At 71.3% G+C, this 56,994-nt stretch carries 45 protein-coding genes, 1 tRNA gene and 2 pseudogenes (1 of these 48 only partly in view); 21 read left to right on the forward strand and 27 right to left on the reverse strand.

The features are described from left to right. Positions 1-142: pseudogene (locus tag KHC27_RS05355) on the reverse strand (NAD(P)(+) transhydrogenase (Re/Si-specific) subunit alpha); the annotation flags it as partial. Between the two features lie 451 nt (positions 143-593). Between KHC27_RS05355 and pyk the strand changes: the two are divergent. Beyond that, on the forward strand, positions 594-2,177 hold the full coding sequence (pyk, locus tag KHC27_RS05360; RefSeq protein WP_213335970.1) for a pyruvate kinase: 1,584 nt from the start codon (positions 594-596) through the stop codon (positions 2,175-2,177). Positions 2,178-2,437: 260 nt separating this feature from the next. Here pyk and KHC27_RS05365 read toward each other — a convergent pair whose 3' ends face one another. The 10 genes from KHC27_RS05365 to KHC27_RS05410 all read right to left on the reverse strand — a co-directional run bounded on the left by KHC27_RS05365 (position 2,438) and on the right by KHC27_RS05410 (position 13,252). Continuing rightward, entirely contained in the window at positions 2,438-3,199 is a 762-nt protein-coding gene (locus tag KHC27_RS05365; protein ID WP_213335973.1) for an SDR family NAD(P)-dependent oxidoreductase, read from the reverse strand. A gap of 10 nt (positions 3,200-3,209) precedes the next feature. Beyond that, positions 3,210-3,974, reverse strand: a complete 765-nt coding sequence (locus KHC27_RS05370; RefSeq protein ID WP_213335974.1) for an SDR family NAD(P)-dependent oxidoreductase — start codon at positions 3,972-3,974, stop codon at positions 3,210-3,212. Continuing rightward, entirely contained in the window at positions 3,971-5,515 is a 1,545-nt protein-coding gene (locus KHC27_RS05375; RefSeq protein WP_213335976.1) for an FGGY-family carbohydrate kinase, read from the reverse strand. The genes KHC27_RS05370 and KHC27_RS05375 overlap by 4 nt, the downstream gene beginning before the upstream one ends. 61 nt (positions 5,516-5,576) lie before the next feature. Continuing rightward, positions 5,577-5,900 (reverse strand): carboxymuconolactone decarboxylase family protein, encoded by a 324-nt coding sequence (locus KHC27_RS05380; protein WP_213335979.1) that lies wholly within the window; start codon positions 5,898-5,900, stop codon positions 5,577-5,579. Next, a complete protein-coding gene (locus KHC27_RS05385; protein WP_213335982.1) occupies positions 5,897-7,564 on the reverse strand; it encodes an alpha/beta fold hydrolase in 1,668 nt (555 codons plus the stop codon). The genes KHC27_RS05380 and KHC27_RS05385 overlap by 4 nt, the downstream gene beginning before the upstream one ends. Continuing rightward, entirely contained in the window at positions 7,561-8,535 is a 975-nt protein-coding gene (locus tag KHC27_RS05390) for an alpha-ketoacid dehydrogenase subunit beta (protein WP_213335985.1), read from the reverse strand. The genes KHC27_RS05385 and KHC27_RS05390 overlap by 4 nt, the downstream gene beginning before the upstream one ends. After that, entirely contained in the window at positions 8,535-9,605 is a 1,071-nt protein-coding gene (locus KHC27_RS05395) for a thiamine pyrophosphate-dependent dehydrogenase E1 component subunit alpha (RefSeq protein WP_246519673.1), read from the reverse strand. The genes KHC27_RS05390 and KHC27_RS05395 overlap by 1 nt, the downstream gene beginning before the upstream one ends. 32 nt (positions 9,606-9,637) lie before the next feature. Then, positions 9,638-10,645: an ABC transporter permease gene (locus tag KHC27_RS05400; RefSeq protein WP_213335987.1), complete on the reverse strand. Its 1,008-nt coding sequence runs from the start codon at positions 10,643-10,645 to the stop codon at positions 9,638-9,640. After that, the gene (locus KHC27_RS05405) at positions 10,642-12,153 is read right to left on the reverse strand and encodes a sugar ABC transporter ATP-binding protein (RefSeq protein WP_213335989.1); all 1,512 of its coding nucleotides are present in this window, start codon (positions 12,151-12,153) and stop codon (positions 10,642-10,644) included. The genes KHC27_RS05400 and KHC27_RS05405 overlap by 4 nt, the downstream gene beginning before the upstream one ends. A 157-nt stretch (positions 12,154-12,310) precedes the next feature. Further along, positions 12,311-13,252, reverse strand: coding sequence for a sugar ABC transporter substrate-binding protein (locus KHC27_RS05410; RefSeq protein ID WP_213335991.1), 942 nt, complete (start codon positions 13,250-13,252; stop codon positions 12,311-12,313). A 143-nt stretch (positions 13,253-13,395) separates the two neighbouring features. On the opposite strand from KHC27_RS05410, the gene KHC27_RS05415 reads away from it, so the two are divergent. Further along, the gene (locus tag KHC27_RS05415; protein WP_213335993.1) at positions 13,396-14,388 is read left to right on the forward strand and encodes a sugar-binding transcriptional regulator; all 993 of its coding nucleotides are present in this window, start codon (positions 13,396-13,398) and stop codon (positions 14,386-14,388) included. 53 nt (positions 14,389-14,441) lie between these two features. On the opposite strand, the gene KHC27_RS05420 is transcribed toward KHC27_RS05415, so the two are convergent. Next, positions 14,442-16,871, reverse strand: a complete 2,430-nt coding sequence (locus tag KHC27_RS05420; RefSeq protein WP_213335995.1) for a transketolase — start codon at positions 16,869-16,871, stop codon at positions 14,442-14,444. Positions 16,872-17,134: 263 nt separating this feature from the next. Between KHC27_RS05420 and KHC27_RS05425 the strand changes: the two genes are divergently transcribed. Together KHC27_RS05425 and KHC27_RS21570 are read left to right on the forward strand one after the other, a co-directional pair. Beyond that, a complete protein-coding gene (locus tag KHC27_RS05425; RefSeq protein WP_246519674.1) occupies positions 17,135-18,769 on the forward strand; it encodes a hypothetical protein in 1,635 nt (544 codons plus the stop codon). Continuing rightward, positions 18,763-19,851, forward strand: coding sequence for a hypothetical protein (locus KHC27_RS21570; protein WP_246519675.1), 1,089 nt, complete (start codon positions 18,763-18,765; stop codon positions 19,849-19,851). The genes KHC27_RS05425 and KHC27_RS21570 overlap by 7 nt, the downstream gene beginning before the upstream one ends. 36 nt (positions 19,852-19,887) lie before the next feature. Here the strand turns inward: KHC27_RS21570 and bcsN are convergent, their stop codons facing one another. Beyond that, on the reverse strand, positions 19,888-20,925 hold the full coding sequence (bcsN, locus tag KHC27_RS05435; RefSeq protein WP_213335997.1) for a cellulose biosynthesis protein BcsN: 1,038 nt from the start codon (positions 20,923-20,925) through the stop codon (positions 19,888-19,890). A 276-nt stretch (positions 20,926-21,201) separates the two neighbouring features. Between bcsN and bcsA the strand changes: the two genes are divergently transcribed. From bcsA to KHC27_RS05455, 4 genes are read left to right on the forward strand one after another with little or no spacing between them, the layout of a single operon-like run. Beyond that, positions 21,202-23,394: a UDP-forming cellulose synthase catalytic subunit gene (gene bcsA / locus KHC27_RS05440; RefSeq protein ID WP_213335999.1), complete on the forward strand. Its 2,193-nt coding sequence runs from the start codon at positions 21,202-21,204 to the stop codon at positions 23,392-23,394. Then, a complete protein-coding gene (locus KHC27_RS05445) occupies positions 23,391-26,072 on the forward strand; it encodes a cellulose biosynthesis cyclic di-GMP-binding regulatory protein BcsB (RefSeq protein ID WP_213336001.1) in 2,682 nt (893 codons plus the stop codon). Before bcsA ends, KHC27_RS05445 begins: the two co-directional genes overlap by 4 nt. Then, entirely contained in the window at positions 26,069-27,127 is a 1,059-nt protein-coding gene (locus tag KHC27_RS05450) for a glycosyl hydrolase family 8 (protein ID WP_213336004.1), read from the forward strand. The genes KHC27_RS05445 and KHC27_RS05450 overlap by 4 nt, the downstream gene beginning before the upstream one ends. Continuing rightward, positions 27,118-29,610 carry a hypothetical protein gene (locus KHC27_RS05455; RefSeq protein WP_213336006.1) on the forward strand — a complete coding sequence of 831 codons (2,493 nt, stop codon included), beginning with the start codon at positions 27,118-27,120 and terminating at the stop codon, positions 29,608-29,610. The genes KHC27_RS05450 and KHC27_RS05455 overlap by 10 nt, the downstream gene beginning before the upstream one ends. Positions 29,611-29,665: 55 nt before the next feature. Here the strand turns inward: KHC27_RS05455 and KHC27_RS05460 are convergent, their stop codons facing one another. From KHC27_RS05460 to fdnG, 8 genes and pseudogenes are all read right to left on the reverse strand, one after another. Next, complete coding sequence (locus KHC27_RS05460) at positions 29,666-30,145, reverse strand: hypothetical protein (RefSeq protein WP_213336009.1); 480 nt, start codon at positions 30,143-30,145, stop codon at positions 29,666-29,668. A 17-nt stretch (positions 30,146-30,162) separates the two neighbouring features. Continuing rightward, positions 30,163-30,258 (reverse strand) — tRNA-Sec (locus tag KHC27_RS05465). 117 nt (positions 30,259-30,375) lie between these two features. Then, a pseudogene (gene selB / locus KHC27_RS05470) lies at positions 30,376-32,232 on the reverse strand (selenocysteine-specific translation elongation factor); the annotation flags it as partial. After that, positions 32,229-33,656 (reverse strand): L-seryl-tRNA(Sec) selenium transferase, encoded by a 1,428-nt coding sequence (gene selA / locus KHC27_RS05475; protein WP_213336011.1) that lies wholly within the window; start codon positions 33,654-33,656, stop codon positions 32,229-32,231. The pseudogene selB and the gene selA, both read right to left, overlap by 4 nt. 7 nt (positions 33,657-33,663) lie before the next feature. Continuing rightward, positions 33,664-34,575, reverse strand: a complete 912-nt coding sequence (fdhE, locus tag KHC27_RS05480) for a formate dehydrogenase accessory protein FdhE (protein ID WP_213336013.1) — start codon at positions 34,573-34,575, stop codon at positions 33,664-33,666. 78 nt (positions 34,576-34,653) lie between these two features. After that, positions 34,654-35,361 carry a formate dehydrogenase subunit gamma gene (locus tag KHC27_RS05485; protein WP_213336078.1) on the reverse strand — a complete coding sequence of 236 codons (708 nt, stop codon included), beginning with the start codon at positions 35,359-35,361 and terminating at the stop codon, positions 34,654-34,656. 26 nt (positions 35,362-35,387) lie between these two features. Then, the gene (fdxH, locus tag KHC27_RS05490) at positions 35,388-36,329 is read right to left on the reverse strand and encodes a formate dehydrogenase subunit beta (protein WP_213336015.1); all 942 of its coding nucleotides are present in this window, start codon (positions 36,327-36,329) and stop codon (positions 35,388-35,390) included. 13 nt (positions 36,330-36,342) lie between these two features. Further along, complete coding sequence (gene fdnG, locus KHC27_RS05495) at positions 36,343-39,432, reverse strand: formate dehydrogenase-N subunit alpha (protein ID WP_213336017.1); 3,090 nt, start codon at positions 39,430-39,432, stop codon at positions 36,343-36,345. A gap of 416 nt (positions 39,433-39,848) precedes the next feature. Here fdnG and KHC27_RS05500 point away from each other — a divergent pair, with 416 nt between their 5' ends. From KHC27_RS05500 to KHC27_RS05515, 4 genes are all read left to right on the forward strand, one after another. Then, on the forward strand, positions 39,849-40,376 hold the full coding sequence (locus KHC27_RS05500) for a TlpA disulfide reductase family protein (protein ID WP_213336020.1): 528 nt from the start codon (positions 39,849-39,851) through the stop codon (positions 40,374-40,376). Further along, the gene (locus KHC27_RS05505) at positions 40,373-41,512 is read left to right on the forward strand and encodes a transglutaminase-like domain-containing protein (RefSeq protein WP_213336022.1); all 1,140 of its coding nucleotides are present in this window, start codon (positions 40,373-40,375) and stop codon (positions 41,510-41,512) included. The genes KHC27_RS05500 and KHC27_RS05505 overlap by 4 nt, the downstream gene beginning before the upstream one ends. A gap of 81 nt (positions 41,513-41,593) precedes the next feature. After that, the gene (gene selD / locus KHC27_RS05510; RefSeq protein WP_213336024.1) at positions 41,594-42,652 is read left to right on the forward strand and encodes a selenide, water dikinase SelD; all 1,059 of its coding nucleotides are present in this window, start codon (positions 41,594-41,596) and stop codon (positions 42,650-42,652) included. A 118-nt stretch (positions 42,653-42,770) separates the two neighbouring features. Beyond that, positions 42,771-45,131, forward strand: coding sequence for a Tex family protein (locus tag KHC27_RS05515; protein WP_213336026.1), 2,361 nt, complete (start codon positions 42,771-42,773; stop codon positions 45,129-45,131). Between the two features lie 87 nt (positions 45,132-45,218). Here KHC27_RS05515 and KHC27_RS05520 read toward each other — a convergent pair whose 3' ends face one another. After that, positions 45,219-45,530 (reverse strand): hypothetical protein, encoded by a 312-nt coding sequence (locus tag KHC27_RS05520; protein WP_213336028.1) that lies wholly within the window; start codon positions 45,528-45,530, stop codon positions 45,219-45,221. A 207-nt stretch (positions 45,531-45,737) separates the two neighbouring features. Between KHC27_RS05520 and KHC27_RS05525 the strand changes: the two genes are divergently transcribed. Then, positions 45,738-46,004, forward strand: coding sequence for a hypothetical protein (locus tag KHC27_RS05525; protein WP_213336030.1), 267 nt, complete (start codon positions 45,738-45,740; stop codon positions 46,002-46,004). 182 nt (positions 46,005-46,186) lie between these two features. Continuing rightward, positions 46,187-46,411 (forward strand): con-10 family general stress protein, encoded by a 225-nt coding sequence (locus KHC27_RS05530; protein ID WP_213336032.1) that lies wholly within the window; start codon positions 46,187-46,189, stop codon positions 46,409-46,411. A 248-nt stretch (positions 46,412-46,659) separates the two neighbouring features. Here the strand turns inward: KHC27_RS05530 and KHC27_RS05535 are convergent, their stop codons facing one another. The 3 genes from KHC27_RS05535 to KHC27_RS05545 form a co-directional block, all read right to left on the reverse strand. Further along, on the reverse strand, positions 46,660-46,854 hold the full coding sequence (locus tag KHC27_RS05535) for a 4-oxalocrotonate tautomerase (protein ID WP_213336034.1): 195 nt from the start codon (positions 46,852-46,854) through the stop codon (positions 46,660-46,662). A 154-nt stretch (positions 46,855-47,008) separates the two neighbouring features. Further along, a complete protein-coding gene (locus tag KHC27_RS05540; RefSeq protein WP_213336036.1) occupies positions 47,009-47,224 on the reverse strand; it encodes a hypothetical protein in 216 nt (71 codons plus the stop codon). A gap of 104 nt (positions 47,225-47,328) precedes the next feature. Next, the gene (locus KHC27_RS05545) at positions 47,329-48,597 is read right to left on the reverse strand and encodes a DUF763 domain-containing protein (protein WP_213336038.1); all 1,269 of its coding nucleotides are present in this window, start codon (positions 48,595-48,597) and stop codon (positions 47,329-47,331) included. Positions 48,598-48,764: 167 nt separating this feature from the next. Between KHC27_RS05545 and KHC27_RS05550 the strand changes: the two genes are divergently transcribed. After that, the gene (locus KHC27_RS05550; RefSeq protein WP_213336040.1) at positions 48,765-49,331 is read left to right on the forward strand and encodes a DUF1003 domain-containing protein; all 567 of its coding nucleotides are present in this window, start codon (positions 48,765-48,767) and stop codon (positions 49,329-49,331) included. A gap of 385 nt (positions 49,332-49,716) precedes the next feature. Further along, positions 49,717-50,409, forward strand: coding sequence for a GNAT family N-acetyltransferase (locus tag KHC27_RS05555; protein WP_213336042.1), 693 nt, complete (start codon positions 49,717-49,719; stop codon positions 50,407-50,409). A 158-nt stretch (positions 50,410-50,567) separates the two neighbouring features. Here the strand turns inward: KHC27_RS05555 and KHC27_RS05560 are convergent, their stop codons facing one another. Together KHC27_RS05560 and KHC27_RS05565 are read right to left on the reverse strand one after the other, a co-directional pair. Further along, entirely contained in the window at positions 50,568-51,620 is a 1,053-nt protein-coding gene (locus tag KHC27_RS05560; RefSeq protein WP_213336045.1) for a Gfo/Idh/MocA family protein, read from the reverse strand. Beyond that, positions 51,617-52,573: an MDR/zinc-dependent alcohol dehydrogenase-like family protein gene (locus tag KHC27_RS05565; RefSeq protein WP_213336080.1), complete on the reverse strand. Its 957-nt coding sequence runs from the start codon at positions 52,571-52,573 to the stop codon at positions 51,617-51,619. Before KHC27_RS05565 ends, KHC27_RS05560 begins: the two co-directional genes overlap by 4 nt. 383 nt (positions 52,574-52,956) lie before the next feature. Between KHC27_RS05565 and KHC27_RS05570 the strand changes: the two genes are divergently transcribed. The 5 genes in view from KHC27_RS05570 to KHC27_RS05590 are tightly spaced (at most 20 nt apart) and all read left to right on the forward strand, a layout consistent with a single transcriptional unit that may run on beyond the window. Then, positions 52,957-53,220 (forward strand): hypothetical protein, encoded by a 264-nt coding sequence (locus tag KHC27_RS05570; protein WP_213336048.1) that lies wholly within the window; start codon positions 52,957-52,959, stop codon positions 53,218-53,220. A gap of 20 nt (positions 53,221-53,240) precedes the next feature. Beyond that, complete coding sequence (locus KHC27_RS05575) at positions 53,241-54,341, forward strand: NAD-dependent epimerase/dehydratase family protein (RefSeq protein ID WP_213336050.1); 1,101 nt, start codon at positions 53,241-53,243, stop codon at positions 54,339-54,341. Next, positions 54,338-55,438, forward strand: a complete 1,101-nt coding sequence (locus tag KHC27_RS05580; protein WP_213336053.1) for an SDR family NAD(P)-dependent oxidoreductase — start codon at positions 54,338-54,340, stop codon at positions 55,436-55,438. The genes KHC27_RS05575 and KHC27_RS05580 overlap by 4 nt, the downstream gene beginning before the upstream one ends. Further along, a complete protein-coding gene (locus KHC27_RS05585) occupies positions 55,438-56,583 on the forward strand; it encodes a glycosyltransferase family 4 protein (RefSeq protein WP_213336055.1) in 1,146 nt (381 codons plus the stop codon). Before KHC27_RS05580 ends, KHC27_RS05585 begins: the two co-directional genes overlap by 1 nt. Beyond that, positions 56,580-56,994: the beginning of a CgeB family protein gene (locus KHC27_RS05590; RefSeq protein WP_213336057.1), read on the forward strand. It continues 707 nt past the right edge of the window; 415 of the gene's 1,122 nt are visible here — the first part of the coding sequence; the start codon lies at positions 56,580-56,582; its stop codon lies beyond the right edge, outside the window. Before KHC27_RS05585 ends, KHC27_RS05590 begins: the two co-directional genes overlap by 4 nt.

Genomic DNA, 56,994 nt, shown 5'->3' on the forward strand with positions numbered 1-56,994 from the left:
CGTCCGTGATCCCGGACCGAAGCCCCGCGCCCGACGCCACCGCGACCGAAGCCCCGAGCCCCAAAAGCCGCTTCACCGTATCCGGCGTCGCCCCTACACGAGGCTCAACACCCGATACCTCCCCAAACACACCAATCCGCATGACGTCCTCCCTGGTCGTTCTTTCCGGGCCTTCTGCGTGCCCGTCACCTTCGCCGCGCCGGGAGACAGCTCCGCGGCAGAGACGCTTTGTCGCGCCGGGTCGCCCGGCGCCGCGGCAGCCGGCGCCGCCCGCGCGACGGCCCGGCCACGACCGCGCCGGGGAAGCCCGCCGCCGTCGTTTCGCACCCTAATTGGTATACAGAATTCCGAATGCCAGCAAGAGGCTCGACGGCCTTCACGCACCGATCCGGACAGCTTCAGACGACCGGCGGGCTCCCCGCAACATCACGCTGCGTCAGGGAAAAATGGCGCGCTGCCACAACGCCGACACGCTGCAGTGCAAGATAACACATCGGAGACAGCCTGCGGTTTTTGGTTCATATCAGGCCCGAGCCGACAGGCAGACACAGAACGCGCAGGAGGCATCCGGCGCGGACACGACGGAGGAACCCATGCATAGCAGGCGGGAACGCGCGACCAAGATCGTGGCGACCCTCGGCCCCGCTTCCTCGAGCCCCGAGAAGATCAAGGCCCTTTACGGAGCGGGTGTCGACGTTTTCCGGCTGAATTTCAGCCATGGCACCCAGGCCGACCACGGCCGGGTCCTCGACACCGTCCGGGCCGTGGAGAAGGAAGCCGGCCGGCCGATCGGCGTGCTGGCCGACCTGCAGGGCCCGAAGCTGCGCGTCGGCCGCTTCGTCGAGAACGCGATCACCCTCACCCCGGGCACCAGCATCCGCTTCGACACCGACATGACGCCGGGCGACGAGAAGCGCGTGCCGATCAACCACCCCGAGATCATCGAGGCGCTGCGCGAAGGCTCCACCGTTCTGCTGGACGACGGCAAGGTGCGGGTGCGCGTGGTGAAGAAGGGCGCCGGCTATATCGAGGCCGAGGTCATCGCCGGCACCAAGCTGTCCAACAACAAGGGCTTCAACGTCCCCGACGTGCTGCTGCCGCTCTCGCCGCTGACCGCCAAGGACCGCTCGGACCTGGTCTACGCGCTCGACCTCGGCGTCGAATGGATCGCGCTCTCCTTCGTGCAGCGCCCCGCCGACATCCTCGAGGCGCGCGAGCTGATCCAGGACCGCGCCCAGATCAACCTGAAGCTGGAGAAGCCGGCCGCGGTCGAGCATCTCACCGAGATCATCGAGCTGTCCGACAGCATCATGGTGGCGCGCGGCGACCTCGGCGTCGAGCTGTCGCTGCCGGAGCTGCCGGCGCTGCAGAAGCGCGTGGTGCGCGAGTGCCGCCGGCTCGGCAAGCCGGTGATCATCGCCACCCAGATGCTCGAATCGATGATCAGCGCCCCGGTGCCGACCCGCGCCGAGGTCTCCGACGTCGCCAACGCCGTCTATGAGGGCGCGGACGCGGTGATGCTCTCCGCCGAGAGCGCCGCCGGCCAGTACCCGGTCGAGGCGGTGGCGATGATGGAGCAGATCATCAAGCAGGTGGAATGCGATCCGGCCTACCGCCAGATCATCGATTCCCAGCGCCCCGCCCCCGGCGGCACCGTGGCCGACGCCGTGACCGCCGCCGCCTACCAGGCCGCGCTCTCGGTGAACGCCAAGGCGCTCGTCACCTACACGCTGTCGGGCACCACCACGCTGCACGCCGCCCGCGAGCGGCCCCGCATGCCGATCCTCGGCATCGCCAGCCAGCTCGGCACCGCCCGCCGGCTGGTGATGTCCTACGGCGTCCACGCCGTGCACGCGCCGGAGGAGATCCACACCTTCGGCGAGATGGCGACCAAGGCGCAGCAGGTCGCGGTGGAGCACGGCTTCGCCGGCATCGGCGACCGCCTCGCCATCACCGCGGGCGTGCCCTTCGCCCAGCCCGGCACCACCAACGTGCTGCGCCTGGTGACCGTCGACAAGAAGGCGGAGAAGACGAAGCCGACCGACAACCTCGACGCCCCCAAGCCCCGCGCCGCCGCCAAGAAGGCGTCGGGCGACGCCCGCGCCACCCAGAGCCTCGAGGCCCCGGCGCGCAAGGCCGCCGCCAAGAGCCCTGCCCGGCGCACCGGCCGCCGCTGAGGCGGGCAGACGGCCCGGGCTCCGGTAGCGGGGCCCGGGTGACGGCGCCTTCGGCGCCCCCGCCCGGCGGGGCGGCGGAGGAACCGGGGGCCGTGAAGCCCCGCGCGACCACCGAGAACGCAAAAGGCCCGGCGCGCGCCGGGCCTTTTTCATGACATGGCGGCCTTCCGGCCCGCCACCCGCCCTGTCCATCCCGGCAGCCCGGGCTCGGCAGGAGCGGCGCCCCTGCGGCCCCGCCGCCACTCCACCGGTGTCCGGTCTCAGTCGAACACGATGCCGCCATCGACGTTCAGCGTCTGCCCGGTGACGAAGGCCGCGTCGTCGGAGGCGAAGAACGCCACCGGGCCGACCACGTCCTCCGGCGCGCCGATGCGCCGCATCGCGGTGTTGGCGGTCCAGCGCGCCTTGATCGCCGGGTCCTCCAGATTGGTCCGCCCCATGTCGGTGAGGATGATGCCGGGGCACACGCAGTTCGCGGTGATGCCCTCGGCGCCGACCTCCTGCGCCAGCACCCGGGTGAACCCCATCACCGCCGCCTTGGAGGCGGAGTAGTGTGCCTGTTCCGGCGCGCCCTGCTTGCCGCCGATCGAGGCGATGTTGACGATCCGGCCGTAGCGCCGCGCCCGCATGTGCGGCAGCAGCGCCTGGATGACGAGGAAGGTGCCCTTGGCGTTCACGTTCATCACCGCATCCCACACCCCGTCCTCCAGCGTTTCCACCGGGCTGGTGATGAGGATGCCGGCATTGTTCACCACGGCGTCGATGTGGCCGACCCCGGCGAGGGCCTCGGCTACCATCGCCGTCACCTCCGGCTTGGCGCTGACATCGGCGTGGAGCGGCAGGGCGCGCCGGCCAAGCGAGCCGATCTCCGCCGCCAGCGCCGCCAGCGCCTCGGCTTGCCGGGCGATGTCGTTGACGACGAGGTCGAAGCCGCGCGCGGCGAGGCCGAGCGCGATGGCCCGGCCGATGCCCCGGCTGGCGCCGGTGACGAGGGCGACGCGGGCGGTGTCGGAGGTGCTCATGGTGGTCTCCTCAAAGCGATGTGTAGCCGCCATCCACCGCGAGGATGGACCCGGTGATGAAGCTCGCGGCGTCGGACGCCAGGAACAGCACGGCGTCGGCGATCTCCTCCGGCTCGCCCAGCCGGCCCATCGGCGTGCGCTCCAGCCAGGTGGCGAACCAGTCGGGGTTGCTGCGGCCGGCGAGGGTCAGCTCGGTCGCGGTGTAGCCGGGAGCGACGGCATTGACCCGCACGCCGGCCCGCGCCCACTCCACCGCCAGCGACCGGGTGAGCATGTTCACCCCGGCCTTGGCCGCGTTGTAGGCGACCTGCGGCTGGGGGTGGACGACGATCTCCCCGCACATGGAGGAGACGTTGACGATGGCGCCGCGCCCCGCCGCCACCATCGCGCCGCCGATGAGCTGGGCGCAGTGGAACACCCCGTTGAGATCGACGTCGATCACCGCCGACCAGTCGGCGACGCTCATTTCGGCCGCGGGCGCGTTGCGCACGATGCCGGCATTGTTGACGAGGATGTGGGGCACGCCGTGGCGGGCCTTCGTGGCCGCCAGCGCGGCGGCGATGCCGGCGCGGTCGGTGACGTCGAGCCCGAGGGCCTCGGCCCGCGCGCCGGTCGCGCGCAGCCGGGAGGCGAGGGCCTGCGCGGCGGCCTCGTCGCGGTCGGCCACCAGCACATGGGCGCCGGCGGCGGCGAAGCGCCCGCAGATCGCGGCGCCGATGCCCCGGGCGCCGCCGGTGACGAGGGCGAGCCGCCCGGTGAGGTCCAGCCCGCTCATGGCGCACCCACCGGCGCACCCACCGGCGCACCCACCGGCGCCGCCGCCGCAGGCGCGGCGAGGTTCTTCAGCGCGGGGTAGAGCGCGCGGTAGCTGCGGTAGATCTCGTCGTAGCGGGCGGCCTCGCGCGGGCGCGGCTCGATGCGCCGGCCGGGCCGGACCATGGCGGCGATGCCCTCGTCGATCGTGCCGAAATGGCCGGCGCCGTGGGCGGCCAGCACCGCCGCCCCGACCGAGGGCGCCGCGCTGGAGGCGGGAACGCAGACCGGCAGGCCGGCGGTGTCGGCGTGGATCTGCAGCCACAGCTCGGAGGCGGTGGCGCCGCCGCCCACCGTCAGCTCGGTGGAGCGGAAGCCGGCTTCGGCCATCTGGTCGAGAATGGCGCGGGTGCCGAAGGAGATGCCCTCGATGATGGCGCGGAACAGGTGCTCCGGCCCGTGCGCCAGCGTCAGCCCGATGAGCGCCCCGCGCGAGAGCGGATCGACATAGGGCGTGCGGTTGCCCTGGAAATGGTCCTGCACCACCAGCCCGTCGCAGCCGGGCTCCAGCCGCGCCGCCGCGGTGTTGAGGGCGTCGAGATCGAGCGTGCCGCCCATCAGCCGCTTGAGCCATTGCAGGATCGAGCCGGTCGAGGTCTGTCCGCCCTCGATGATGTGGCGGCCGGGATAGACCGCGTCGGGGTAGGAGCCCCACAGGCCGGGGTGATGCACCTCGCGGTCCGAGACGCCGAACTGCAGGTGCGAGGAGCCGGTGATGAGGGCGAGCTGGCCCGGCCGGGCGACGCCGAGGCCGATCATGCCGATCAGCGCGTCCGCCCCGCCCTGCACCAGCTTCACGCCGGTGTGCAGGCCGACATGCTCGGCCGCCCGGGCGGTGAGCGTGCCGACCACCGCGCCGGGGGCGGCGATCTCCGGCGGCCATTTGTCCAGCAGCGCCTCCAGCCCCAGCGCCCGCACCAGCGAGGCGGGAACCCCGCCGCGCGTGGTGGCATAGTGCCAGCGGATCGAGGCGTTGTTCAGCGAGGCCACCCGCCGCCCGGTGAGGCGGATGGTCATGAAGTCCTGATATTCGCCGATGGTGGCGGCGCGCTCGAAGATGTGCGGCTCGTGGCGCTTCAGCCAGAGCGCCTTGGGGATCATCCATTCCGCCGAGACCGGGCCGCGCCCGGCGCCGTTGGCGGCGAGCGCGGCGTCGCCGGTGGCGAGCACCGCCCCCGCCTCCTCGGCGGCCCGCACATCCATCCACAGCAGCGCCGGCCGCAGGGCGTTGCCCTCGGCGTCGAGCGCGACCACGGTGCAGGAGGTGGTGGTCAGGCAGATCGCCTCCACCGCGCGGGGATCGACGCCGGCCCTGGCGAGCGCCGCCCGGGTGGCGACGCCGAGGGCGTTCCACCAGTCCTCCGGGTTCTGCTCGGCCCGGGCGCCGGGCGCGAACTCGGTGCCATAGGGATGGCTCGCCTGCCCGAGACAGGCGCCCGAGGGATCGTAGACGCCCGCGCGCAGGCTCTCGGTTCCGCCATCGACGGCGACGACATAGGCCATGTCCGTTTCCTCCCAAACCGTCGCGGGAGTTGACCTCCCGTCGACGCCGATCCGCGCGCCGTCAGCCGGCGGCGTCGAACGCCTGCAGCGCCTTGGCGCCGTAGACCATTGCCGGGCCGCCGCCCATCTCCACCGCGACGGCGAGCAGTTCCAGCAGTTCCTCGCGCTCGGCGCCGAGGCGCCGGGCGGCATCGACATGGTAGAGCACGCAGTCCTCGCAGCCGCGCACCACGCCGAAGGCGGCGGCGAACAGCTCCTTCTGCGCCGGGCTGAAGCGGCCCGCCGCGCCGGCCGCCTTGGCGAGCTGGCGGAAGCCGGCGGCGGTCTCCGGCACCGCCCGGGCGAAGTGGCCGAGCCGGGCCTGCACCTCCTTCAATTCGCTCATGCCCCCGCCCCCTCGAACAGGGCGAGCACCTCGCCCGGCTGGTCCCAGTGCGGCATGTGGCCGGCCCCGGCGACGAGATGGACGGCGGCGCGCGCGGGCGCGGCGGTGACCTGGGTCCAGGGGATGATGCGGTCCTCCAGCCCCACCACGATCCGAACGCCGAGGCGGCGGACGAGGCGGGCCAGCGGCTCGACGATGTCGACCTTCTGGCCGTTGGGGCCGAAGGCGTCCGCCGCCAGCCCGGCCAGCCGGCCGCGCCCGAGCGCGGCGGCGAGCCCGGCCACCGCGGCGTCGGACAGGCCGGCGGGACGCGCCGTCAGCCGCCGCAGCAGGTGGCGCAGCGCGCCCGGCGAGGGGGCGCCGCTCATGCCGGCGATGAAGTCGCGGTCGATCTCCAGCCCGAGGCCGGCGGGGCACAGCAGGGTCAGCCGCTCCACCCCCGGCAGCGTCTCCGCCAGCGCGACCGCGGGCAGCGCGCCGAGCGAATGCGCCACGATCTCGGTCGGCCGGAAATTCTGCCCGGCGAGGAAGCCCGCCAGCGGCGCGGCGAGATCGGCGACGCCGGCCGCCTCGGCCAAGGTGGCGCCGTGGCCCGGCAGGTCCGGCACCAGCACCTCGTAGCCGGCGCGGGCGAGCTGCGCGCCGAACGCCGCGAAGGTGGTGCGATCGCCGGAAAAGCCGTGCAGCAGCAGGGCCCGGCGCGGCGCGCCCGGCGTGCCGTAGCGGTCGAAGGCGATGGCGCCGGCGGTGGGCCCGGCCGGCCCGGCCGGCGCCGCCTCGACATCGCGCGCCTCAATGCGCCCGCGCCGGCCGGTGCCGCCGATCGCGGCGAGGTCGAGCCCCGCCCGCGCCGCCAGCCGGCGGGCGACCGGGGTTGCCCGCACCGGACCGGACCGCGCGCCGCCCGACGCGGCGGCGGATGTGTCGGCCGTCACCAGCCGGGGAGCCGCCGTCGGCGCCGGCGCCCCGGAAACAGCCGGCGCGACAGGCACAACGGACGAAGGCGAGGCGGCTGGAGGCGTAGCGGCTGGAGGCGTAGCGGCTGGAGGCGTAGCGGCTGGAGGCGTAGCGGCTTCCTCCGGCACGAAGCCCTGCAGGCCGGCATCCTCGCGCGCGATCTCCACCCGCGCCAGCGGCGCGCCGACCGGCAGCATGGAGCCCAGCTCGGCCAGCGTCTCGACGAGCACGCCGTCCATCAGCGCCGGGAATTCCGCCACCGTCTTGTCGGTCTCGATCTCGAACAGCGCGTCGCCGCGCCGGAACGCCGCCCCCGGCTTGACCAGCCAGCCGACGATGCGGCCCTCGTCCATGGTCTCGCCGAGGCGGGGCATGGCGAGGGTCCTCGTCACCCGCGCGGCTTCGGCGGGGGCGTTCGCCGGGATCTGCGCCGGGATCTGCGCGGGGGCCTTGGCCGCCGCGCCGCCCTCGCCCTTCAGCCGGGCGATGGGGGCGCCGACCACGATGACGTCGCCGGGCTGCACCAGCTTCTCCGCCAGCACGCCGTCGGTCAGCGCGGGCAGCTCGGCCACAGTCTTGTCGGTCTCGATCTCGAGGATGGAATCGCCGCGCCGGAAGGCGTCGCCCTCGGCGATGAGCCAGCCGACGATGCGCCCCTCCTCCATCGTCTCGCCGAGCCGGGGCATGGTGAGGATGTCGCCGCTCATGACAGCAGCCGCCGCACGGTGTCGCCGATCAGCGCCGGGGACGGCACCGAGCCGGCCTCCAGCTCCTGCGAGACGGAGATGGGGATATCCTCGCCGGCGATGCGGATGACCGGGTCGTGCAGGAAGTCGAAGCACTCCTCGGTGATGCGGGCGGAGAGCTCGGCGGCGACGCCGGCGGTCATCGGCCCCTCGGAAACCACGGCGACGCGGCCGATCTTCTCGACATGTTCGGCCACCGTGTCCATGTCGAGCGGGTTCAGGGTGCGCAGGTCGATGACGGTGGCCTCGATGCCGTCCTTCGCCAGCGACTCGGCGGCCTCCAGCGCGTAGTGAACCTGGCGCGAATAGGTGACGATGACGACGTCCTTGCCGCTGCGGCGGACCGCCGCCTTGCCCCAGGGCAGCGCCGGGGCGGCGAGATCGGCCTCTTCCTTGCGGGTATAGAGCGCCTTGTGCTCGATGAAGACCACCGGGTCCGGCATGGTAAGGGCGTGGCGCAGCAGGTGATAGGCGTCCTCGGCGGTGGCCGGCATGACGAGGCGCAGCCCCGGCATGTGCATGATCCAGCCTTCGAGGCTCTGCGAGTGCTGGGCGCCGGCGGAGCGGCCGGTGCCACCCTGGGTGCGCAGCACCATCGGCACGCCGATCTGCCCGCCGAACATGTAGCGGATCTTGGCGGCCTGGTTGGTGAGCTGGTCCATCGTCATGCCGAGGAAGTCGACATACATCAGCTCGGCCACCGGCCTCAGGCCGCTCATGGCGGCGCCGACGGCGGCACCGATGATCGCCGGCTCGGAGATGGGGGTGTCGATCAGCCGGTCGGGGCCGAAATCGTCGATCAGGCCCTTGGTGACGCCATAGGCCCCGCCATAGCGGCCGACCTCCTCGCCGATGACGACGACGCGGTGGTCCGCTTCCATGGCATCGATGAGCGCCTGGCGCAGCGCGTCGCGGTAGGTGATCTGGACCATCAGCGGATTTCCTTGGACAGGACGCGGTCGAGCCGGGTGCGGACCGGCTCGGGTTCGGGCTCGCCGACGGCGAAGACGTCGCGGAACATGGAGGCGAGCGGGGGGGCCGGCGAGGCGGCGGCGAAGTCGATGGTCGCGTCCATCTCGGTGGCGATCTCGGCATCCATCGCCTCGAGCGCGGAAACCCCGGCGATGCCGCGCTCCAGCAGGGCGGCGCGGGCGATCTTCACCGGGTCGCGCTGGCGGCCGGCGAGCTCCTCCTCCTCCGCGCGGTAGGGGCTCTTGTCCATGCGGGCATGGCCGAAGAAGCGGTAGCACGAGATGGCGAGGAAGGCCGGCCGGCCGGCACGGGCGCCGTCGACCAGATCCTTGGCGACCGCCGCGACCGCCTCGACATCCTCGCCGTCGACCATGCCGGCGGCGAGGCCGAAGGCCCGGGCGCGCTCGTCGAACGCCTCGTTGCGGGTGGCCTGGTCGACCCGGGTGCCCATGCCGTACTGGTTGTTGATGCACACGAACATCACCGGCAGGTCCCACAGCGCGGCCATGTTCATGCTCTCGTAGAGAATGCCCTGGCCCATCGCGCCGTCGCCGAAGAAGGCGACCGAGACGCTGCCCGTCCCGAGCCGCTTGGCGGCGAGGCCGGCGCCCACCACGGCGGGAATGCCGCCGCCGACGATGGCATTGGCGCCGAGATGGCCCAGCGCCATGTCGGCGATGTGCATCGAGCCGCCCTTGCCGGCGCAGTAGCCGGTCTCCTTGCCGGCGATCTCCGCCATCATCCGGGCGGGATCGGCGCCGCGGGCGAGAAAGATGCCGTGGCCGCGGTGGTGGGTGGTGAAGGTGTCCTGCGGCCGCATGGCGCTGGCGACGCCCGCCGCCGCCGACTCCTCGCCGATCGACAGATGCAGCATCGAGCCGGCCGAAAGGCCGCGCACGAACAGCTCGCCCACCCGCTCCTCGAAGGAGCGGATGCGCCGCATGGTGCGATAGAGGCCGAGCAGATCGGTGTTGCCGCCGGCCGCAGGGGCGGGCGCGGAGGCCGTGACGGGGGAAGGTGTGTCGGTCATGACAGGGCAGGTCCTTGATGACGCGCGCTCGCTCAGAGGAGCTTCAGCTTGGTGGTGCGGGAGACGATCGCGACGGCGACGATGATGATGACACCCTTCACGATGCTCTGGATGTAGGTGTCAAGGCCGAGCAGATTCAGCCCGTTATTGATGACGCCGATGAACAGCGCGCCGAAGAACGTGCCGGCGATGGTCGCCGTGCCGGGCCGGAACATGGTCATGCCGATGAACACGGTGGCGAGGCCGTCCAGCAGGTAGTCCTGCCCGGCATTGGGCTGGCCGGAGCCGAGCCGGGCCGAGAGCAGCAGCCCCGCCAGCGCGGCGAACAGGCTGGAGATGACCAGCGCCATCTGGCGGTAGCGCCGGCCGCGAATGCCCGACAGCTCCGCCGCCTTCAGATTGCCGCCAACGGCATAGACGTAGCGCCCGAAGATGGTGCGCTCCATCACGAACCACGCCACCAGCACGGCCGCGAGCATGAGGAAGGCCAGCACCGGAATGCCGAACAGCCGGCCCTGGCCGAGCACGAGGTAGCTCTCGGGCAGCCCGCCATAGATCGCCCGGCCGCCGGAGATCAGGAAGTTCACCCCGAACAGGATCGAGCCCATCGCCAGCGTGGCGATCAGCGAGGGCACCCCGACGAGGGTGACGAGCACGGCGTTGACCGTGCCGACCGCCAGCCCGGCCCCGAGCCCGGCGGCGAGCGCCACCGGCAGCGGCCAGCCCGCCACCAGCAGGGTCGGCCCGATGAGCCCGGCGAGCCCGGCCATGAAGCCGACGGACAGGTCCATCTCCCGCGCCGCGAATCCGAAGGTGAGGCCGATGGCGACGATGGTGAGCATCGAGATCTGCTGCAGGATGTTCAGCAGGTTCGAGGTGGTGAGGAAGCGGTCCACCCCCAGCGAGAAGCCGGCGAACAACAGCACCAGCACGACAAGCGTGGAATAGCGCAGGAAGAGCTGCTTGCGGCGGCGGCCGGCCTCCCCGGCGCGGGGAGCGGCGGCGGGGGCGGCACCTCGGGCGGCGGGCGGCGCGCTCATGCCGTGGCTCCCGACATCGCGGCGATGAAGCTCTGTTCCGAGAAGTTGGGCCATTCGAGGTCTCCGAGGGCCTGCCCATTGACGAAGGAAACGACGCGGGTCGCGAGATCGGCGATCTCGATGAGGTCGGAGGAGGCGACGAGGATCGCCGCGCCGTCATCGGCGAGGCGGCGCAGCAGGTCGTGGATTTCGCGCTTGGCGCCGATGTCGACGCCCTCGGTGGGCTCCACGAAGATCATCAGCCGGTAGCGGCCGCCGGCGCCGTAGAGCCATTTGCCGATGGAAATCTTCTGCTTGTTGCCGCCGGAGAGCTCGCCGACCGCCTGCTCGGGCGAGGAGGCCTTCACCGACAGCCGCTGCATCACCGCCCGCGCCTCCGCGGTTTCGCGGCGCGGGCTGAGGATGCCGGGCGCCACGGCGCCCGCCTCGGGATGGACCATGGCGAGGTTCTCCCGCGCGCTCCAGTCGCCGATCAGCGAATGGATCATGCGGTGATCGGGGATGAAGGCGACGCCACGGCGGCGCATCTCGTGGGCGGCGACGCGCGGCACCGCCTCTCCGCCGAGCCGCAGCGTGCCGGCCTCGAGGTCCGGCGCGTCATAGAGCGAGCGGGCGAAGGCGAAGTGGCCGGAGCCGGTGAGCCCGATCAGCCCGACGATCTCGCCGGCGCCGATGTGGAAGGCGCCGACCTGCGCCTCCGGGATGCGCCAGCCGGACACCTCCACTACCCGGTCGCCGGCCCGGCGGTGCCGCCGCCGGTCGACGCCCGATTCGGTCGGGCCGTGGCCGCGCTGGAGCATCAGCGCGGTGAGCTCGCCCTCGGTGGCGCCCGCCGCCGCGAAGGTGCGCACCAGCCGGCCGTCGCGCAGCACGGTGATGCGGTCGCTCAGCGCCAGGATTTCCGACAGGAAGTGGCTGATGAGGACGACGCCGACGCCCTGCGCCGGCAGCCGCCGGATGATCGCCCACAGCCGCTCCTTCTCGCGGGCGGGCAGCGTGGCGGTGGGCTCGTCGAGGATGAGGATGCGGATGTCGCCGCGCAGCGCGCGGACGATCTCGATGATCTTCTGGTCGGCATAGGGCAGGGTCTCGACCGGGCGGTCGAGGTCGATGGTGAGGTCGGGAAACCAGCGCGCCAGCATGGCCTGCGCCTGCGCCCGCAGCGCCGCGCGCCGCACCACCACGCCGAGCCGGCGCGGCTCGGCGCCGAGCAGGATGTTCTGCGCCCCGGTGAGGCCGGGCACCAGGCTGCCTTCCTGCGAGACATGGGCGATGCCGCGCGCCAGCGCCTCGCCGGGCGAGGCCAGCCGGACCTCGGCGCCGTCCAGCCTCATGCGCCCTTCGGTCGGCAGGCGGCCGCCGCCGAGGATGGAGACCAGCGTCGTCTTGCCCGCGCCGTTCTCGCCGATGAGCCCGTGCACCTCGTCGGTGCGGAAGGCGACGCTGACCCGGTCGAGCGCCCGGGTGCCGGGGTAGTCCACGATGATGTCGTCGAGTTCGATGGCCATGGCCGCTCCCGCCGGGCACCGCTCCCGCCTCGCCGCGGCGAGGATCGGAGGGTGGCTTCAGGCTGTGGGGCGAGGCCGTCGCGGGCGGGCGCGGGGCGCGGGCCTGCGGCGGCCTCGAAGAAAGACGGCCGGCGTGCGACGCCGGCCGCGAGGCACCCTACTTCGGGAGGAAGTCCTTGCAGTTGGCCTTGGTGACGAGCGGGGCGTCGAGATAGACCACCTTGGAGGGAATGACGCTGGCGGCGGCCTTCTTCTCCACCACGATCTCCTCGATCCACTCGCCGGTCTGCGCGCCCATCTTCTCGAAGGGCTGGCTGATGGTGGCGATCATCTGGCTGTCGGGCTTGCACACCTCGGCGATGGCCTGGGGGTGGCCGTCAATGCCGATGACCTTGGCGTGGGTGTTGCCGCCGGCCTTGAGGGCGTTGAGCGCGGCCTGCGCCGGCTCGTCCCACGGCGCCCACACCCCGTCGATCTGGTCGCCGAACCGGGTCACGTAGTCCTGCATGGTGCGGGTCGTGTCCTCGAAGAACGCGGTGTAATCGATGTTGTGCTCGGCGAGCACCTTCACGTCCGGGTATTCCTTCAGCACCGCGGCCATGATCTCGCCGCGCTTGCGGGTGCCGTGGTGCTCGGCCATGCGCAGGAAGATGATGCGGGGGTTCTTGCCCAGCGCGTTCAGGAAATAGGGCGAGACGGTCGCGCTCATCGCCCAGTTGTTGGTGGTGACGTCGACCAGCGTGCCGTCCACCGCGCCGCTGTCGACGGTGAAGATCGGGATCTTCTGGTCCACCGCTTCCTTGATGGCGGCGGAGGAGGCGCGCAGGTCGGCCATCGACACGATGATGGCGGCGACGCCGCGGGAGGCCGCGTCCTGGATGTTGGCGGCGGTCTTCTCGCCGGAGCCGCCGCTGTCGAGGTAGCTGACCTTCCAGTCCGACTTGCCGGTTTCCTTCAGCCAGGCGGTGAAGCCGGCCTTGACCCGCTGCTCGGACTGGGCCGCCGCGTTGGAATGGACCCAGGCGATGTCCAGCGCGGAGGCCGGCACCGCCGCCAGCACGCCCGCCGCGACCAGTGCCCCCAGGACACAGTTCTTCATTGCTCCGAATGGCATTTTACAGTCTCTCCCTAGCTGCGCCGGTCTGGCGCAGGATGTGTCGACCGCCTCTGACGGGCGTTGGGGAGAGGCTAGTTCAGCCTTCGTACAAACGTCAAGATGAATTACATTTGTCAAAGGACATGATGGACGAGACCGACGATACGCTGATGGTGAAGGCCGCGTGGCTCTACCACGTCGGCGGGCTGAACCAGGCCGAAACGGCCGAGCGGCTGGGCCTGACCCGGGCGCGGGTGAACCGCCTGCTCGCCGACGCGCTGGAAGAGGGCGTGGTGTCGATCACGGTGGACCGCCAGCTCGCCGGCATGGTGCCGGTGGAGGAGGCGCTGCGCCGCCGCTTCGGGCTGGACTTCTGCCAAGCCACCCCCGCGCTCGAGCTCGGGGGCAGCGACGCGCCGGCCGGGGCGGACAAGACCGGCCTCTCCCCGGCGCAGAAGGTGGCGTTCCGCGCGGTCGGCCTGCTCGGTGCCAATCACCTGCGCGCCCATCTCGCCCGCGAGGAGCCGGCGACGGTGGGGCTCGGCTGGGGCCGCACCCTGGAGCAGATGACGCTCCACATGGCCGGCGTCAGCGCCCCCAACGCCCGCTTCATCTCGCTGATGGGCTCGCTGACCGCGAACTCGGCCTTCAACCCGTTCGAGCTGGTCCACACCCTCGCCAAGCGCACCGGCGGCGAGGGCTATTTCCTCCCCGTTCCCTTCATCGCCGACACGCTGGAGGACAAGCAGGTGCTGCTCTCCCAGCGCCAGGTGGCGAAGGCGCTCGCCATCGCCGGCACCGCGACGCTGTGCATGATCAGCGTCGGCGAGCTGGAGGAAAGCGCGCTGCTGCGGCGCCAGGGCATGCTCTCCGCCGCCGATCTCGACAGCCTCCACGCCGCCGGCGCGGTCGGCGATACCAACGGCATCTTCTTCGACGCCCACGGCCGGCCGGTGGAGCATCCGCTCAACCAGCGCACCATCGCCGTGCCGTTCGAGGTGCTGCGGGGGCTCAACGTGGTGCTGATGGTGGCGAGCCCGGAGAAGACCCGCGCCGCCGCCGCGCTGCTCGCCAGCGGCATCGTCAACGGCCTCATCATCGACGGCGACGCCGCCCTCAGCCTCGCCCGGCAGCCGTAGCCGCCGGGAAGGGGAGCCGCGGCTCGACGAGACCGGCGCGCGGACGGGGCCGCCTACCCCTCCAGCGCGCGGAGGTGGCGGATCGGCCGGCCGGGGGCGATGCTCTCCGCCGCGGCGACGATGGCGTTGGCGTCGATGCCGTGGTGGCGGTAGAGGTCGGCGATGGTGCCGGTCTGGCCGAAATGCTCGACGCCCAGCGCCCGGGTGCGATGCCCGGCCACCGAGCCGAGCCAGCCCAGCGTGGCGGGGTGGCCATCCAGCACGGTGACCAGCGCGCAGTTCCGCGGCACCGCCGCCAGCAGCCGCTCGACATGGCTGCGGGCCCGGAGCTGACCGCGCTCCCGGGCGCGGGCGGCGGCGGTCCAGCCGGCATTGAGCCGGTCCGCCGAGGTCACCGCCAGCAGCCCGACGTCGCGGCGGTCTTCCGCCATCAGCCCGACCGCCTCCAGCGCCTCCGGCGCGAGAACCCCGGCATAGACCACCACCACCTCGGCATTGGGGCCGGGCCGGCGCACCCAGTAGCCGCCATCGATGATGTCGCGGGCGAGGCCCTCGTCCATGCCGCGGGCAGGCTGCGCCAGCGTCCGCGTCGACAGCCGCAGATAGACCGAGCCGCCGCTCTCGTCGCACAGCCAGCTCCGCTCCTCCGGCTCGCCCTCGGCCGTGACCGCGCCGCCCTCGCGCTGGAGATAGTCGAAAGCCCAGCGCAGGATCACGGCGAGTTCGTCGACATAGGCCGGCTCGAAGGCGGCGAGCCCGTCCTGCGCCATGCCGATCAACGGGGTGCCGATCGACTGGTGTGCCCCGCCCTCCGGGGCGAGGGTGAGGCCGGAGGGCGTGGCGACGAGGATGAAGCGGGCGTCCTGGTAGCAGGCATAGTTCAGCGCATCGAGCCCGCGCTGGATGAAGGGGTCGTAGAGCGTGCCGATCGGCAGCAGCCGTGCCCCGAACAGCGAATGCGACAGGCCGAGCGCGCCGAGCAGGATGAACAGGTTCATCTCGGCGATGCCGAGCTCGATATGCTGGCCCTTCGGCGAGAAGGTCCAGTCGAAGGTGGAGGGGATGCGCTCCTGCCGGAACAGGTCGGCCATCGCCTCGCGCGCGAACAGGCCGCGCCGGTTCACCCAGCCGCCGAGATTGGTGGAGACGGTGACATCCGGCGAGGTGGTGACGATGCGGTCGGCCATCGGGCCGCCGAGCCGGGCGAGTTCGGCCATGATCAGGCCGAAGCCCTGCTGGGTGGAAAGCTCCGGCTGGGCCGGCACCGGCAGCGCCGCCGGCACCGCGAGCGGGGCCTCGCCATAGCGCCGCCGGCCCTGCGCATTGAAGGGCACCGCGTCGAGAAAGGCCCGCAGCCGCTCCGCCGGCAGGTCCAGCCCCTCGAAAGGCTCCCATTCATGGCCCGGCCGCACCTTCATGGCGGCGCGGAACGCCTCCATCTGGGTCGGCGTCATCAGGCCGGCATGGTTGTCCTTGTGGCCCGCCAGCGGCAGGCCGTAGCCCTTGATGGTGTAGGCGATGAACAGCACCGGGCGGTCATGGTCCACCGCCTCGAACGCCTCGACCAGCGAGGGCAGGTCGTGGCCGCCGAGATTGGTCATCAGCCGCGCCAGCTCCTCGTCGCTGCGCCGCTCGATCAGGGCGGTGACGGGTCCCTGGTCGCCGATCTCGTCGAGCAGCCGGCGCCGCCACGCCGCCCCGCCCTGGAAGGTCAGCGCGGCATAGAGCTGGTTGGGGCAGCGGTCGATGAAATCGCGCAGCCGGTCCCCGCCCGGCTCGGCGAAGGCGGCCATCAGCGCGGCGCCGTATTTCAGCGTCACCACCTCCCAGCCGAAGGCGCGGAACAGCGCCTCCAGCCGCGCCGGCAGCCCCTCGCGGATGACCGCGTCGAGGCTCTGGCGGTTGTAGTCGAGAATCCACCAGCAGTTGCGAAGCCCCTGCTTCCAGCCCTCCAGCAACGCCTCGTAGATGTTGCCCTCGTCCATCTCGGCATCGCCGACAAGGGCGATCATCCGGCCCTCCGGGCGGCCGCCGTCGAGGCCCCGGGCATGGACATAGTCCTGAACGAGGCTGGCGAAGAGGGTCTGGGCGACGCCGAGCCCGACCGAGCCGGTGGAGAAGTCGACGTCGTCGATGTCCTTGGTGCGGGAGGGGTAGGACTGGGCGCCCTTGTAGCCGCGATAGGCCTCCAGCTTCTCCCGCGTCTGGTTGCCGAGCAGGTACTGGATGGCGTGGAAGATCGGGCTGGCATGGGGCTTCACCGCCACCCGGTCCTGCGGGCGGAGCACGGCGAGGTAGAGCGCGGTGAGCACCGAGGCGAGCGAGGCGGAGGAGGCCTGATGACCGCCCACCTTCAGCCCGTCCGCATTGGGGCGCACATGGTTGGCGTGGTGGATGGTCCAGGCCGACAGCCAGGAGACCTTGCGCTCCAGCGCGGCCAGCGCTTCCAGATCGACGGCGGGACGGCGGATCGACGCAGCCATGGTTCGCTCCCAATCGGTGCGACAGAGTGCGGCGGTCCGGCCGCTCTTGCAAGGCACCAGACAGCCCGGCGCCGCAGCGTCGCGAAGGGCGGCCCCGCCGATCGGTTCAAAATTGCAACTAAACAGCGCCGGATACGTAGCGCCGGCGTTTACCCTGCTTTAACCATGTGGGGGAATGGTGGCGAGCGCGCCGGAGAGCATGTAGGATTCCGCTCGGCGGCGCAGGAGTCGGGAATGTGATGCGGTCGCGACCTTTGGACAGGATGGGACGGGGCGTCGCGGCACTGGCGCCGTCGTTGCTGGCGCTGGCACTGGCCGGCTCCGCCCAGGCCGCGGAGATTTCCTGCGATCTCACCGCCCAGTCGCTGTCCTGTGGCGGCACCGCGAGCGGCACCAAGGCGACCGCCGTGGGCCAGGGCTCCAGCGCCACCCAGAACGGCGCCACCGCCACCGGACAGGGCGCTGCGGCCACCGCGGTCTATTCCTCCTCCTATGGCAATCTCGCCGTGGCCTCGGGGGTCAGCTCCACGGCCATCGGCGCGTCCTCCGTGGCGAATCGGGATTACAGCACGGCGGTGGGTGACGGCGCCGGGGCGAAGGGACTTGCCGCGTCCGCCTTCGGGCAGAACGCGCAGGCGGTCGGCACCGGTGCTTCCGCCTTCGGCCAGAACGCGGAAGCGTCCGGCGACCTGACGACCGCGGTGGGCCAGGGCGCCAAGGCGTTCGCCACCAGCGCCACCGCCGTCGGCCAGGGCGCCACGGCGAACGGCGCCTCCTCCACCGCGGTGGGCCGCGCCGCCGCCGCCAACGGCACCGCCTCCACCGCCATCGGCGAGAGCGCCGCCGCGAACGGGGCGAATTCGCTGGCGGTCGGCCAGGGCGCGACCGCCAATCTCGACCAGACCACCGCCGTCGGCTCCGGCGCGGTGGCGCAGGGCACCGGCGCGGCCTCCTTCGGCTATGGCGCGCAGGCGAACGCCACCAACAGCACCGCCCTCGGCACCGGCTCCGGGGCGCAGGGCACCAATTCCTCCGCCTTCGGCAATGGCGCGCAGGCCAACGGCGCCAATGCCACCGCGCTCGGCCAGGGCGCGATCGCCAGCACCACCTCCTCGACCGCGCTGGGCCAGAACGCGCGGGCCAACGGCCTCTCCTCCACCGCCGTCGGCCAGGAAGCCATCGCCAACGGCGCCAACGCCACCGCGCTGGGCCAGAACGCCACCGCCAACAGTTCCGGCGCCACCGCGATCGGCCAGATCGCGACCGCCAATGCGGTGAACTCCACCGCGCTGGGCTGGAACGCCACCGCCAACGGCACCGGCTCCACCGCGCTGGGACAGGGCGCGATCGCCGCCTCCAGCGGCACCACCGCGCTGGGCCAGAACGCCAATGCGGCGGCCGAGAACGCCAGCGCCTTCGGCTATGGCTCGACCGCGGCGTATTCCGGCTCCACCGCGGTCGGCAGCGGCGCGACGACGACGCGCTCGAACCAGATGGTGTTCGGCACCAGCGACACCACCTACACCATGCCCGGGCTCACCTCCTCGGCGAGCAAGTCGGCGCAGTCCGGGTCGATCCAGGTGGTGACCACCGATTCGAACGGCAATCTCGCCAGCGCCAACATGTCCGACCTCGTCGACTACACCAGCATCTACAACGACATCGACAAGGTCCGCGAGGGCGTCGCCATGGCGATGGCGATGGACACGCCGAACCTGCCGGCCGGCAAGAACCTCGCCATGAGCGCGCAGTGGGGCACCTATGGCGGCCAGAACGCCATCGCCCTCTCCGCCATCGCCCGGCTGAGCGACGACGATCTGTTCCTCACCGGCGGCATCGGCTTCGGCCTGAACGAGGGCTCGATTGGCGGCAAGGCCGGGCTTGTCGTGGCATGGTGAGGCTTCGGCCGACCCGGATCGGCCTTGCCGTCGCCATGGGGCTCGTGGGCCTTCCGCCCGCGCTGCAGGCCCTCTCGCCCTCCAGCGACGGCGGCGTTCGCCTCGCCCAGGCCGAGGCGCCCAAAACGGCACAGCCCGATTACCGCATGGGCACCAGCCAGAAGACCGGCGCCGGGGCGAAGGCCAAGAACACGGCCAATGGCCCGGCCAAACCTCCCGCCAAGGCGACGGGGCCGGTCTCGGCCGATCCGGCGGCCGAAATCACCGCGGTGGCGCCGAGCCAGACCCCGATGCCGTCGGCCCCGGTGCTGCTTGCGCTGCTGCGCGGCACGCTGGTGGCGGTGAACCAGGCCAATGTCACCGGCAATTATTCGGTTCTCCGCGACCTCGGCGCCCCGGCGTTCCGCGAGAGCTATTCCATGGCGGAGCTGGCGGAGCAGTTCCGCTCGTGGCGCGACAGCCAGCTCGATTTCGCCGCCGTGCTGCTGCTGGACGCCAAGCTCTCCCGCGCGCCGGAAATCGAGCCGGACGGCTCGCTGCGGCTGACCGGCCATTTCCCGACAGCGCCGCTGCGCATCCTGTTCGACCTGCGGTTCCAGCCGGTGGGGGGGCATTGGCGGCTCTCGACCATCGCGCTGGAGGCCCGGCCAGGTGAGGCCGACGGCGCCGCCATGGCTTCCGCCCCGGCACAGGCCCCGGCCCAGGGTGAAGCCCGCAACGCCGCGACGAACCCGCCGCCGGCGCCGCGCCCGGCCACGGTGCAGGCCGAACCGGCGCCGGTGGTACCCATGGGCCCGTCGGCCACCGCGCAGGCGACGACCGCCCCGCCGGCAGCCCCTCCCCTGCAAACGGCCGCCCGCGCGGCACCGCCCGCCACCGTCCCGGCCGCCTCAGCCGCGACCCTGTCGAATCAGGCCGTGCGCCCGGTGCTGCCGCCGGTTGTGCCGAGCGCGCCGGTGGCGACGTCCACCGAGGCCAGCCTGCCGCCGCCGGCCGATTCCGCGCCGTTCGTGATGCGGGCTGATTCGGACCTGACGGCGCCGCTGGTGCAGGCGACCGATGGAGCCGCGCCCGCGCGCTGACCGCCCGATCGGCGTCACGCGGACACCGGCGACGCCTCAGTTGGCGTCGGCTCCGGGCATGGCGGAGCTGTTGGAGGTGCCCGGCCCCACCTTCCGAATCGCCGCGGGCGCCGAAGAGGTTGCCGACGCCGGGGACGAAGCTCCCGACGCGGGAGACGCGGCACCTGCCGGCGTCTGGATCGCCGAATTCTGCGGCACGACCTGATTCGGCGCCGGCACCATGGGATAGCCCTCGAGCGGCTCCGACGGCTTGACCGGGCCGGTCGGCTCCACGAGGGCCGGACTCGCATCGCCGCGCGATTCGTGCCGCACCCGGCGCACCGGGGCCGCACGCGGTGCCGGCTCCGGTCCCAGCGCACCATCGAGCACGGTGGCGTCGCCCTCGACCCCGGTGGGGAAGGCGAGCGGCCCACCGATTCGCCCGATTCCGTCCGGCTCGCCCATCGGGCGGCCATAGGGCTGCCAGGAGCGGGGCAGGAAATAGCCGTTGATGGAGTAGCGATACATGCCGCGCAGCAGCGTCTGCTCGGTCGCGCCGGTCTGGCAGAAGCGATAGCGCAGGGACAGCACGCCGCGGTCGCGGCCCAGCACGTTCACCGGCACCTGCGACTGGATGCGCTGCCACGCATAGATGCACATGTCGTTGGAGCCGCCGCGGCCGATGGCATAGCCGAACGGGCCGTAGCGGTTTTGCACAAAATAGTTGGAGCGGCGCATGTAAACGTTGGGCAGCGCCTGCTCCATCTGCCGGTCGAGCTCGTCCTCGTCCAGCCGGTCGTAGCTGAGGATGTTCTCACGCCCGGTCCGCCCGTCCACCGGACCGAAGAAGGTCACGTGAAAGGCGTTCTGGCCGGGCGCCACCGAATTGGTGGCAAGGATGATTTCCTGTTCCAGCGCATTGAGATAGCGGGTTTCCAGCACGGTGATGACGCGCGGGCCGCCGGGCTCGGGCAGCACCAGCGCCTCCCCGGTGGGAACCTCGATGGTCTGGGTCGCGATCTTCGGACTTTGCCCCTGCAGCGGATAGGGCGCGCACCCCGCCACCGTGGCGGCAACCGCCAGGAGCACCACCATACCCATGCGCCGCCGACGACCCGTCGGGATACTGGCGATGTTGTGCGGAGCGAGTTCGGTCAAAGCTGGGGTCCGTAGCTGTAAGCAGGAATTCGAGCGACAATGGGCCGAATCGCGTGGCGTGCAGGACTCTAGCCTGCCGGCCCGCGCGGCCAAAACGGGGCGGCGTTGCGACAGCTCCGGCATGTACAACAGGCCGGAAAAAATTGCTTCAAAATCGGAAGCATTTTATCGCTTTCTGGTGTAGAGCCGTCGGGAGTTAAGCTGTGAGGACAGATGCGTAAGGCTTGGATCGCCGGCCTCTGGGCCATTGCCTCGGCCATGGCCGTCTTCCTGATCACCTTGCCGATCAGCCTGCAGGCGCATCTCATCGCCGGCTGCATCGTGGTGCTGGTCATCATCCTGCTGAAGCTCTTCGCCCCGGTTGGTATCCCCCGCCTGATCGCGCTTTCGCTCGGCAGCACGATCGTGCTGCGCTACATCTATTGGCGCACCACCAGCACGCTGCCCCCGATCAGCCAGATCGAGGACTTCATCCCCGGCTTCCTGCTCTATCTGGCGGAGCTCTACAGCGTGGGCATGCTGGTGCTGTCGCTGTTCGTGGTGTCCTCGCCGCTTCCCTCGCGCACCGCCCCGCCGATTCCGGCCGGACGGGTGCCGACGGTCGACATCTTCGTGCCGACCTACAACGAGGATTCCTCGCTGCTCGCCTCCACCCTGGCGGCGGCCAAGGCGATCGACTACCCCGCCGACAAGTTCAACGTCTGGCTGCTCGACGATGGCGGCACGGACCAGAAATGCCATCAGGACGACCCCGAACAGGCCGCCGCGGCCCAGGAACGACGACGAGAACTCACCGCGCTGTGCGAGGGGCTCGGCGTGCGCTACCTCACGCGCCGCCGCAACGAGCATGCAAAGGCCGGCAACCTCAACAACGGGCTCGCCAACTCCACCGGCGAGCTCGCTGCCGTCTTCGATGCCGACCATGCCCCGGCGCGCAGCTTCCTCACCGAGACGGTGGGCTATTTCGAGCAGGACCACCGGCTGTTCCTGGTCCAGACCCCGCATTTCTTCATCAACCCGGACCCGCTGGAGCGCAATCTCGACACCTTCGACCACATGCCGTCGGAAAACGAGATGTTCTACGGCATCATCCAGCGCGGCCTCGACAAGTGGGACGCGGCGTTCTTCTGCGGCTCGGCGGCGCTGCTGCGGCGCGAGGCCCTGAACGAGACCAACGGTTTCAGCGGCATCTCCATCACCGAGGACTGCGAAACCGCGCTGGAGCTGCATTCGCGCGGCTGGCACAGCATCTATGTCGACAAGCCGCTGATCGCGGGGCTGCAGCCGGAGACCTTCGCCAGCTTCATCGGCCAGCGCTCGCGCTGGGCGCAGGGCATGTACCAGATCCTGCGCTTCCGTTTTCCCCCGGTGAAGCTGGGCCTCAGCCTGCCGCAGCGGCTCTGCTACATGTCGAGCATGCTGTTCTGGTTCTTCCCCATCGCCCGCATGATCTTCCTGCTGTCGCCGCTGTGCTACCTCGTCTTCGGCCTGGAGATCTTCAACGCGTCGGGCGCCGAGTTCCTCGCCTATACCTCGACCTACATGCTGGTGAACCTGCTCATGCAGAACTACCTGTACGGGCGCTATCGCTGGCCTTGGATCTCGGAATTGTATGAATACATACAATCCGTCTACCTGCTCCCGGCCCTGCTCTCGGTGATGCTGAATCCGCGCAAGCCGACCTTCAAGGTCACGGCGAAGGGCGAGACGCTGCATGAGAGCCACATTTCGGAAATCGGCAAGCCGTTCTTCATCCTGTTCGCGGTCATGACGCTGGCGGCGGTGCTCACCATCTGGCGCGTGCTAACGGACCCCTTCACCGCGGACGTCACCGCCGTGGTCGGCGCCTGGAACATCCTGAACATGATCATCGCCGGCTGCGCGCTGGGCGTGGTGTCGGAGCGCCAGAACCGCCGGCGCACCCACCGCGTCAACCTGTTCCGCCGCTGCGAGCTGATCCTCAACGACGCCGCCTATCCCGCCGTGGTGGAGGACGTCTCGATCGGCGGCGCCAGCGTGCGCGTGGCGATGAACAACCTGCCGCCGGTGGAGCGCGGCCAGATGGCGGGCATCCGGTTCAAGCCGCAGGCCGACATCGGGCTCGACACGCTGCCGGTGCAGGTCCGCAACATGAAGCGCGACGGCAACGGCCAGCTTTTCGGCTGCCAGTTCGAAGCCGAAGTGCCGCTGCACCACCGCCTCATCGCCGACCTGATGTTCGCCAATGCGGCCGAATGGAGCAAGTTCCAGGAGTCGCGCCGCTACAATCCGGGGGTTCTGCGGGGCACGTTCCGCTTCCTCGTCATCGCCCTCTACCAGACCGGCCGCGGGCTCTCCTACTTCCTGCGCCTGAACAAGCTGAGAAGCGCCGGCGCCAGTCAACCCGCGGTGGCGAAATCTCAATGATGCGGGTTCGTTTCCCCTCGCTCCTCGGTTGTCTGGCGCTGCTTGCCACCCTCGGCACCGGCGCGCCGGTGCTGCACGCGGCCGAGGCGTTCAGTGCCGCTTCCCGGCCGGTGGCCGAAGCCGCGGCGTCGAGGATTCGTCTGGCGCAGGCGCCGAGCCCGGTGCCGTTCAGCCTCAACCCGGCGGGTTCCCCCACCACGGCGGTGCAGGGCAGCGGCGGCACGACCTTCCCCATGCCGGACGCCAGCCGCCCGCCGCCGCCTCCGGCCGCCACGCCGCCCCGCGCCGGCGACGCCGCCGGCTCCGCGGATTCGGGCACCGGCCCGGCCACCCCGCCGGCCGCGGCCGATACGCCGTTCCGCATGCCCGGTGCGCCCCCGCCCGCACCGGTGGCCGCCCCCGGCAGCGCGAATGCGCCGCCCGATACCCCCGGCATGCCGGATCGCTACATCATTCCCGCGCCGCGGCTGACGCTCGAAGGCGAGTACGACGCGCGCGCCTGGACCACCTATCTGACCGAGGACGAGGCCGCCCGGCAGGCCAGCTTCCAGCTCAGCTACCTCAATGCCGTGCTTGTGATGCCGGAGGTGTCGCGCCTGCGGATCACGATCAATGGCCAGGTCATCCTCGAAACGCCGATCGCCTCGGCCAACGGCCCCTCGCATCTCAGCGTGCCGATCCGCCGCGGCGTGCTGCGCGCCGGGCCGAATCTGGTGCGGTTCGAGGCGGTGCAGCGGCACCGCACCGATTGCAGCGTGCCGGCCACCTATGAGCTGTGGACCGAGATCGACAACGCGACCACGGGCCTGACCTTCCAGGGCGGGCGGCTGCCGCTGGTGGGCGGGCTGGAAAACCTGCCCGCGATCGGGGTGGACGCCACCGGCGCCACCAATGTGCGGGTGATCACGCCGACGCCGCTTGATCCCACCGGCATCAACCGGGTGATGCGCGCGGTGCAGGGCCTCGCGCTGCGCGGCCGGTTTCCCAACCCGGTCGTCAATCTCGCCGCCAATGCCTATGGCCCGACCCCTCCCGGCACGGTCACGCTGGTGCTCGCCACCGCCGCCGAACTGCCGAAGCTGATGGGTGCGCCGCCGCTCGAAGCCCAGCAGAGGGCCGTGGCCGGCATGGTGCGCGACAGCCGCATCGAGGGTCCGGTCCTGGTCGTCTCCGGCCCCAACAACCAGTCCGTCGACACCGCGATCGACCGCCTCACCACACTGGCGGCGCCGTCCGGCACGGTGATCAACACCGCCAGTTTTGCGGCGCCGGATGCCCCGCTCTTCACCGGGCAGCGCGCCGTGACGCTGGCCGATCTCGGGGTGTCGACGCAGGAATTCTCCGGCCGGCGCCTGCGCGTGCGCTTCGACATCGCGCTGCCGGACGATTTCTACGCCTCGGTCTATGGCCAGGCGATCTTCCTGCTGGACGCCGCCTTCACCGCCGCGGTGCGCCCCGGCAGCCATGTCGACCTCTATGTGAACGGCCAGATCGCCTCGAACCTGCCGATCACCTCGCGCACCGGCGGCCTGTTCCAGCGCCAGCCGATCAAGATGCCGCTGCACAATTTCCGCCCCGGCCTGAACCGGCTGTGGCTGGAGGTGGTGCTCGACACCGAGGCCGACCGGCAATGCGTTCCCGGCGCCACCCTGCCGGGCGACGATCGCATCGTCCTGTTCGATTCCTCCCAGTTCACCATGGCGGACTTCGCCCGGATCGGGCGTACGCCGGACCTCGCCGCCTTCGCGGCCACCGGGTTTCCCTATGATCGCAGCGGCGGCGAACCGGTCGCCCTGGTGCTGGCGCGGCAGGATGTGCCCACCGTGTCGGCCGCCGGCACGCTGATGTCGCGCCTCGCCCTGTCGCGCGGCGTGATGCTCGACGTCGAGACCCAGCTCAACACCGCGACGCTTGCCAACCGCCCGGCGATCTTCGTCGGCGGCATCGGCCAGGTCGCCACCGGCGTGCTGGGCCAGGTCGGCATCGCCGAGACCACCCGGGTGAGCTGGCTCGCCGGCCCGGCGGATGGCGGCGCCCGCGCGGCGGGCGCCAGCGCCGAATATGACGACGTGCTCCAGCGCTTCCGCAGCCGCCAGCGCGCCGAAGCCACGCCGGACAAGCCCGGCATGGCCGATCCCTTCGGCACGGGCAACGAGCCCGACACCTATGAGCGCTGGCGCGACAACATCAGCGGCAGCGGCCTGCAGAGCCTGCTGAACGGCTTCGAAAACTGGATGCAGCGGACCTTCGACATCTCCTACGCCTCGCTCCGCATCGGCGAGACCCAGCAGGGCCTCTATGAACCGCCGCCCCGCACCAGCGTGCTGATGGCCCAGGGCAATTCGCCGAGCGGCGACCAGACCTGGACGCTGGTCGCGGGCCGGACCCCGGAGAGCCTCGCCGCCGGCATCGCCGCGCTGGCGCAGCCGAACCTGTGGAACAACATCGGCGGGCGGGCGGTCGCGTTCCAGTCGGGAACCGGCACCATCGAGCGGCAGGAGATCGGCACCTACCGCTTCATCGTCACCGAGCCGCTCGGCCTCGCCAATTTCCGCATGGTCGCGGCCAACTGGCTGTCGATCAACATCGTGACCTACGCGCTGATGCTGGTCCTGTGCGGCACCATCCTCGGCGTCTCCACCGCCTTCCTGCTGCGACGACTCGGGCGCACGGCATGAGATGGCTCCGGACGGCCCTCGTCGGCGCCCTGATGCTGGTCGGCAGCCTGATGCCGCTGTGCGCGCAGTCGGGAATGGCGATGATTCCGAAGGACGCCTGGGCCCTCTATCTCAGCCGCTATGTCGATGCCTCCGGCCGGGTGGTGGACGATGCCAATGGCGGCATCAGCCACAGCGAAGGACAGGGCTATGGCATGCTGCTGGCCTTCTACGCCGACGACCGGGCGAGTTTCGAGCGCATCTGGAGCTTCACCCGGACCGAGATGCTGATCCGCGACGACGGGCTCGCCGCGTGGCGCTGGGACCCTGACAAGAACCCGCACATCACTGATGTGAACGCCGCCAGCGACGGCGACCTGCTGATCGCCTATGCGCTGGCCCGCGCCGGCCAGAACTGGAACGAGCCCGGCTATCTCGCCAGCGCCCGCCGGCTTGCCCGCGCGATCGGTCGCGTCATGGTGGTGCGGGACGGCAGCCGCACCATCCTGCTGCCCGGCGCGGTCGGCTTCGGCGCCGAGGAGCGGCCCGACGGGCCGATCGTGAACCTGTCCTACTGGATATTCGAAGCCCTGCCGGTCATGAAGCAGTTCGCCCCCGACACCAAATGGGACGCGCTGCAGCAGAGCGGGCTCGACCTGATCCGGGCCGCCCAGCTCGGGCCGGCCAAGCTGCCGCCGGACTGGATCTCGCTTGCGGAGACCCCCCCGGTCCCCGCCGCCGGGTTCCCACCCGTCTTCGGTTATAATTCATTAAGGATAGTTCTTTACCTTTTGCGCGCGGGCATTCGGGACACCTCGCTGCTCGCGGCGTTCCAGCGAAGCTGGCTGACCGAGAACGACGGCGCTCCGGCCGTCGTCGACATAAAGAGCGGGCGGGTCGTCACCCGCCTGACCGAGCCGGGTTACCGCATGCTTGGCGCAACGCTGGCGTGCGCGATGTCCGGCACACCCATTCCGGAGGATCTGCGGCAGTTCCAGCCCACCTTCTACTATCCCGCGACACTTTACCTCCTCAGCTATCAGCTGATCGCCGAGAAATATCCTCAATGTCTGTGAACCGAGCTCTCCTTCTGGTCCTGCTTGGCGTCGCCGTGGTTCCGGCGATCGCGCAGCAGATCGAGCTGCCCGGCCAGACGTCGGGAAAGTCCGGCGCCGCCGCCGACAGCGCCGCCGGCGCGCCCGCCGCCGTGGCGCAGACCGACCGGCCCGCCGACAACAATGCCCCGCAGCGGCCGGCGACCACGCGGGTCGACGAATCGGCGCTGCGCTATTTCGCGTCGCAGGGCGACACCCGCCGGATGGAGGCGGAAATCGCCCGCCTGCGCGCGCTCTACCCCGACTGGACCCCGCCGGCGGACCTCTATGCCCCCATCTCCCAGTCCGATCCCGAGCTGGAGCAGATGTGGCGCCTGTTCGGCGAAGGAAAATACGGCGACGTGCGCAGCGCAATCGCGGCGCGGCAGGCCTCCGACGCCAATTGGAAGCCGCCGGCGGACCTGATCGCCCGGCTCGACGAGGCCGAGGCCCGGCGCCGCCTCGTCAACGCCTCGAACGCGCAGCAATGGGGAACCGTGCTGAGGGTCGCCACCGAGACCCCGGCGCTGCTCACCTGCGCCAATGTCGACGTGATGTGGCGGGTCGCGGAAGCCTTCGCCAAGACCAGCCAGCCGGAGCGGGCGAAGGACGCCTACGCCTATGTCCTCACCAACTGCACCAACGCCAACGAGCGTCTGGCGACGGTGCAGAAGGCCATGACCCTGCTGGACGATGCCGGCCTTGCCCAGCTCATGGCGCTGGAGCACAAGAACGGCGACCAGGGCGAGTTCCAGGCCCTGCGCAACGACCTGCTGCGCCGGAAGATGGGCCAGGCCGCCAGCGACCCCAAGGTCGTGGTCAGCCCCGAACAGGTTGCCAGCATGGAGGCGCTGGCCCGGCAGGACACCGGCGCGGGCGATCCGCTGCTGCTCGGCTGGTATCTCTACCGCCACGACCAGCAGGCCGCCGCGCTCGAGTGGTTCAAGCTGGCGCTGGACCGCAATGGCGGGGCCAAGGCCGCCGAGGGCTATGCGCTCACGCTGGTGGCCCAGGGCCGCGCCATCGAGGCCGAGCCCATCGCCTATCAGTGGCGCGATTCCAGCCCGGAGAACCGCAAGGCCTATCTGGACACGGTGGTGAGCCTTCTCACCGCGGACCCGCCGATCCTGCTCAACCAGACGGTGATCGACAATTTCAGCCCCGTCGTCGTCGGGTCGAAATACGTTCCAGGTGCCCAGGCCCTGGGGTGGTACGCCTATAATACGGGCCAGCTCCGCACCGCGCTGACCTGGTTCCAGACCGCCGTGAACTGGGCACCGAACGACGAGCCCTCCGCCTATGGGCTCGCACTCACCCTGTTCCGCCTGAACGAGACCGCCGCGCTCAACGCGGTGGTGGCGCGCTGGCGTGGCCGGTCGGAACGCATCATGGCGCTGACGGACGCGGAGCTGCGCCGCCGGCTGGCGGCCGAAGAGGCCGCCAAGGCCGCGGCCAACCCGCAGAACAACCCGATGCAGAGCTATGCCGACCCCGTCGCCGCGGCCGCCGCGCGCGCCCGCGCCGGGCTGGACCTCGGCCCGCTGCCTGCAGCCGGCGCACAGGCGGCGGTCAGCTACGCCGCCCCCGCCGCGGTGGGCGGACCGGCCTATCCCGCCGCGATCAGCGGCGCCGTCGCCGCGCCCCCGGCCGGCATGGCCTATGCCGGCCAGCCGGCTCCCGGCAGCCACAGCCCGCCGCCGGTCCAGCAGGCACAGACCGGCGCCTATGCCGTGCCGGCGCGTGTCGTCGCCGCCCAGCCCGCCCCGGCTCCGGTCGGTGGGACCGGCACGATGGCCTATGCGGCCGGCGCTCCAGCCCCCCAGACCAGCGTGGTGGTCCGCAAGGGCGCTCCGGCGGAGACGGGCGCGGCCCCGCGCGCGTCGGGCGGCGGCGCGAGCGGTACGGCGGCGGCCCTCAGCCGGCGCAACTACGGCGCCTGCATCGCCCGCAGCAATGCCGGCTTCCGCTCCGGCCGGCTCTCCCCCGGCGACGCCGTGGCCCGGGGCTGGTGCCTGATGCAGATGAAACGGCCGATGGAAGCGGCACAGGCCTTCGACCTCGCCCTGAACAACGGCGCCACCGGCCGCGTCGCCGAGGACGCCGCCTATGGCAAGTCGCTGGCGCTGATGCAGAAGAACCTGACCAATGACGCGCAGGTGGCCGCCACCGAGGCCCCGCAGTCGCCGCGCCGCGCCACCCAGCTCAGCGCCGATCTGCTGGCCCAACGCGCCGTGACCTCCTACCGCGACGACCGCTATGTCGAGACGCTGATCGCGCTCGACGAGCGGGCGCGGCTGGTGCCGGAGGATCAGGGGCTGATGATGCTGCGCGGCTGGTCCTACTACCATCTGCGCGACTTCATCTCGGCCGACCGCATCTTCAAGGCGCTCGCCGCCACCGGCAACACCGACGCGCAGGCCGGCATCGCCGCGATTCTCGACGTCACCCGCAAGACCCGCTACTGACGGAGCCCCGCGCGCGGCAGCGCGCGGCCGCCGGCCCGGCGAGGGATGGCGGGGTTCAGAAATCGACGCGCGGGGTTTCCGGCAGCTCGACGTCGAACAGCTCCCAGAAGACCAATCCGCGCTCGGCGGCGTACCAGACCTCGAACCGCGCCAGCGCGGCGGCGGGGTCGGGCGGCGCGGCATCGTCGGGCGGCGGGCCGGCGTCGACCCCCTCCGGCGCCGGGTGGAGCGCGGCGTGCAGCGCCGTCACCACCGGCGCGAACGCCTCCAGCACCGTCCGCCGCGCCGTGCCCGCCACATCCTCGTGCCAGCCGAGGCGGGCCCGCAGCACGGCGAGCCCGCCAGCGAGGGCGACCCCGCGTTCAGGCGCCTGCGCCGCGGCGACGATATCGCCCATCAGGTCGAGACGGCGGAAGGCGAAGGCGCGGCTGCGTTCCAGCGCCGCGAGGCGGCTGGCCCAATCGCGCCGGAAGGCTTCTTCCTCCTGCCGGGCGGCAATGGCCGCCTGCCGCAGATCGTCCAGAAGGGCCGTCATCGCTCGCTCCCGGAAGCTGGCGGAAGAGAGTGGGAGTCGAACCCACCAGAGACCGGCTCGCGGCCCCTCCCGGATTTGAAGTCCGGACGCCCCACCAGGGACGCTTCCCTTCCATCGGCACGGGCGGCTTCCTGTAGGGAGGGTCCGAACAGGTCCAGCCGATGCCGGTTGATGCGCCTCAGATCGCCACGGCGCAAGGTGACGCCGTGCCGATCGAGAAATTCGAGGATCTGGATCGCCACCTTGCGGCCGACCTGCGGCCGCCCCGCCTCGGCCTCGTCCCGCTCGATGCGGTCGCGAAACTGCGCGGCAGAGAATTCGCCCCGGGCGCCGGCACCGGCCAGCTCGGTGACCATGGTGACGAGCGCGGAGACGGTGGCGCGGAGGAAGAAATGGTCGTGCGCCACCTCGTCGACCCGGCCCATGCGGGAGAGCCGCTTCATCAGCCGGCGAATGTCCGGCTCGGCCGCACCGGTGAGGCCGGCAATATCCCGCACGCGCGGCGGCCGGTACCGCTCGATCCCCTCCATCAGGGGTCGGATCGACGACCACAGCGCCTCGTCCGCGGCCGTGAGCCGCACCTCATGGCCGGGCAGCCGCACCCACGCGCCTTCCAGCGCCACCGCATTCTCCCGCGCCAGCCGCTGCAGCAGAACGCCGAAGGCGGGCTTGGGCAGGGATGGTGCCAGCGCGAGGCGAAGCCGCTCGGCGCCCATGCCGGGAAGATCGGGATTCTCGGCATGAAAGGCATCGAGCCGGGCGAGCAGCTCCTCCGTCAGCGCCCGGGCATGGGCCGCGTCGAGCACGACGCGGGCCTCGCCGACGGGCAGCACCCTGAGGTCGAGCTGGCGGGCGATGGATTCGGCCGCGTCCGCCGCCAGCGCATGGTCGCGGACGAAGCCGGCGAGGTCGAGATGGAACGGCGCCACCGCCAGCAGTCCCGCCACCGCCTCCACCGGCGCGTGGGCCAGGGCGGCGAGCTGGGCGAGGCGCCCGGGCGCGCGGCGCTTGCGCGTCGGGGGCCGCAGATCGAGCAGCCGCCCGCCGCCGACCGTCCGCCGCGCAGACGTGTCGCGCACCACGAAGCGATCCCCGGCCGCCATCGCGACCGGGCGCTCGAGGACGATCTGCACCAGACCCGTGCCGCCCGGCACCAGCGTCTCCGGTTCGAGCGGCACCAGCCGAGCCCCCACCTCGGCGGCGCCGTGGTGGAACCGGACCGGAAACCACGCGCCGATCGGCTTCGGCTCGCCCGGCAGCACGGTGAGCGTGGCGTCGACGCGCTCGGCGGGGGCGTGGAGATGCGCGGCGAGCACGACATCGCCACGGGCGATCGCCTCATGGGTCACGCCGGGACCGGCGAGGTTCAGCGCGCAGCGCTCGCCCGCGTGACCGCGTTCGGCCGGCCGGTTCTGGGCATGGATCGAGCGCACCCGCGCCTCCAGCCCCGAGGGCGAGACGATGACACGCTCACCCACGCTCACCATGCCGGAGAGCACGGTGCCGGTGACGACCGTGCCCGCGCCCGAAAGCGTGAAGCAGCGATCCACCGCCAGCCGGAAGCCGCCGTCGACGCTGCGCGCGGCCCGCCGGCGGGCCGCCTCCACCAGCCGCGCCCGAAGCTCGGCGATGCCCTCCCCCGTGCGGGCCGAAACCGGCAATACCGACGCGCCCGCCAGCGTCGTGCCGGCCAGCACCGCCGCGATCTCGCCGGCCACGGCTTCGCGGCGGGGAGCGTCGGCAAGGTCGGCCTTGCTCAGCGCGACAATGGCCTCCTCGACCCCGAGCAGGTCCAGCAGCGCCAGATGCTCGCAGGTCTGCGGCATCACGCCGTCGTCAGCGGCCACCACCAGCAGCGCGAGGTCGATGCCGCTCGCGCCCGCCAGCATGGTGTGGACCAGGCCTTCATGGCCGGGCACGTCGATGAAGCCGAGAATGCCGGCCTCGGTGGGCAGATAGGCGAAGCCGAGATCGATGGAGATGCCGCGTGCCTTCTCCTCCTTCAGCCGGTCGGTGTCGACGCCGGTCAGCGCGCCCACAAGCGCGGTCTTGCCGTGATCAATGTGTCCGGCCGTGCCGATGATCATGCCGAGCCCCCGGCGGCGGCGAAGCCATCCAGCGCGGCGAGAAAGCCGGCTTCGTCCTCAAGGCAGCGCAGATCGAGCAGAAGCGCGTCGTCGGCGAGGCGCCCGACGATCGGCACCGCGAGCCGGCGCAGCCCGCTCGCCAGCCGGCCAAGCGCAGCCCCCGACCCCGCAGCCGGGCGGAGGGCGAGGCCCGCGCTCGGTATCTGTTCGAGCGGCAGGGCGCCGGAGCCGATCTGGCTGCAGCAGTCGACCACGGCCACCCCGTGGCCGGCCCCCAGCCGTGCCGCCACCGGCGCCGCCAGCCTGCCCGCCAAAGCGGCGATCTCGGCAGCCGGGCGGGCGAGGAGACGCAGGGTCGGCAGCCGCGCGGCGAGCCGGTCAGGATCGCGGTAAAGCCGCAGCGTCGCCTCCAGCGCGGCGAGGCGAATCTTGTCGACCCGCAGCGCGCGCTTCATCGGGTTGCGGTTGATGGCGGCGATGAGGTCGCGGCGGCCGACGATGAAGCCGGCCTGCGGCCCGCCAAGCAGCTTGTCGCCGGAGAAGGTGACGAGGTCGGCACCTTCCGCCACCGCCTCGCGCACGGTGGGCTCGTGCTTCAGCCCATAGCGGGCGAGGTCGGCCAGCGTGCCGGAGCCGAGGTCGTTCACCAGCGGCACCCCATGGGCCCTGGCGATGCCGGCGAGATCGCGCGCCGCCACCTCGGCGGTGAAGCCCTCGATGCGGTAATTCGAGGTGTGCACCTTCATCACCAGCCCGGTATCGGGACCGATGGCCCCGGCATAATCCTTGGAGTGGGTGCGGTTGGTGGTGCCGACCTCCACCAGCCGGACCCCGGCCCGGGCCATGATGTCCGGCATGCGGAAGGCACCGCCGATCTCGATCAGCTCGCCGCGCGAGACCACGGCTTCGCGGGGCGCCCCGGCGGCGGTGCGGCCCAGCGTGTTCAGCACCAGCAGCACGGCGGCGGCATTGTTGTTGACGAGGGTGGCGTCCTCGGCCCCGGTGAGCTCACGCAAGAGGTCGCGCAGATGGTCGTCGCGCTCGCCGCGCCCGCCGCTGTCGAGATCAAACTCGAGCGCCACCGCCTGGCGCATCGCCGCCACCGCCGCCGCCACCGCCTCCTCGGCGAGGATGGCGCGGCCGAGATTGGTGTGCAGCACCGTGCCGGTGAGATTGAAGACCGGCCGCAGCGAGGCCCGCGCCGCCGCCTCCAGCGCCGCCAGCGCCACCGCCGCCACCGCCTCGGCATCCGGCACGGCCCCGCCGGCGCGCACCGCGAGACGCTGGCGCGCCAGCTCCTCGCGGATGGCGCGGGTCGCCTCGATGCGGCCGTGGCGGTCCAGCGCCAGCGCGGCGGCCGGGCTCTTCAGGACGAGATCGACCGAGGGAAGGGCGCGCAGCGCGTGGGCGGCATCCTCGTTCATGGCGGCCTCAATAGCCGAGGAGATAGGGGTTGAACGCGGCCCGGCGGTAGGGCCCCTCCCCCATCAGCATGTCGAGGCCGAGGCTGGCGACATCGTCGGCCACCGGCTCCAGCCGCGGGTCCTTCTGCTGGTAGAGCACCTTCACATAGGTGCGGCAGTTGTCGCAGGTCTCGGCCTTCACCGTGCCCGGCCCGCCCTCGATCTCCTGGTAGCCGATGCCCTTGGTCTGGCCGCAGCAGGTGCAGCGGATGCGGACATAGTTCCATAGCGTGTTGCAGAGCGAGCAGGCGCAGTAGCGCACGCCATGGGCCCGCGGCCATTCCACCACCAGCGAGGCGACCGGCGGACCGCCACAGGCCGGGCAGGCCCCCTCGCCCACCGGCACCAGCGCCGCGGCGTCAAGCCGGGCGGCGACGCGGGTGGCATGAAGTTCAAGCCCGGCGGCGACAAAGACGTGTTCGGCCAGCCGTTCCATCGGGATGGACTGGGCGAGAACGGCGGACACCATGGCCGCGAGGCCGGCACGGTCGCTGGCCACCACAGCCGCGAGCGCCTCGGCAGCGGCGGCGGGCTTGGGGATTGCGGCGGCGGCATCGAACAGCCGGTGCAACGTCGTCGCCAGCACATCGTCGAGGCCGAGAGCGGCGCGGTCGAGCGGCGGCATCTCGTGTTCGCGGGCCCGCGCCCGGACCGCGGGAGATGGCATCGCCGGCTCCGGCAGTTCCGCCAGCACGGCGGCCTGCGCATCGGCGAGCCCGGTGAGAAAGCGGAGATAGGGACCGATGGGGCTGGAGGGCGCCAGCTCCTCGAAGCGGCGGGCGCGCCGGGCGAAGACAACAGCGGGATCCGGCGGGACCGCGAAATCGGGAATGGAGGGATCGCCGATGGCGGTCGGGTCCGGCTGGAGCAGATTCGTCATCACATCCTCACGAACCACACGGGCCACGTAGAGAGAGGGGTCGGGCAGCGGCACCGGCAGACCCGGCGCCGCGACCGTTCATTCGGCCGGGGTGCGGCGACCCGGCTTCTGCACGAGTTCGCGCAGCCATTTGCGGTGGTGCCGCCACGCCCAGCCACCGGTGACATGGCCGCGGGTCATGGCGCTCAACGTGCCCCGCACCCAGATGGCGGCATAGACATGGACAATCCAGACGCAGATCGCCACCACCGCGGCGATGGAATGCGCCAGGATGGCGACGCGCTTCTGCTCGATCGTGGTGAAGGAATAGAAATACTGGTCCCACATCACGATGCCGCTGGTGATCAGCAGCAGGATGAGCGCCGACATCGACCAGAACACCGCCTTCTGCCCGGCATTGTACTTGCCGACCTCGGGCAGCCGCTCTTCATGGCCGCCGAGCACGTCCGAAATCCGCGCCACCCAGACGCCGTCCTCCCGCGCCGGCAGGTTCGCCCGCCAGAAGCGGAAGAACAGGCCCATGAAGGAGAAGAACAGCACCACCCCGATCCAGGGATGGATGGCGCGGGTCCACTGTCCCCCGCCGAACAGGCCGGTGAGGAAGAACAGCTTCGGCGTGAACAGCGCCATGCCCGACAGGGCCAGCAGCACGAGGCTGACGGCCGTGATCCAGTGATTGATGCGGGCGGCGCCGGAATAGCGGTCCACCGTCACCGGCTTGCCCGGATGAACGGCGTCGCCGGGCTCGACGTCCGCCGGGACCGCGGCCGGAACCGCGTTGGGCATGATGATGGGGCGGGTCCGGTCGCGGCTCATGTCGGCTTTCCTCCGGCAAGCTTCTCGGCCTCCGCCTCATCTTCCGGCGACACCCGGTTGGGCCCGGCGATGAGGTGGTGCACGAAACCGGCCGCCACCGCGAAGCCCATGGCCGCGAGGCCGACATATTTCGTCACGCCCTTCCACGTCTCGACCAGCGGCGAGATCCGCGGGTTGTCCGGCAGGCCGGCATAGAGGCTGGGCTTGTCCGCGTGCTGGAGCACGTACATGACATGGGTGCCGCCGACGCCCTGCGGGTCGTAGAGGCCGGCATTGTCATAGCCGCGCGACTTCAGGTCCTTGATGCGGAAATCCGCCCAGTCCTTCATCTCGTCCTTGGTGCCGAACACGATGGCCTGGGTCGGGCACGCCTTCTGGCAGGCCGGCCCCTGGCCGACCGCGACACGGTCGGAACAGAGCGTGCACTTGTAGGCGGTGTGGTCGACCTTGGAGATGCGCGGGATGTTGAAGGGGCATCCCTTGATGCAGTAGCCGCAGCCGATGCAGTTCTCGTGGACGAAATCCACGATGCCGTTGGAATACTGCACGATGGCGCCGGGCGAGGGGCAGGCCTTGAGGCAGCCCGGATCGGCGCAGTGCATGCAGCCGTCCTTGCGGATGAGCCATTCGAGATTGTCGGTCTCGGGGTTCACCCACTCGGTAAAGCGCATCAGCGTGAAGCTGTTCTCCGTGAGGTCCGGCGGGTTGGTGTAGAAGCCGGTGTTGTAGCCGATCTCCTCATGCAGGTTGTTCCACTCGATGCAGGCGGCCTGGCACGCCTTGCAGCCGATGCATTTGGACACGTCGATCAGCTTGGCGACCTCGGTCAGCCGGGTCGCGGGAGGGGTCACCTCCGAGGCGGAGCGGCGGACGAGATCGGCCTCGCCGAATTTCGGCGCGGGCGGGGTGACGGGCGGGTTCGGAATGGCCGGAAACATGTCGCCGCCTCCCTCAAGCCGATGCCGGACCGGCGGACGCTTCGATGTTCACCAGAAACGCCTTGAACTCGGGCGTCTCGATGTTCGCGTCGCCGACATAGGGGGTGAGGACATTGGCGCCAAAGCCCTTGCGGGCCGCGCCGATGAATCCCCAGTGGATGGGTATGCCGACGATGTGCACCGTCTTCCCGTCGCAGACGAGAGGCCGGATGCGCTTCGTCACCACGGTCTTGGCGAGGACCGAGCCGCGTTTGGACCAGACCCGCGACCAGCCGCCATTGGCGATGCCCTTCTCCTTCGCCAGCTCTTCCGAGATTTCGACGAAGAACTCCGGCTGCAGCACCGAATTCACGTGGTTGTTCTTGGTCCAGTAATGGAAATGCTCGGTCAGCCGGTAGGAGGTCGCGGCATAGGGGAATTCCGGCGAGGCGGTCTCGGCGAACTGGGCGAGGTCGTCCTTGAACACCCGGGCCACCGGATTGCCCTTGATCTTCGGGGCGATGACGTTGACCACCGGGCTCTCGAACGGCTCGTAATGCGCCGGGAACGGGCCGTCCCGCATCATCCCCCGGGTGAACAGGCGGGAGACGCCTTCCGGGTTCATGATGAACGGGCCGACATCGCGCGGCTTGGCGGTCGGCGCGATGTCCGGCACGTCGTAGCCGCTCCACTTGGTGCCGTCCCACTCGATCAGCTTGCGGGAGGGGTCCCACGGCTTGCCGTCGAGGTCGCAGGAGGCGCGGTTGTAGAGGATGCGCCGGTTCGCTGGCCAGGCGAACGACCATTTGAGATAGGTGCCGGTGTCGCCGGGATCGGAATTGTCGCGGCGGGCCATCATGTTGCCGGCCTCGGTGTAGCAGCCGGTGAAGATCCAGCAGCCCGCCGCGGTCGAGCCGTCGTCGCGCAGGGCGCCGAAGGTGGCGAGCTGCTTGCCGGCCTCCAGCACCTTCTTGGTGGGGTCGTTGGGGTCGAGCACGTCGGAGACGACATAGCCGTTCATCTCCTTCGCCAGCTCGTCGGCGGTCGGCTCCTCCGGATTGGCGTAGTTCCAGGTGAGGTTGAGGATGGGATCGGGGAAGGCCCCGCCCTCCTTCCGGTACAGCTCCTTCAGGCGCAGATGGATGTTCGCCAGGATGAAGCTGTCGGTCCGCGCCTCGCCGGGGGGCGAGCCCGCCGGCCAGTGCCACTGCAGCCAGCGGCCCGAATTCACCAGCGAGCCTTCGTCTTCGGCAAAGCAGGTGGTCGGGAGCTGGATCACCTCGGTCTGGATCGCGGCGGGATCGGCGGCGTTGTAGATGCCGTGGTTCTCCCAGAACCGCGCGGTCTCCGTCTCCAGCGGGTCCATGATCACGAGGAGCTTCAGCCGGGCGAGCGATTCCGCCAGCTTGGCCTTGTTGGGGAAGGCCTGGAGCGGGTTGAAGCCCTGGCAGAAATACACGTTCATCTTGCCCTGGTGCATCAGCTCGAAGGCACGCAGGACGTCGTAGGACGGCACGTCGAGCTTGGGCAGCCACTGATAGGCGTAGTCGTTGGCCGGCGTCGCCGCCGCACCCCACATCGCCTTCTGGAAGCTGACGAAGAACTTCCGGTAGTTCTGCCAGTAGCTCATCTGGTTCGGCCGCAGCGGCTTGAAGCCGCGGGTCGACATGTAGGTGGGGAAGTCCGCTTCCTTTTCCGTGGGGATCGTCAGGTAGCCCGGGATCAGGTTCGACATCAGCCCGAGATCGGTCAGGCCCTGGATGTTGGAGTGACCGCGCAGCGCGTTCATGCCGCCGCCGCGCACGCCGATATTGCCGAGGATGAGCTGGACCATCGCCATGGCGCGGATGTTCTGCGCGCCCTTGGAATGCTGGGTCCAGCCCAGCGCGTACATCGAGGTCATCGTCCGGGTCGGGGACGAGCACTCCGCGATCATCTCGCAGATCTTGAGGAACTTGTCCTTCGGCGTGCCGCAGATGCGGTTCACCATCTCGGGCGTGTAGACCGAGACGTGCTGCTTCAGCAGGTTCCAGACGCAGCGCGGGTTCTGCAGGGTCTCGTCGACCACGGCATAGCCGTCCTCGCCGATGACATAGTCCCAGCTCGAGCGGTTGTAGTCGCGCTTGACCTCGTCATAGCCGGTGAACAGGCCGTCCTGATAGGCAAAGCCGTCCTTCACGACATAGGCCGCGTTGGTGAAGGCCTTCACATAGTCCCACTGCACCTTGTCGTTCTGGATGCAGTAATTGATGACGCCCAGCAGGAAGGCGATGTCGCTGCCCTGGCGGATGGGGGCGTAATAGTCCGACACCGCGGCCGAGCGGGTGTAGCGCGGATCGACGACGATCAGCTTGGCACCGCGATTTGCCTTGGCCTCTGTCACCCATTTGAAGCCGCACGGATGCGCTTCGGCGGCATTGCCGCCCATGATGACGACGAGGTCGGTGTTCTTGATGTCCGTCCAGGCGTTGGTCATGGCGCCACGGCCGAATGTTGGGGCGAGACTCGCCACCGTCGGGCCGTGTCAGACGCGTGCCTGGTTGTCGAACACCAGCATGCCCGTGCTGCGCACCACCTTGTACGTGCACCAGGCTGTTTCGTTGGTCGTGGCGGAGGCGGCGAGGAAGCCGGTGGTGGTCCACCGGTTCACCGTCACGCCGTCCTTGTTGGTCGCGACGAAATTGGCGTCGCGATCGTCCTTCATGGCGCGGGCGATCTTGTCGAAGGCCTCGTCCCAGGAGATCGGCTCGAAGCTGGCGGCGCCGGCCTTGCGCAGCATCGGCCGGGTGAGGCGGGTCTTGGCGTGCACGATGTCGAGCAGCGCCGCGCCCTTGGGGCAGAGCGTGCCGCGGTTGGTCGGGTGGTCGCTGTCACCCTCGATATGGGTGATGTCAGCCCTCTCGCCCTTCCGCAGGTCGCCCTTGGAATAGATGATGATGCCGCAGGCCACCGAGCAATAGGTGCAGGTGTTCCGGGTTTCGGTGGTGTTCGCGAGCTTGAAGGGCCGGATGGCGGCGGCCATCGCCTGCTCCACCTCGCCGAAGCCCATGGCCCCCAGCGTGGTGCCCGCGAGCCCCGCGCCTGCCGTTCGCAAGAACGCGCGGCGCGACAACTCCATGTTCATTCGAGTTCCTCCCAGAACCATCGACAAACGCGGATGGGAATGACCCCGCCGGGGTACGTCAGGGCAACACGCTATTTTTTAGAGCCTCCAATGTCAAACTGGAGCAGGCCGCGCCAGGCCGCGAAAAATCATGCAATTGCAACATTTTACCTTGCACCGCAGCACACGCGGGCGTGACCGGCGGCAGGATTGACGCGCTCTTCGTCGGGCGATTACAAAAATCTATCGTGATCGCGCTCAAGGCTCCCGCGTGGCGGGGCGTCACCTTTCGACATCGCCCGCGCTGCCGCCTGCGGCGCGCGGAAGAGGGAACGCTGCGCGTGGCGGGAGGCGGGCAGGCGCGACGCGGTCTGCCCCGCTCCTCGTGTGCCGGCCTCGCCACGGTCCTTCTGCTTTCCGCGGGCCTTACAGCGTCCTTGCCCGCCCGCGCCGATGCCGTGCTGGCGCCGCTGCCGGCCGGCGCGCCCGCCCCCGCCCTTGCGCTGCCGGCGCTGCAGGGTGATGTGCAGGCCCCCTTCGGCCGCCAGCCCGTCCTGGTGCACTTTTTCGCGACCTGGTGCGCACCCTGTCGGGAGGAGCTGGCGGCGCTGGACCGGCTGGCGCGCGCCCGCCCGCCGGGCAGTCCGGCAATCCTCGCCATCGATGTCGGCGAGCCGGTGGTGCGGGTGCGCCGCTTCTTCGCCGGGAAACCTCCAGCCTTCCCGGTCCTCATCGACGAAGGCCGCGAGACCATGGCCCTCTGGAAGGTCGAGGTGCTGCCCTCGACCTATCTCGTCGATCCCGGCGGCCGCATCGCCCATGTCGCCACCGGCCCGGTGGCGTGGGACGACGATGCCGCATCCCGCCTGCTCGATGCTCTCGCCGCCGGCAGGCCGGTCGCCTCCACGGCCCTGCCCGAAGCCCCTCCGCCGCCCGATTCCAGCTCATCCGGGAGTGAACCATGACCAGCCGCCGCGATCTGCTCAAAGCCGGAGCCGGCCTTGCCGCCGCCCTCGGCCTTTCCCGTGCTGCCTTCGCCCAGTCCGCCGCCGGTCCCGCGGTGGCGGGCGCCGTGCCCTTCGAGCCGAAGCCGGGGTCGTGGCGGAACTTCCAGGTGGTGACGACGCTGAACGTCGCCGCGCCGCCCGGCGCCGCCGGCCCCGCCCAGGCTTGGGTGCCGCTGCCCTCCTACAGCGCCGACGACTGGTTCCGGCCGGCCGGCAACAGCTGGACCACCAATGCCGCCGCCGCCGAGGTCGTGACCGACCCCGTCTACGGCGCGCAGATGCTGCACCTGACCTGGAAGGACGGGCAGGCGGACCCGACCGTCGCGATCACCTCCCGCTTCGCCACGCGCGACCGCGCCACCGATTTCTCACGCCCCGGCAGCGTCGCGCCGCTCTCCGCCGAGGAGCGCGCCCTGTTCCTGCGCGCCACCGACCTCATTCCCACCGACGGGCTGGTGAAGGAGACCTCCGACCGCATCACCGCGGGCAAGAGCGGGGACCTCGACAAGGCCCGCGCCATCTACGAATGGATGGTGGAGAACACCTATCGCAACGCCGCCACCCGTGGCTGCGGCACCGGCGACATCGCCTCGCTGCTGAAGAGCGGCAATCTCGGTGGCAAATGCGCCGATCTCAACGCGCTCTATGTCGGGCTCGTGCGCGCCGCCGGCATTCCCGCCCGCGACATTTACGGGCTGCGGGTGGCGCCCTCGAAATTCGGCTACAAGAGCCTCGGCGCCAACTCGGAAGTCGTCAGCAAGTCCCAGCACTGCCGTTCGGAAGTGTGGCTGGAGGGCTTCGGCTGGGTCGCCACCGATCCCGCCGACGTGCGCAAGGTCGTGCTGGAGGAGCCGCCCGGGAAGAACGCGCTCGACGACGCCAAGGTCACCGCCGTCCGCGCCGCGCTGTTCGGCGCGTGGGAAGGCAACTGGCTGGCCTATAATGACGGGCACGACATCACCCTGCCCGGCTCCGGCGGCCACAAGCTCGGCTTCCTGATGTACCCGCAGGCGCAGGTGGCGAGCCTGTCGCTCGATTGCCTCGATCCCGACAGCTTCAAATATGTGATCCGGGCGAGCGAGTTCGCGGCCTAGCCGCGCCGGCGGCCGAAAACCGGCTCTGCGCCTTCGCCCGCCGGCCTCCTGCCGCCTTTCCCGCCTGACCGGAGTTCCGCCATGCTCGACACCCCCGCCCCCGCCGCGCTGCGGCTCACAAGCCTCGCCCATGGCGGGGGCTGCGGCTGCAAGCTGTCTCCGGCGGTGCTGCACGACCTCCTGGCGGACCAGCCGACGGCGGGGCCCTTCGCCCGGCTGTTGGTGGGCACCGAGACCGGCGACGACGCCGCCGTCTGGGCGCTGGACGAGGACACCTGCCTGATCGCCACCACGGATTTCTTCATGCCGATGGTGGACGATCCCTTCCAGTTCGGCCGCATCGCCGCGACCAACGCCATTTCCGACGTCTATGCGATGGGAGGCAAGCCATTGCTGGCGCTCGCCATTCTCGGCATGCCGCTCGGCAAGATCCCGGTGGATATGGTCCGCGAGATCCTGAAAGGAGGCGCCAGCATCGCGGCGGAGGCCGGTATTCCGGTGGCGGGCGGGCATTCCATCGATTCGCCCGAGCCGATCTACGGCCTCGCCGTCGTCGGCACCGCGCCGCGCGCCGCCATCCGCCGGAACGCCGGCGCGCGGGCGGGCGACGCGCTGATCCTCACCAAGCCGCTCGGGGTCGGCATCTATTCCGCCGCCTTCAAGAAACAGGCGCTGTCGCCCGCCGCCTATGCCGAGATGATCGCCAGCATGACCCTGCTGAACCGGGTCGGCCCCCGGCTCGGCGGCGAGGCGTCGGTGCACGCGCTCACCGACGTGACCGGCTTCGGCATTCTCGGCCATGGCCTTGAAGTTGCTCGCGGATCGGGCCTCGCCCTCGAGCTGCGGCTCGACGCCCTGCCCCTGCTCGCCGAGGCCGCGGCGCTGGCGGAGGCCGGCTTCGTGACGGGCGCCTCGCACCGCAACTGGGCGAGCTATGGCGCGGCGGTGACCCTGCCCGCCGGCCTGCCGGAGTCCCGGCGCCACCTCCTCACCGACCCGCAGACCTCCGGCGGGCTGCTGGTGGCCTGCGCGCCGGAGGCGGCGGAAGGGCTGCTCGCCGGCATCCGCGTCGAGGGATTTCCCCACGCCGCGATCATCGGCGAGGCGGTGGCGGGCCCGGCGGCGGTGCGGATGGTGTGACCGGTGAGGTGGAGGATGTGTCCATCCACAGTCGCCGACGGCCGAAGCCGGGGCGCCATTGGCAGCGGCGGCGGCGGCGCCTAAATTCCCGCCCCCGCGACGCGCAGACGAGACCGCCATGGCCGCCCCCACCCCCGCCCAGAGCGCCCTGATCGCCCGGCTCATCGCCGGAGAGATCGGCGCCCGTCCCGCCCAGGTCGAGGCCGCGGTCGCGCTCATCGACGAGGGCGCGACCATTCCCTTCATCGCGCGCTACCGCAAGGAGGTCACCGGCGGGCTGGACGACACCCAGCTCCGCACGCTGGACGAGCGCCTCGCCTATCTGCGCGAGCTGGAGGCCCGGCGGGCGGCGGTGCTGGACTCGATCCGCACCCAGGGCAAGCTGACCGACGAGCTCGCGGCCCGCATCGATGCCGTCGCCACCAAGGCGGAGCTGGAGGACATCTACCTCCCCTTCAAGCCGAAGCGCCGCACCCGGGCCGAGATCGCGCGCGAGCGCGGGCTGGGGCCGCTCGCCGCCGCCATCCTCGCCGACCGGGCGACGCCGCCGGCGGAGCTGGCGGCGCCCTTCGTCACCGGCGAGGTGGCCGACCTCAAGACGGCGCTGGACGGTGCCCGCGACATCATCGTCGAGGGTCTTGCCGAAAATGCCGACCTGCTCGGCGCGCTGCGCGCCCACATGCGGGAAAAGGCGATGCTGCGGGCCCGGGTGATCGAGGGCAAGCAGGAGGCGGGGGCCAAGTTCTCCGACTATTTCGACCACGCCGAGCGCTGGGCCGCCGCGCCGAGCCACCGCGTGCTCGCCATGCTGCGCGGGCGCAACGAGGAGGTGCTCGACGTCTCGATCGAGGTCGACGCCGAGGATACCGCCCCGGTGAAGCCGGTGGAGCGGCTGATCGCCGCCGCGGCGCAGATCGCCGCCGACGGGAAGCCCGGCAATGTCTGGCTGATGGAGGTGGCGCGCTGGGCCTGGCGGGTGCGGCTGTCGCTCACCCTCTCGGTCGACCTGATGACGGAGGCGCGGGAGCGGGCCGAGGAGGAGGCGATCCGCGTCTTCGCCCGCAACCTCAAGGACCTGCTGCTGGCCGCCCCCGCCGGCTCGCGCGCCACCATGGGGCTCGACCCCGGCATCCGCACCGGCGTGAAGGTGGCGGTGGTGGACGGCACCGGCAAGCTGCTGGCGACCTCGACCGTCTACCCCTTCCAGCCGAAGAACGACGTGCGCGGCGCCCAGGCCGAGCTCGCCGCCCTCCTCGTGCGGCACAATGTCGAGCTGATCGCCATCGGCAACGGCACCGCCAGCCGCGAGACCGACCGGCTGGTGGCCGACCTGCTCGCCGCCCTGCCGGCGGAGCGGCGGCCGATCAAGGTGGTGGTCAGCGAGGCGGGCGCCTCGGTCTATTCCGCCTCGGAAACCGCCGCCGCCGAATTCCCCGGCCTCGATGTGTCGCTGCGCGGCGCCGTCTCCATCGCCCGCCGGCTGCAGGACCCGCTGGCCGAGCTGGTGAAGATCGACCCCAAGTCGATCGGCGTCGGGCAATATCAGCACGATGTCGACCAGTACCGCCTCGCCCGCTCGCTCGACGCGGTGGTGGAGGATGCGGTGAACGCGGTCGGCGTCGACCTCAACACCGCCTCCGCCTCGCTGCTGGCCCGGGTCTCCGGGCTCGGCGCCTCGCTGGCCGAGGCGATCACCGCCCATCGCGACGCCAACGGCCCCTTCGCCAGCCGCCGGGAGCTGCTGAAGGTCGCCCGGCTCGGCCCGAAGACCTTCGAGCAGTGCGCCGGCTTCCTGCGCATACGCGACGGGCGGGAGCCGCTCGACGCCTCCTCGGTCCACCCCGAGGCCTATGGCGTGGCGGCGAAGATCGTCGCCGCCTGCGGGCGCGACGTGCGGGCGCTGATGGGCGACAGCGCCGCGCTGAAGGCGCTGGACCCCCGGGTCTTCGTCGACGAGAAATTCGGCCTGCCCACCGTGCGCGACATCATCGCCGAGCTGGAGAAGCCCGGCCGCGACCCGCGCCCGGAATTCCGCACCGCGACCTTCAACGACGAGGTCCACGACATCAAGCAGCTCAAGCCCGGCATGCTGCTGGAAGGCACCGTCACCAATGTCGCGGCGTTCGGCGCCTTCGTCGACATCGGGGTGCACCAGGACGGGCTGGTGCACGTCTCCCAGCTCGCCGACCGCTTCATCAAGGACGCCCATGAGGTGGTGAAGGCCGGCGACGTGGTGAAGGTGCGGGTGCTGGAGGTGGATGTGCCGCGCAAGCGCATCAGCCTCACCATGCGCAGGGACGCCCCCGCCGCCGGCCGGCCCACCGACAAGGCGGCGCGCGGCGGGGCCGACACGGCCTCCCGCGAAGGCGCGCGGCCGGACTCTCGAGGACCCCGCACCCCGCCGGGCGGCGGCCGCAGCGCCGAGCCCTCGGGCGCGCTGGCCGCGGCCCTCGCCGCCGCCATGAAGCGGGGAAAATAGGGCGCCTCGCCCGGCCATTGAAAACGGCGCGAAAAAGCCCGGCCTGTGCGGCCGGGCTCGCCTCATCGCGGACGGAAGGCGCCGGGCTCAGCGCCCGTCGTCATCGTCGTCGTCGTTGGGAATGTCGAGATCGGGCTCGTCCGGCCGGGTGTCGAACAGCATGGCGTCGGCGCGGGCGATGTCGGCCACCGCCTCGCCCTCGCCCTCCGGCACGTCCTGCTCCTCGGTGATGGCCTCGGCCTCGTCCATGTCGGACGCCTCGACATCGTCGTCGTCGATTTCGCCGGCGGGCGGCCGGGCCGGGCTGGTGACGGCGGTCGGGCGATCCTCGAGCACCGCGTCGACATTGGCGGGATCGATGACGACCGGGTTCTGGTCGAGCGTGCGGGGGTCGCGCATGTCAGTCCTCCCAGGGAATGGGCCGGGCCGGAGAGCGGCCGGGCCTTCGCGTATCGGGCGGATAAGCAGGCAGGGGCCGGGTTCGTTCCCGCCCCCGGGGCGTGCGTCAGACGTTGCGGAATGCAGCGGAACCGGCGGAACCGAACGACGGATTGCGGCGTTTTCCCGGCATGCAACCCCGCCATCGCGGAGCAACCGGAGGTTACCATGACCCGTGGTCTCATCAGCGCGGCGATCGCCGCCGCCATTCTCACCTTCACCGTCCCGACCGCCCATGCCGACCCGCAGGGCCCGCGCAACCAGCGCTACAACGCGGACCAGGACACCCGCCGCGCCCAGGTGCTGGAGCATGAAAAGATGCGCCGCAAGCAGGTCCGCCAGAACGCGAACCGCCCGGTCTACCAGCCGCTGTTCCACAATCTCTACCAGGGCCACAATTCCCCGGTGCAGCGGACCAAGCGCGCCTTCAACTGACGCCCGCGCCGGACGGTCCGCGACGTCCGCAAACCGGCGCCACCGGCAGACCCGGTGGCGCCGGTTTCGTGTATGCCCCGGCGCGCCGAGTGACGAGCCGGGTGTTTTACCGGGGAACAGCCCGCGGCCGGCGAGGTTGTCCCCTCGGGGATGCACGGAGGCAGCACAGAGGAGACCTGACCATGGCTGACAACACCCAGCATCGTGGCGGTTCCGGGAACGTCGCCGAGGATCGCGAGCGCGCCAGCGAGGCGGGCCGCAAGGGCGGCCAGCACGCCCATGGCAGCCACCAGCAGAACCAGGCCGGCGGCGACCACCGCCAGCAGGGCGGCTCGGGCAACCCCGGCAACGCCGCCAATGACCCCGAGCGGGTCAGCGAGGCCGGCCGCAAGAGCGGCCAGCACTAGCAATTCCGACCGGGCGTGGCCGGCGCAGCGCGCCGGCCCGTTCCCATCGCGTCCGGCAGGGGCAAGGGTGACGGTTCACCGGCCCGAACCCCGGCCGACAGGGTCATAAGGCCCCGCCTTCACGCCCCGGCGCCGCCCCGCGCCGGGGCTTTTTCATGGTTTGATTCCGCAGCGGCACCCTGGCGCCCGAAGCGGGCACGCACCTCCTCAATGGCCTTTCGCCTCGCGGTCGTTCACGTGACCGCCGCTCACTCCGGCGCCGGATCGCTCAGCAGGCGGCCGCCGACCGCCCAGCTTTCCTTCGAGACCGGAATGAAGATGATCTCCACATCGCCGGGGTCGCAGGCGAGGATGCGGACGCTCTCGCGGGTGATGGCGTCGGCAAACTGCCGCTTCTGTTCGAGGGTGCGGCCTTCCAGTAGTTCTACGCGGATCATCGGCATGGGTGGTTTCCCGGCTCGAGCGAAGGGCGGGCGCGCGGCGGCGCCCCGCGCCGGTATCACCGATCGGGGCGCCGCCGTCGAGAGGGTTCGGCCGCGCCCCGGCCGGGTGGCGCGGACGCGTCGGGCGCGGAAAGCGGGAAACGCGGGAAACGCGTCAGGCGCGTGGGGCGGCGGGCGCGCCGAGCTCGTCCCGCGCCTTGCGGCGGTAGCGCTCGCGGTCCTCGGCGTTCAGGAACTCGGGCGGCTGCGACATCGGCGCATCGACCGAGGCCGCGTCCCAGAAGCGGTTGTCGGGGTGGAGGCCGGTGCGCTTGTCGGCCTCGAAGGTGCGCAGGGCGAGCGCTTCCACATGTTCGCGGGTGGCGGTCATAGGTGGCTCCGGTTGAGGGCGGGAACGGCGGTCGGGCCGCCGGCTGTCGCAGGGTGAACCGGTGGCCGGGCCTCCGGTTCCGGCTCCGCCGGGCGAATACCGGCTCAGGCGCCGGGCTCCGCCTCCCAGCCGAACACGCTGCGCCCGCCATAGCCGGCGGAGAGCCGGCGCTCATCGGCCACGATCTCGTCCCAGCTCCGCCCGCCGGCGAGGCCCTCGACGCGACGCGCCTCGCGGTCCAGCCGCTGCAGCGCCGCCAGTTCCTCCTCGCGCCCGAGCCGGGCCCGCGCCACGGCGGCGCCCATCACCCGGATGGTCTCGTCATAGACCTTCAGCGGCACCGGAAAGGGGTGGCGGTCCTTGCCGCCATGGGCATAGGAGAACCGGGCGGGGTCGGTGAAGCGGCAGGGCGCGCCGTGCACCACCTCCGCCACCAGGGCGAGCGCCTCCACCGTGCGGGCGCCGACGCCGGGCACCAGCAGCAGGTCGGCGAAATCCGCCGGCCCGCGCTCGGCGGCGGCGGTGAGCGCGGCGTGGAGCCGGCGCGGGACGATGTCCTCGGCGCGCACCTCATGGTGCGCCGGCATGACGAGGTGCGGCAGCAGCATCTGGGCGGGCGCCTCGGCCTCCGCCTCGGCCTCCGGCCGGGCGGCCGGCTCCGCCTGCCGGGCGAGCCCGGCCCATTCGCGGGCGATGCGGTCCGGCCCCAACGACGCCAGCAGGTCGAGCTGGCCCTGGCGCGAGCGCGCGGCGCGGCGGTCGGCGAGGTTCACGATGGTGCCGCGCGCCGGCCCCTCTATGCCGCTGTGGGGGTCGTCGAGGAAGCTCGCCAGCCCCTCGGAGCGCCAGTGGTAGCGGCGGGCCTGGCGCCGCGCCTCGTTCATGCCCTGCTGCACCACGACCCACTTGCCGTCGTCGGCGACGATGAAGCCGTGGAGATAGAGATCGAACCCGTCCTGCACCGCGGCGCTGTCGACCTTGGCGACCAGCCGGCTGGCCTGCGCCAGCGCCGCGCCGTCGATCCCGACCCGCGCGCCCACCGCCGCCAGCTCGTCCGGGGTGCGGCGGGAATGGCGGCCGCGCCCGCCGCAGACATGCAGCCCCAGCTCATGCGCGCGGGGCGCCAGCCCCCGCTTCAGCGCGCCGACCACGCTGGTGGTGATGCCGGAGGAATGCCAGTCCATCCCCATCACCGCGCCGAAGCTCTGGAACCAGAACGGGCTGGCGAGCCGGCGCAGGAATTCGTCGCGGCCGTAATGGAGGAGGATGGCCTCGGTGATGACCGCGCCGAGCCGCGACATCCGCTCGCCGAGCCACGCCGGCACGCGGCCGCCATGCAGCGGCAGGTCGGCGCTTCCGGAGCGGTTGGCCATGGCGGGACTCCCAGCGGGATCGGGCCGGCATCCTAGAGCCGGCGCCGGGGGAATCAATCCGGCCGGCCAAGGGCGCCGAAACCCCGAGGGCAGGAAACCCCGGGGACAGGAAACCCACGGGGTTGCGGCGCGTTGGGCTGCACCGCTCGGAACGGACTCCCCCCGCCATGGCCACCCGCCTCGCCCGCGACACCACCGCCACGCCGCAGCCCGCCGATCTCGCCGGCGTGCTGGCGCGCAACGTCCGGGCGCTGACCGATCGCGACCGGGAGCAGCAGGCGAAGGCCGCGCTCAGCGTGCGCATCGCCGACAGGGTCACCGCCTTCACCGGCAGCATGCTGTTCGTGGCCGTCCACCTCGCCATCCTCGCGGCGTGGATCGTGCTCAACAGCGGGCTGGCGCCGGAGCGGCTGCGCTTCGACCCCAGCTTCATCATTCTCGCCACCAGCGCCTCGGTGGAGGCGATCTTCCTCTCCACCTTCGTGCTGATCAGCCAGAACCGCGCCATGGAGGCCTCGCGCCGGCAGGCCGAGCTCGACCTGCAGATCAACCTCCTGACCGAGCACGAGCTGACCCGGCTCATCGGCCTCGTCGTCGCCATCGCCTCGCGGCTGGACGTGGAAGCGGCGCAGGATCCCGCGCTCGGCGAATTGCTGAAGCATGTCGCGCCCGAGAAGGTGCTGGACCACATCGCGCGGGAAACGGGCGAGGGACGGGAGAGCGGCGGCCGCTAGGGTCGAAACCCTATCACGGACGCACTTCCCGCGCGCCGATCCGGGAAGTTCCCCGGTTGGAAAGGCTCCACCATGGCGGGACGTTGCTCCGGTTGTCGGATGAAAGGGGATGCTCGAGCCGCCCTTGCCGAGGGATCAGCCGCGCGCGCGCCGGGTCGATGGTCCAGGTGATCGGACATCGTGCACAGGCTCACATGCGGCGACCGCCGGCGCCCGAAAGAAGTTCGCGCGAAAGATGTTCGGCCGCGTCAGGGACGTCCGCCGCATCGCCACGCGAAACGACAGGCTCGCCCGCAGCGATGCCTCGGCGGCGGCCATTGCCACCGTTAGCGCCCTCTGGTGCTAATGACCTCGGGATGCTTCACTCCCTTCCGCAGAGGTCTCGATGTCACATTTCCCGGATCGCTGGCCGTCGCCCGAGCGACAGTCCATCGAAGGGCGGTACTGCCGCCTGGAGCCGCTCGATCCCGCCCTCCATGGCGACGGATTGTTCGATGTCGTCTCCGGCCCCGAAGCCGACCGCCTGCATCGCTGGCTGCCTGACCCCGTGCCGGGCTCCCGATCCGAATTCGACGACTGGCTCGTGTCGAGAGCGGCCTCGACCGACCCGATATTCTACGCGGTGATCGACGTGGCCACGGGTCGCGTCGAAGGCCGGCAAAGCCTCATGGATATCAGCACCGCATATGGCAGTGCCGAGATCGGGCACATCCTGTGGGGCCCGCGGATCGCCGGCACGCGGGTCGCCACGGAGGCGTTCTTCCTCATGGCGGATTACGTGTTCGGGCTCGGCTACCGTCGCTACCAGTGGCGCTGCAACGCCCGAAATAGCCCCTCGCGACGCGCGGCCGAGCGTTTCGGCTACACCCATGAGGGCATCTTCCGCCAGCACATGGTGGTGAAGGGTGAGAGCCGGGATACAGCGTGGTACTCGATCCTTGACGAGGAATGGCCCCGTCATCGCGCGGCATATGAGCGTTGGCTTCGACCCGACAACTTCGATGGCGAGGGCCGCCAAAAGGCCCGGCTCAACGAACTGCGGCAGGATTCTGTGCCCACCACGTCCGTCAACGACTGAGTCGAGACCCTGGCCGGCCCGGCCGCGCCACGCCGGGCCGGGCCGACGACGACCCACCCGCACCCGCCGGGATCGCGCGCGACGAGCGGCGGGCGCGGCAGGCCGGCGGGCGCGTTCTCTGGCGTCCCTTGGGGCGCGTGCCCGTGCGGGTGCGAGGCCTAGCCCCGCCAGTAGAGGCGATCCAGCACATCCGCCACCGCGACCAGCTCCTCGGCCTCCGGCGCGAAGCGCTCGCCGGCCGCCAGCCGGCGCACCCACGCCGCCGCGGCGCGGCCGCCCCAGGGCTCGCGCCCGCCGGGCGGCGGCGCGGTGAGGGTCCGGCGCGCGGTGCGCTCGAAGCGTTCGGCGGTGAAATCGTAGAAGGAGCCGCCGACATTGCGGAAGGCGGCGCCCCCGGCGGTGCCGTAGACCTCGGCGGCGATCACCGCGTCCTGGCCGGCGTGCAGCCACCATGAGGCGGCGAGGCGCACCACGGTGCCCCCGGCAAGGGTGAGGGTGGCGACGGCGTGGTCCTCCACCTGCCGGTCGGGATCGGCCAGCGGCTCGCCGCCAGCGGAGAGATGGGCCTCGACCCGCTCGACCCTGGGAAAATCGAGCAGCCACAGCGCGAGGTCGATAAGGTGGATGCCGAGGTCCATCATCGCCCCGCCGCCCGCCAGCGCGGGGTCGTGGAACCACGGCTTGTCCGGGCCATAGGCGTTGTGGAAGGTGAAGTCGATGGCGTGGATGCGGCCGAGCCCGCCGCCCGCCACCTCGCGGCGCAGCGCCGCCATGCCTTCGGTGAAGCGGTAGGAGAAATCGACCCCGAGCAGCCGGTCGGCCCGGCGCGCCGCCGCCACCACGGCGCGGGTCTCCTCGCCCGTGCGCCCCAGCGGCTTCTGGCAGAACACCGCGACGCCCGCCGCCAGCGCCGCGAGGCACTGTTCGGCGTGCAGCGCCGAGGGGGTGGCGATCACCACGCCGTCGAGATCGTGCCGCAGCAGGGCGTCGAGCGTCTCCGCCCGCTCCGCCCCGGGAGCCGCCTCGGCCGCGCGCGCCACCATCTCGGGATTGGCGTCGGCAAGGGCGGCGATGTCGGCAAGGCCGGTGGCGTGGATCGCCTGCAGGCGGTCGAGCCCGATCCAGCCGACGCCGAGGAAGCCGAGGCGGGGCCGGCGCAGCGCCGGCACGGCCACGGAACGCGCCTCGCGCATGGGGATGGCCGCGCTCATGAGAACCGGATCGCCGCTTTGAGGAAACCGTCCGGCCGGTCGCGCGTGGCGTCGAGCGCGGCGCCGAGCTGTTCCAGCGCGAAGGAATGCGTCACCAGACGCCGGGGGTCGATCCGCCCGGCCTCGACCTGCGCCACCGCCTCCCGCATGCCGGCGAGATAGATGGCGGGGTCGCGCTCATGGGCGTTGATGACATCGAGCCCGCGCCAGTTCCACAGCCACATGTTCACCTGCCGCGGCCCGTCCTGATGATAGCCGGCGATGACGAGCCGGCCGCGCTCGCCGGTCAGCTCGCCGGCGAGATCGAGCGGCCACGGCTTGCCCACCGCCTCGATCACCCGCTCGCAGAACCGCCCCTCGGTGAGGTCCTTCACCGCCGCGATGATGGCGCCGTGATCCTCCATCGCCAGCACCTCGGCCGCGCCCATCTCGCGGGCGAGCTGCCGGGCATAGGGCCGGCGGGCAATGGCGATCACCCGGGCGCCGGCGTCGCTGGCGAGCCGGGTGAGCACCGCGCCGAGGAAGCCGATGCCGACGATGGCGACGGTCTGGCCCGGCTCGATGGCGCTGCGGCGGAAGATGTTCATGGCGCAGCCCAGCGGCTCGCCGGGAAACGGCATGCCGTCCAGCGCGGGCGGCAGCGGCACCAGGGCGTCGGCCGCCGCGACGTCATAGGCGGCATAGGACCGGAAGGAGAGCGCGGCGACGCGGGTACCCGGCGCGGGAGCGGTCACCCCTTCGCCCACCGCGTCGACCACGCCCCAGCCCTCATGGCCGAGATCGCCCGGCGGGGTGGGAAAGTTCATCCACGCCGGCCCCGACCACGGCACGAGGTTGGAGGCACAGACGCCGCAGCCCTCGAGGCGGATGCGCACCTGCCCCGGTCCCGGCTCGGGGCGCGGCACCGCCGCCAGCTCGACCCGGCCGGGGCCGGTGAGGATCGCCGCGGGCATGCTCGCTGCCGTCGTGGCGGGGTTGAGGCGGACATTGGTGTTCACGTGGATCGTTCCCCCTGCTCACACGGATGTGGGACGCCAACGTGGCAGCGGGCGCGAGGTTCCGGCCCCGGGCGGCGGGCGGCGGGCGGCGGGCGGGAGCCTCACGCCCCGCCGCCCGAAGACCCTGTCCTCCCGGCCGTGCGAATACCACCGGGAACGCGTGTCATCCGGAAGAACGACTGCAAAATGGAAATGAACGCCCCGGCAATCAAATGCTATGCCGCAGATGAAAATGCTACCGCTCTGTCACGAATACTTGCTCATGACAGAGGTAGATACGGAACCTTCTTTGTAGCTGCTGGTTCGCTTTTGCACCGAGACGAGCAGCGGAGCGCCTCATGTCCCATGCCAGCACGACCACCGACCATGACGCGATCCGGCGCTGGGCCGAGGAGCGCGGCGGGCGTCCCTCCCGCGTCAAGGAGACCGGCGCGGGCGACGCCGGCATCCTGCGGCTCGACTTCGGCGACCGGGACGAGGGGCTGGAAGAGATTTCCTGGGACGAGTTCTTCGAAACCTTCGAGCGCAGCAAGCTGGCCCTTCTCCACGGCGAGGAGAAGGACAGCCGGTTCAACAAGCTCGTCCACCGCAGCGCCAACTGATCCCCCGCACTGGAGAGCCGATGTCGATCGTACTCATCACCGGTGGCGCCGGCTTCATCGGCAGCCACGTCGCCTCCGCCTTGCTCGCCCGCGGCCATGAGGTGCGGGTGCTCGACAGCCTGATCGAGCAGGTGCACGGCGGCAGCCGGCCCGCCCGGCTGGCGCCCGAGGCCGACTTCATCGCCGGCGACATTCGCGATGCCGACACCGTGGCCCGCGCGCTGCGGGGCGTCGACAAGGTGGTGCACCTCGCCGCCGAGGTGGGCGTCGGCCAGTCCATGTACGCCATCGAGCGCTATGTCTCGGTCAACGAGCTTGGCACCGCGGTGCTGTTCCAGCAGCTCATCGAGCGGCCGGTTCAGCGGGTGGTCACCGCCTCCTCCATGAGCATCTATGGCGAAGGGCTGTACCGCCGGAGCGACGGCGGGCTGGCGGAAAGCGTGGAGCGCATCGAGGCCCGCCCCGGCGCCTGGGACCCGCGCGACGCCGACGGCGCGGCGCTGGTGCCCGTCGCGACCCCGGAGTGGAAGCGCCCGGCGCTCGCCTCGGTCTACGCGCTGGGCAAATACGCGCAGGAGCGGCTCACCCTCACCGTCTGCGGCGCCTACGGCATGGAAGGCGTCGCGCTGCGGCTGTTCAACGTCTACGGCCCCGGCCAGGCCCTCTCCAACCCCTATACCGGCGTGCTCGCCATCTTCGCCTCGCGCCTGCTGAACAGGCGCCCGCCGCTGGTGTTCGAGGACGGCGCGCAGCGCCGCGACTTCGTTCACGTCAGCGATGTCGCCGAGGCCTTCGCGGTGGCGCTGGAGCATGAGAAGGCGCCGGGGCAGGTGTTCAACATCGGCAGCGGCGAGCACCGCACCATCAGCGAGGTCGGCACCCTGCTGGCGCAGGCGATGGGCAGCCCCCTCATGCCCGAGATCACCGGCAAGACCCGCTCCGGCGACATCCGGCACTGCTTCGCCGACATCTCCCGGGCCGAGCGCGAACTCGGCTTCCGCCCGCGGCAGGATTTCGCCGCCGGCCTCGCCGAGCTGGCCGAATGGGTGGCGCGGCAGGAAGCGGTGGACCGGGCGGACGAGGCCCGCCGCGAACTCGAAGCGCGGGGGCTGGTGGCATGAGCGCGGACGGCTCCGCCTTTCCCCGCTCGCTCCGGCCGGTGCTGGTCACCGGCGGCGCGGGCTTCATCGGCAGCAACCTCGCCGACCGGCTGGCGCGCGAGGGCCACGAGGTGCGGCTGCTGGATTCGCTCGCCCGCCCCGGGGTCGAGCGCAACGCGGCCTGGCTCGAAGCCCGCCACCCCGGCCGGGTGACGCTGATCGAGGCCGATATTCGCGACGAAGCCGCCGTCGCGGCGGCGGTGGCGGAGGTGCAGGCGGTGTTCCACCTCGCCGCCCAGGTGGCGGTGACCAGCAGCCTCGCCGATCCGCGCGCGGATTTCGGCGTCAATCTCGCCGGCACCGTCACCCTGCTGGAAGCGGTGCGCGCGCGCAGCCCCGAGGCGCCGGTGATCTTCGCCAGCACCAACAAGGTCTATGGCGATCTCGGCGATCTCGCCCTCAGCGACATCGAGGGCGCCTGGAAGCCCACGGACGAGATCCTGCGGGCCCGGGGCATCGCCGAGGACGGGCCGCTCGACTTCCACACCCCCTATGGCTGCTCCAAGGGCGCGGCCGACCAGTATGTGCTGGACTATGCCCGCTCCTTCGGGCTGCAGGCCTGCGTGATGCGGATGAGCTGCATCTATGGCGCGCGCCAGTTCGGCACCGAGGACCAGGGCTGGGTGGCGCATTTCCTCATCCGCGCGCTCGAGGGCGCGCCCATCGCCATCTTCGGCGACGGCCGGCAGGTGCGCGACATCCTGTATGTCGACGACGCGGTGGAGGCCTATCTGCGGGCCTGGCGGCGGATCGACCGGGTGAGCGGGCGGCCGCTCAATCTCGGCGGCGGCCCGGCCAATGCGGTGAGCCTGCTGCAGCTTCTCGGTCATGTCGAGGCGCTGACCGGCCGGCCCGCCGAGGTCACCTTCCACGACTGGCGCGCCGGCGACCAGCTCTATTACGTCTCCGACACCCGCCGCGCCCTGCGCGAGCTGGAGCTGCCGATCCCGGTGGGCTGGCGCACCGGCGTCGGCCGGCTGGCGGACTGGCTGGTCGCGGAGGGGATCGGCGCCGCCGTCCGGCAGGATGCGGCGCTGCGGCTTTCGGGCGTGCTGTGATGGAAGGCCTCGCCCTCGCCGACCCGCGCGCCCGCGCGCCCCGCCCCGGCCGCGGCTTCCACCTTCTCCTCACCGCCGATGCGGTGGGCGGGGTGTTCCAGCATGCGGTGGACCTCGCCCGCGGGCTCGCCGCCCGCGGCGTCACCACGACGCTGGCCCTGCTTGGCCCGGCCCCGCAGCCGGCCCAGCGCGCCAGCGCCGCCGAGGTGCCGGGCCTTGCCCTGGTGGAGACCGGCCTGCCGCTCGACTGGCTGGCCGACGGGCCCGAACCGCTCGCCGCCGCCGCCCGCGCGCTGGCGGCGCTGGCGGTCCGCCACGACGTCGACATCGTTCATCTCAATTCCCCACCGCTCGCCCTCGCGCCCTATCCGGTGCCGGTGGTGGTGGGGGTGCATTCCTGCCTCGCGAGCTGGTGGCGGGCGGTGAAGCAGGGGCCGGCGCCCGAGGATTTCGCCTGGCGCACCCGGCTCACCGGCGAGGCCATCGCCACCGCCGACGCCGTGGTCTGCCCCAGCCACAGCTTCGCCGACACCCTCGCCGCGCTCTATGGCCGCCGTCCCGACGTCGTGTGGAACGGGCGCACCCTGCCCGAGCCGGTGGACGCGGCGGTGCCGCCCGACCATGTCGTCGCCACTGGCCGGTTGTGGGACGCCGGCAAGGACATCGCCACGCTGGCGCTGGCGGCCGGGCTCACCCGGCTGCCGGTCGCGGTGGCGGGCCCGCTGCGCGGGCCCAATGGCGCGGCGGTCGACACCGGCGCATTGCGCGTGCTCGGCTCGCGCAGCGAGGCCGAGGTGCGCGCCGTGCTGGCACACCGGCCGATCTTCGCCTCCACCGCGCTCTACGAGCCGTTCGGGCTCGGCGTGCTGGAGGCGGCGCAGGCCGGCTGCGCGCTGGTGCTCTCCGACATCCCGACCTTCCGGGAATTATGGGGCGGCGCCGCGCTGTTCGTGCCGCCGCGCCGGCCGGAAGCCTTTGCCCGCGCCTTCGACGAGCTGGACGCCGAGCCCTCGCGCCGGGCCGCGCTCGGCGAGGCCGCCCGCGAGCGCGCGGCACGCTACGGCGTGGAGCCGATGGCCGCGGCCATGGCCGCCCTCTATCGGCGGCTGCTGTTTCCCGCCACCGCGGACGAGGAGGCGGCATGAAGCTGGTCTATTTCACCCATTCGCTGCGCTCCTGCTGGAATCACGGCAACGCCCACTTTCTGCGCGGCGTGCTGCGGGAGCTGCTCCGCCTCGGCCACGAGGTGGTGGCGCTGGAACCGGAAAACGGCTGGAGCCTCGCCAACCTGTTCGCGGACCACGGCGCCGACGGGCTGATAGCATTCCGCACCGCCTATCCCGACCTCGCCCCGCAGAGCTACACGCCCGGCAGCGATGTCGCGGCGCTGGTCGAGGGCGCCGACGTCGTCATCGCGCATGAATGGAACGAACCCGCGCTGGTCGCCGCGCTCGGCCGCCTGCGCCGCGAAGGCGCGCGGTTCCGCCTGCTGTTCCACGACACCCACCACCGCGCGGTCAGCGATCCCGACGCGATCCGGGCGTTCGATCTCGACG

This window comes from Ancylobacter lacus (genome assembly GCF_018390635.1).
GTDB lineage: Bacteria > Pseudomonadota > Alphaproteobacteria > Rhizobiales > Xanthobacteraceae > Ancylobacter > Ancylobacter lacus.

Excerpts from the sequence above, each read along its gene's own strand:
- pyk (WP_213335970.1), top strand. The coding sequence starts at position 594 with ATGCATAGCAGGCGGGAACGCGCGACCAAGATCGTGGCGACCCTCGGC.
- KHC27_RS05365 (WP_213335973.1), bottom strand. The coding sequence starts at position 3,199 with ATGAGCACCTCCGACACCGCCCGCGTCGCCCTCGTCACCGGCGCCAGC.
- KHC27_RS05370 (WP_213335974.1), bottom strand. The coding sequence starts at position 3,974 with ATGAGCGGGCTGGACCTCACCGGGCGGCTCGCCCTCGTCACCGGCGGC.
- KHC27_RS05375 (WP_213335976.1), bottom strand. The coding sequence starts at position 5,515 with ATGGCCTATGTCGTCGCCGTCGATGGCGGAACCGAGAGCCTGCGCGCG.
- KHC27_RS05380 (WP_213335979.1), bottom strand. The coding sequence starts at position 5,900 with ATGAGCGAATTGAAGGAGGTGCAGGCCCGGCTCGGCCACTTCGCCCGG.
- KHC27_RS05385 (WP_213335982.1), bottom strand. The coding sequence starts at position 7,564 with ATGAGCGGCGACATCCTCACCATGCCCCGGCTCGGCGAGACGATGGAG.
- KHC27_RS05390 (WP_213335985.1), bottom strand. The coding sequence starts at position 8,535 with ATGGTCCAGATCACCTACCGCGACGCGCTGCGCCAGGCGCTCATCGAT.
- KHC27_RS05395 (WP_246519673.1), bottom strand. The coding sequence starts at position 9,605 with ATGACCGACACACCTTCCCCCGTCACGGCCTCCGCGCCCGCCCCTGCG.
- KHC27_RS05400 (WP_213335987.1), bottom strand. The coding sequence starts at position 10,645 with ATGAGCGCGCCGCCCGCCGCCCGAGGTGCCGCCCCCGCCGCCGCTCCC.
- KHC27_RS05405 (WP_213335989.1), bottom strand. The coding sequence starts at position 12,153 with ATGGCCATCGAACTCGACGACATCATCGTGGACTACCCCGGCACCCGG.
- KHC27_RS05410 (WP_213335991.1), bottom strand. The coding sequence starts at position 13,252 with ATGAAGAACTGTGTCCTGGGGGCACTGGTCGCGGCGGGCGTGCTGGCG.
- KHC27_RS05415 (WP_213335993.1), top strand. The coding sequence starts at position 13,396 with ATGGACGAGACCGACGATACGCTGATGGTGAAGGCCGCGTGGCTCTAC.
- KHC27_RS05420 (WP_213335995.1), bottom strand. The coding sequence starts at position 16,871 with ATGGCTGCGTCGATCCGCCGTCCCGCCGTCGATCTGGAAGCGCTGGCC.
- KHC27_RS05425 (WP_246519674.1), top strand. The coding sequence starts at position 17,135 with ATGGGACGGGGCGTCGCGGCACTGGCGCCGTCGTTGCTGGCGCTGGCA.
- KHC27_RS21570 (WP_246519675.1), top strand. The coding sequence starts at position 18,763 with ATGGTGAGGCTTCGGCCGACCCGGATCGGCCTTGCCGTCGCCATGGGG.
- bcsN (WP_213335997.1), bottom strand. The coding sequence starts at position 20,925 with ATGGTGGTGCTCCTGGCGGTTGCCGCCACGGTGGCGGGGTGCGCGCCC.
- bcsA (WP_213335999.1), top strand. The coding sequence starts at position 21,202 with ATGCGTAAGGCTTGGATCGCCGGCCTCTGGGCCATTGCCTCGGCCATG.
- KHC27_RS05445 (WP_213336001.1), top strand. The coding sequence starts at position 23,391 with ATGATGCGGGTTCGTTTCCCCTCGCTCCTCGGTTGTCTGGCGCTGCTT.
- KHC27_RS05450 (WP_213336004.1), top strand. The coding sequence starts at position 26,069 with ATGAGATGGCTCCGGACGGCCCTCGTCGGCGCCCTGATGCTGGTCGGC.
- KHC27_RS05455 (WP_213336006.1), top strand. The coding sequence starts at position 27,118 with ATGTCTGTGAACCGAGCTCTCCTTCTGGTCCTGCTTGGCGTCGCCGTG.
- KHC27_RS05460 (WP_213336009.1), bottom strand. The coding sequence starts at position 30,145 with ATGACGGCCCTTCTGGACGATCTGCGGCAGGCGGCCATTGCCGCCCGG.
- selA (WP_213336011.1), bottom strand. The coding sequence starts at position 33,656 with ATGAACGAGGATGCCGCCCACGCGCTGCGCGCCCTTCCCTCGGTCGAT.
- fdhE (WP_213336013.1), bottom strand. The coding sequence starts at position 34,575 with ATGACGAATCTGCTCCAGCCGGACCCGACCGCCATCGGCGATCCCTCC.
- KHC27_RS05485 (WP_213336078.1), bottom strand. The coding sequence starts at position 35,361 with ATGCCCAACGCGGTTCCGGCCGCGGTCCCGGCGGACGTCGAGCCCGGC.
- fdxH (WP_213336015.1), bottom strand. The coding sequence starts at position 36,329 with ATGTTTCCGGCCATTCCGAACCCGCCCGTCACCCCGCCCGCGCCGAAA.
- KHC27_RS05505 (WP_213336022.1), top strand. The coding sequence starts at position 40,373 with ATGACCAGCCGCCGCGATCTGCTCAAAGCCGGAGCCGGCCTTGCCGCC.
- selD (WP_213336024.1), top strand. The coding sequence starts at position 41,594 with ATGCTCGACACCCCCGCCCCCGCCGCGCTGCGGCTCACAAGCCTCGCC.
- KHC27_RS05515 (WP_213336026.1), top strand. The coding sequence starts at position 42,771 with ATGGCCGCCCCCACCCCCGCCCAGAGCGCCCTGATCGCCCGGCTCATC.
- KHC27_RS05520 (WP_213336028.1), bottom strand. The coding sequence starts at position 45,530 with ATGCGCGACCCCCGCACGCTCGACCAGAACCCGGTCGTCATCGATCCC.
- KHC27_RS05525 (WP_213336030.1), top strand. The coding sequence starts at position 45,738 with ATGACCCGTGGTCTCATCAGCGCGGCGATCGCCGCCGCCATTCTCACC.
- KHC27_RS05530 (WP_213336032.1), top strand. The coding sequence starts at position 46,187 with ATGGCTGACAACACCCAGCATCGTGGCGGTTCCGGGAACGTCGCCGAG.
- KHC27_RS05535 (WP_213336034.1), bottom strand. The coding sequence starts at position 46,854 with ATGCCGATGATCCGCGTAGAACTACTGGAAGGCCGCACCCTCGAACAG.
- KHC27_RS05540 (WP_213336036.1), bottom strand. The coding sequence starts at position 47,224 with ATGACCGCCACCCGCGAACATGTGGAAGCGCTCGCCCTGCGCACCTTC.
- KHC27_RS05545 (WP_213336038.1), bottom strand. The coding sequence starts at position 48,597 with ATGGCCAACCGCTCCGGAAGCGCCGACCTGCCGCTGCATGGCGGCCGC.
- KHC27_RS05550 (WP_213336040.1), top strand. The coding sequence starts at position 48,765 with ATGGCCACCCGCCTCGCCCGCGACACCACCGCCACGCCGCAGCCCGCC.
- KHC27_RS05555 (WP_213336042.1), top strand. The coding sequence starts at position 49,717 with ATGTCACATTTCCCGGATCGCTGGCCGTCGCCCGAGCGACAGTCCATC.
- KHC27_RS05560 (WP_213336045.1), bottom strand. The coding sequence starts at position 51,620 with ATGAGCGCGGCCATCCCCATGCGCGAGGCGCGTTCCGTGGCCGTGCCG.
- KHC27_RS05565 (WP_213336080.1), bottom strand. The coding sequence starts at position 52,573 with ATGCCCGCGGCGATCCTCACCGGCCCCGGCCGGGTCGAGCTGGCGGCG.
- KHC27_RS05570 (WP_213336048.1), top strand. The coding sequence starts at position 52,957 with ATGTCCCATGCCAGCACGACCACCGACCATGACGCGATCCGGCGCTGG.
- KHC27_RS05575 (WP_213336050.1), top strand. The coding sequence starts at position 53,241 with ATGTCGATCGTACTCATCACCGGTGGCGCCGGCTTCATCGGCAGCCAC.
- KHC27_RS05580 (WP_213336053.1), top strand. The coding sequence starts at position 54,338 with ATGAGCGCGGACGGCTCCGCCTTTCCCCGCTCGCTCCGGCCGGTGCTG.
- KHC27_RS05585 (WP_213336055.1), top strand. The coding sequence starts at position 55,438 with ATGGAAGGCCTCGCCCTCGCCGACCCGCGCGCCCGCGCGCCCCGCCCC.